This is a genomic window from Parageobacillus galactosidasius (assembly GCF_002217735.1).
GTDB lineage: Bacteria > Bacillota > Bacilli > Bacillales > Anoxybacillaceae > Parageobacillus_B > Parageobacillus_B toebii.
The window spans coordinates 1,957,746-2,015,416 of the sequence record NZ_NDYL01000002.1 but is presented as its reverse complement, the minus strand read 5'-3'; the positions used below and the strand labels follow the sequence as shown (position 1 = coordinate 2,015,416).

The window sequence follows — 57,671 nt, the reverse complement described above, 5'->3', positions numbered from 1 at the left end:
CCACGCATCATTGTTTTTTCCTCCTTAATATGGTTATTCCTTAATTTCAATTAATTCCTCACCAAACAGCCGCTTTGCTTCCGCGATTAGTGGATCTTCTCCCTGTTCTTGTTCGCGCTTCGCTCCTTTTTCGCGAATGAATTCTTCTCTTATTTTGCTCCATTCTTCTTCAGGAACTGCCACCATTTCAAAACGTTTTTTCGTTAGCTCAAATAAAATCGCCTCTAAATTATCTTTCACATAATTCGTATTGTCAGCGGCCATTTTACAATGGATTTCATATTTAAACTTCAACACAAAAGCGTTTGGGCTTGCAGCAACTGGCTCGCTTTCCTGCAATAAGGCTGCATGGGATACTTTATGTTGCTTCCTTAATGTATCCAGCATCTCAGCCCAATGGCTTTTGATAAGCGATAAATCTTGATGGGTCGCTTGCTTTAAGATTTCATAAATACGGCCAACCGGCGTTTTATATCCTCCTGTTTTTAGCGTCTTTGTTTGTTTTTTCGTTTGCGCAGGGGCGGTTGTTGCGACAGATGCATGATGTTCTTTTAAACGGCGCAGCTCCGCTTCCAAATATTCCAGCTTTTTTGCGAGCGATTGAATTTCTTCAGAGGACAGTGATGGATAGGAAGCTTGTTGATGGCAAAGCTTCACCAGCGCAACCTCTAAAAAAATGCGCGGATGATTCGTCCATTTCATTTCTTGCTGGCTTTTATTTAACACTTCAATCGTTTCGTAGATGTCAGATAACGGAACTGACTGAGCCAAATGTTGAAACGTATCGTCAACAACTGTGCCTTTTATCGCCCCTTCTACATGGGGAGCCGTTTTATAAAGCAAAAGATCCCGATAATATAAAATTAAATCTTCAATAAGGCGATTAGGATCTTTTCCTTGATCCATCATTTCCTCAAGCAGCTGCAATGATGTTGCCGTATCTTTCTCATATATAGCCCGAACAAGAGAAGCCAATGTCGCGGAAGATACGGATCCGGTCATGGCAAGGACATCTTCAAGCAGCAATTCTCCATCACTAAATGAAATAGCTTGATCAAGCAAACTTAACGCATCACGCATTCCGCCGTCGGCCGCGCGAGCAATCGCAAACAAAGCCTCATCTGAAGCTTTTATCCCTTGCTGTTCAATAACTTGCCGCAACCTTGCGACAATAGAATGCAATGGAATTCGTCGAAAATCAAAGCGCTGACAACGGGAAATAATCGTAAGCGGAATTTTATGAGGCTCTGTTGTTGCTAATATAAAAATAACATGCTTTGGAGGTTCCTCTAACGTCTTTAATAACGCATTAAAAGCGCCAATTGAAAGCATATGTACTTCATCGATAATATATACCTTATAGCGAACAGATGTCGGCGCAAATTTCACTTTATCACGAATATCCCGAATTTCATCCACCCGGTTGTTCGAAGCCGCATCAATTTCCAATACGTCTGGAATGGCGCCATTCGTAATCCCGATGCATGCAGGACATTCGTTGCATGGCTCCGCCGTCGGTGCATGCTCACAATTTACCGCTTTTGCTAAAATTTTCGCAGCGCTCGTTTTTCCTGTACCACGCGGACCAGAAAACAAATATGCATGAGATATTTTATTTTGAAGCAGGGCACTTTGCAATGTTTTCGTCACGTGTTCTTGACCGACAACATCTGCAAACCGCTGCGGCCGAAAAACACGATATAAAGCTTGGTATGTCACGAAATGGCCCCCCTCTTTTTCTCATCTTATTTATTATATAATGTCTTCGCCTTTTTTCAAAATAAGAAATAAAAAAACTCACTCGCAAGGAGTGAGTTCTATGTTCTCTTTATGTAGGCCGTGCACCTTCTGTCGATTAGCTGCCCCAAGCGTTGCTCAAGCAGTTAGCTCAGCCCAGGCACCCCCGCGGCACATGGGAGAATCCGCTTACTGCTGCTTCCTTCCGGACCTGACAGGGTTCACGGAATCCCATTGCGCGGGACCCAGACGTCAACACCACTTACTTGAGACAGACCTTACGGCAAACTAACCTCGAGAAGGGATTCAGCCTCGCTAGAGCGGATTGCGAGTACAGGGCACCGCTACCTCCCCGCTTAGCACGGCAATATAAGTATATCGGTTTTTGAAACAAAATGCAATGACTGACTTCGATCATTTAGCTGGAACTTTGCCCAATATTTTTCTTTTTTTCGCGGAGCTTTCGAAAAAAGCTGCTTAACATTTGCCCGCATTCTTCTCCTAATATCCCGCTTGTCACTTCCGCTTGATGATTAAATCTTCCTTCTTGCAACAAATTCATCAATGTTCCTGCGCAGCCTCCTTTTGGGTCACTTGCACCGAACACGACCCGCTTAATGCGGGCAAGTACAATGGCGCCAGCGCACATCGCGCAAGGTTCTAATGTGACATACAATGTCGCGTCTTCTAAGCGCCATGATCCTACTTCCTTACACGCTTTATCAATCGCTAAAATTTCGGCGTGGGCAATGGCACGCTGTTCCGTCTCCCGCAAATTATGAGCGCGAGCAATAATACAGCCATCTTGGACAATGATCGCACCAATTGGAACTTCTCCTATTTGCTCTGCTTTTTTCGCTTCTTCTATAGCTAAACGCATATAGTATTCATCGTTTACCATTGCTAAACTCCTCGTAAAAACGGTCATTTCTGCTCTTTTTTCATCATAAAATAAGAAGAACGAAGACGCAACTAGGGGGTATAATATGCAAATTCACGTTGTACAAAGCGGGCAAACGTTAAGCGGAATTGCTCAAGCGTATAATACGACTCCTGAAGAAATCATTCGGGCAAACGAACTTCCAAATCCAAACGATCTTGTTGTTGGTCAAGCACTTGTTATCCCCATTGTTGGCCGCTTTTATTGGGTTCAGCGCGGCGATAGTTTATGGTCCATCTCCCGGAAATTTTCCATTCCTGCGCAGCGTCTTGCGGAAATTAACCGCATTTCCTTAAATAGCCCGCTGCAAGTTGGACAACGTTTATACATTCCGCCAAAAGCAAAACGGAGAGCCGAGTTTAACGGATACATTGAGCCGCGAGGAACGACTGTCAGCCCAGCGCTGGAGGCAAGTGCTCGTCAAGCAGCCCCATATTTAACATACTTAGCTCCGTTTCAGTTCCAAATTCAGCGAAATGCAGCACTCAAAGAACCTCCATTGAATAATTTCCCATCTATCGCTCGCGCCAATCGCGTTACTTTAATCATGGTCGTTACCAATATCGAAAACGATCAATTTAGCGATGAACTAGGAGCGCTTATTTTAAACAACGAACAATTACAAAACCGTCTATTAGAAAACATTGTAACAACAGCAAAAAAATACGGATTTCGCGATATTCACTTTGATATGGAATATTTGCGTCCCGAAGACCGCGAAGCGTATAACGCGTTTTTGCGAAAAGCAAAACGGCGATTTGAACGTGAAGGGTGGCTTATGTCTACCGCGTTGGCGCCAAAAACAAGCGCGACACAAAAAGGCCGCTGGTATGAAGCGCATGATTACCGCGCCCACGGACAAATTGTTGATTTTGTCGTCATTATGACATATGAATGGGGATATAGCGGTGGACCGCCAATGGCGGTTTCTCCAATTGGCCCTGTTCGGCAGGTGATCGAATATGCCATTTCCGAAATGCCCGCTTCTAAAATTATGATGGGACAAAACTTATACGGATACGATTGGACGCTTCCATACGTACCGGGTGGACCATATGCACGGGCGATTAGTCCGCAACAAGCGATCCGTCTTGCTGCTCAATACAATGTCGCCATTGAATATGACACCAAAGCGCAAGCTCCTCATTTCCGCTATCGGGACGAAAACGGAAAAGAACACGAAGTTTGGTTTGAAGATGCCCGTTCGATTCAAGCAAAATTTGACTTAGTAAAAGAACTCGGCCTACGGGGAATCAGCTATTGGAAACTAGGATTAGATTTTCCGCAAAATTGGTTGCTGCTAACAGATAACTTTACTGTTGTAAAAAGGTAAATAATACTTTTTTCAATCGCACTTGGTTGTTTTTCCAAGTGCGATTTTATTTATCTATGTGTTAAAATAAATTTTATCTGTCTAAGGAGAAGGGGGAGCACAGATGGGAATGGTTCCATTTATCGCGATAGAAGGTCCGATTGGGGTTGGGAAAACTTCATTGGCAAAAGCGATTTCCGAACACTTCCGCTATCATTTAGTGAAAGAAATCGTCGATGAAAATCCATTTCTCGGGAAATTTTATGAAAATATCGAAGAATGGAGCTTCCAAACGGAAATGTTTTTCCTTTGCCATCGTTATAAGCAATTAGAAGAAATTGATCGTAACTTTCTTCAACAAAAAAAACCAGTTGTTGCCGATTACCATATTATGAAAAATGTAATTTTCGCCAAAAGAACGTTAAAAGAACATCATTATAAAAAATATATAAAAATTTATGATATTTTAACAGATGGTTTACCTCAACCTAATATGATCATTTACTTACATGCCAGCCTTGAAACGCTATTAACACGCATTCATCAACGCGGCCGCGACTTTGAGAAAAGAATGGATCCGGTCTACTTACAGCAGCTAGCCGCTGATTATGAAGAAGCGTTTGCTCTATTCGAACAAGCAAATCCACATATTCCAGTTCTTCGGTTCAACGGGGACTTGCTCGATTTCGTTCAACGGGAAGAAGATTTACATTACATATTCGAACGAGTAAAAACTGTCGTAAAAGGGGTTTCGCAACGATGAACTTACGTGAAAAATATCGTATTCCAGATAACGCGATCATTACGATTGCCGGAACAGTCGGTGTCGGTAAATCAACCATGACAAAAGCATTAGCCAAAGCGCTAAATTTTCGCACTTCATTTGAAAAAGTAGATACAAATCCATATTTAGACAAGTTTTATGATAATTTTGAACGTTGGAGTTTTCATTTACAAATTTATTTTCTTGCGGAGCGATTTAAAGAACAAAAGCGGATGTTTGAATATGGCGGCGGCTTTGTTCAAGATCGGTCTATTTACGAAGACGCGCATATTTTTGCAAAAATGCACTTTGAAAATGGAACAATGACGGCTGTGGATTACGAAACATATACAAGCTTATTTCAAGCGATGGTCATGACACCGTATTTCCCGCATCCTGATTTGCTTATTTATTTGGAAGGAAGTTTTGAGGAAGTGATGAAGCGCATTCGTGAGCGCGGGCGTCCAATGGAACAGAAAACACCTATATCATATTGGAAGGAAATGTATGAACGTTATGAGAAATGGATTAATGAATTTAACGCTTGCCCAGTTCTTCGCGTAAACATTAACGAATACGATATTGTCGAAGACGAGCAGTCCATCGAACCAATTATTAAAAAAGCTTCAACGATTATTCACGAGTATTATCGTATAAAAAAATAACCGCCACTATTAGGCGGTTATTTTTTGCTTTGGAAAAATAAAAATTCGTTACAAAATGTAACGAATCGTCTCGGATAACAATCTCCACTTATGCGCGTTGGTATTTTCAATTCCTTTATGGCGGAGGAGGAGGGATTCGAACCCCCGCGCGCCTTGCGGCGCCTCTCGGTTTTCAAGACCGACCCCTTCAGCCAGACTTGGGTACTCCTCCGTACTGACATCATTCAATATAACATCACTAAAGATAAAAGTCAACACCTTTTATGGCAGAGCGGGCGGGCAAATCCGCCCTGCTCTTATTTATCGAATAACTTCTAGATTTCCCATGTACGGACGCAGTACTTCTGGAATGACAACCGTTCCATCTTCCTGCTGATAGTTTTCTAAGATGGCGGCCACCGTGCGACCAATCGCCAACCCTGATCCATTGAGCGTATGCACATATTCCGGTTTCGCCTTTGGTTCGCGGCGGAAACGAATGTTAGCACGCCGTGCTTGGAATGCCTCAAAGTTGCTGCACGAAGAAATCTCACGATACGTTCCATAGCTTGGCAGCCATACTTCAATATCATATGTCTTCGCCGATGAGAACCCTAAATCACCGGTGCATAAACATACAACACGATAAGGAAGTCCAAGCAGCTGCAAAATTCTCTCTGCTTGATTTGTTAACTTTTCTAATTCGTCATATGAATCTTCCGGTTTCACAAATTTCACCAGCTCTACTTTATTAAATTGATGCTGGCGAATAAGCCCTCTTGTATCACGTCCAGCAGAACCAGCTTCGGCGCGAAAACATGCACTATAAGCAACATAGTAAATCGGCAAATCTTCCGCGGATAAAATTTCATCACGATGTAAATTTGTCACAGGCACCTCTGCTGTCGGAATTAAAAAGTAATCGTCTGTTTCGATACGGAATGCGTCTTCTTCAAATTTTGGCAATTGCCCTGTTCCCGTCATACTCGCCCGATTGACAAGGTACGGAGGCAATATCTCTTGATAGCCAAACTCCTCGATATGAACATCAAGCATAAAGTTAATTAACGCGCGCTCCAGGCGGGCGCCGAGTCCTTTATAAAAGACAAAGCGGCTTCCTGTTACTTTCGCGGCCCGTTCAAAATCAAGAATACCGAGCTGTTCGGCAATATCCCAGTGCGGTTTCGGTTCAAATGAAAACGAACGCGGTTCCCCCCATTTGCGGACTTCGACATTATCTTCTTCCGACTTTCCGACGGGCACCGATTCATGTGGGATATTTGGAATAGACAATAATAACGCATTTAGTTCCTCTTCCACTTGGCGGATTTCATCATCCATGGTTTTAATGCGATCCCCTACATCCCGCATCTCGGCAATGAGATGATCAGCATCTTTTTTCTCGCGTTTCAATACGGCGATTTGTTGGGATACTTCATTTCGTTTATTTTTTAGTTCTTCTGCTTTTGCGATTAATTCGCGGCGCTTTTTGTCTAGCTCTTCAAAGCGATCGATATTTGTTAAATCTTCGCCGCGCTTTAGAAGCTTTTCTTTTACTTCTTCAAAATGATTGCGCAAATATTTGACATCAAGCATCAACGATACCTCCTTTTTTATTATTATTATAAAATAAAAACTCCCGTCCCCAAAAAGGGACGAGAGTAATCCCGCGTTGCCACCCTAATTGAAGACGAGGCTGTCTTCCGCTTGAATCGATAACGGCGAAAAGCCGAAAATGCTTACTAGCTTGCGCGTTCGGCATTTTACTCCAGGATGGATTCACAAGTGTTTCCCATCGGTTTGCACCACCCACCGACTCTCTGAAGAGAAACGACCTTGCTACTAGTTCCTTTCATCGCTTTAGCGCTATGCGATTTTCATATGCCTGTTTGTACCAATAATGTACTATAAGTTTTTTTGAAACGCAACTCTTTTTATGCTTTCGCTTCTTTCACCATATTGAGAAAATATTGTGTCATACGATAGTCATCGGTCAATTCAGGATGGAACGAGCATCCTAGAAACTGCCCTTGTCTTGCCGCAACAATACGTCCTTCATATTTCGCCAAAACTTCGACGTCCTCTCCTACTTCCACAATATGTGGAGCGCGGATAAATACACCGATAAAATCATCGGCAACGCCAGCAATCGAAAGCTCGGCTTCAAAACTTTCACGTTGACGGCCAAAAGAATTGCGTTCCACCGTAATATCCATCAATCCTAGATGCGGCTCATCATAACCGACGATTCGTTTCGCTAACAAAATGAGGCCAGCGCACGTGCCGAACATCGGCTTTCCCGCTGCAGCAAACTGTTTTAACGGCTCGATAAATCCGTATTTATCCATCAAACGGCGCATCGTCGTACTTTCGCCGCCAGGAAGAATAAGGCCGTCAATTTCCTCTAATTGCTCTATTTTTTTTACGACCACTGCCTCGGCGCCGCACGCTTCAATGGAACGAACATGTTCTTGTACGGCACCTTGTAAGCCAAGCACTCCAATTTTCATCATAACGTCTACTCCTTTACTTACCAACCACGCTCTTGCATACGTTGTTCTGGCAATAATGATGCGACATCAATGCCGCGCATTGCGCTACCTAATCCTTTGGATAAATGGGCGATTAGCTCGTAATCTTCATAATGTGCCGTTGCTTCAACGATCGCCCGCGCATATTTTTCTGGATTTTCCGATTTAAAAATACCTGAACCGACAAATACCCCATCTGCACCTAAATGCATCATCAATGCCGCGTCAGCCGGGGTCGCGATACCGCCTGCGGCAAAGTTGACGACAGGGAGGCGGCCTAACCGCTTAATTTCGCGCAATACTTCAACCGGAGCACCTAAATTCTTCGCTTCTGTCACAAGCTCGTCTTCACTCATGCTGACGACTTTTCGTATTTGCGCATTTACTTTGCGCATATGACGCACTGCCTCGACAATGTTTCCTGTTCCTGGTTCTCCTTTTGTGCGAAGCATCGATGCCCCTTCAGCAATGCGGCGCGCCGCTTCTCCTAAGTCGCGACAACCGCAAACAAACGGAACGGTAAATTGTCTTTTATCAATATGGAATTCTTCATCAGCTGGTGTTAATACTTCACTCTCATCAATATAATCAACACCTAACGCCTCAAGGACGCGTGCTTCGACGTAATGACCGATACGCGCTTTGGCCATAACAGGAATCGATACGGCCTTCATCACTTCTTCAATGACCGTCGGATCTGCCATGCGCGCGACACCGCCAGCGGCACGAATATCAGCAGGGACGCGTTCCAATGCCATCACCGCTACTGCACCGGCTGCCTCTGCGATTTTCGCCTGTTCCGCATTCACCACGTCCATGATGACGCCGCCTTTTTGCATTTCCGCCATTCCCCGTTTTACACGATCTGTACCTGTAATTGCCACTTGTCATTCCTCCTTATTTCACTATGCCGTTATACTGTGATGGTTAACGCTAAATACCACAGTATTACAATAGATGATTACATTTTTTTATTTTACCTCAATTTTTTAAAAAATCACAATAGAAAAAAGCTCCCTAAAAAGGAAGGAGCTTTTAAAACCAGCCTTTGACCGTTTTTACTACGCTTGTCCATACATCGCCAAACAGCCCGCCAATTCCTCTCACTGCAAGCACAAACCAGTTTGCTTTTTCGACGCTTTTCTTTGTAACAATATTTACTTTTACATTATTTTTCATTTCTGGACTTAAAAAGCTATACTCCTCTGTGCCTTTGTATTGCAATGTCATATATCCGACTTTTTCACCTTTTTTTATAGGTGCGACTAATTCACCTTTGTCTGTTAATTTCTTTTGATCAAAAACATATACAGGACGATAGTTTTTTTCCTCTCCGTTTTTCACGACAAGAAAAAACGGCTTATCGGTTACGATGGCAACCGACTTTTCTTTTCCTTTCACTACCGGTAGCGTCGATTTTCCTTTTAGTTGATATCCTTTCGGGTATAGCTTTTTGATAGAGTAATTGCTAAATCCATAGTGAAGCAGTTTTTCCGTTTGTTCAAATCGAGCTTCGATGGTCGATTTTCCGTTGCTTTTCGCATTCATCACTACTGTAATGAAACGAACGCCATCTCGTTCCGCTGTTCCGGTAAAACAGTATCCAGCAAATTCGGTATAACCTGTTTTTAATCCGTCTACTCCTTCATATTCGCGAACGAGTCCAGGCAGCATCCAGTTCCAGTTATCCATCTTAATTTGATCATCGGTTCCTTCGCGAAATATTTTCCGAGGAGTACTTGCTGTTTCCAATACTTCTGGATATTCTTTCAACAAATGATACGCTAGTGTGGCGACGGAACGGGCAGACATCACATTCTCTTCTCTCTCGTTCGTTCCTTCCGGATGAAACCCTTTTAAATCTTCATTGCTTAATCCCGTGGAGTTGACAAATTTATATCCCTTAAGTCCTAATTGTTTCGCCTTTTCATTCATCATTTTGACAAAGTTTTGTTCCGAACCACCGACAATTTCGGCAATAGCTACCGTTGCAGCGTTGGCGGAATAAATCGCCATCGCTTCGTAAAGCTCACGAACAGTGTATTTTTCGTCTTTTCGTAAAGGAACGTTGGATAAAGAGCGATCTTGCGAAAGACGATAAACGTAGTCGCTTGGTGTATATTGCTGATCCCATTTTACCCGTTTTTCTTTAATTGCTTCTAACAGTAAGTACTCGGTCATCATTTTGGTCATACTAGCAATACCGAGAACTGTATCAATATTTTTTTGATACAAAATTCTCCCTGTATTTGCATCAACAAGTATCGCCGCATCTGCTTCGATATTTAGCGGATCGCTTGCTGCTTTTGCCACACGAAATGGCAACAGGCTCAAAAATAGAGAAATAATAAGTAAACTGATCAACATTTTATGTTTGATGTTTTTCACTGTCACACCCTCCTCACACAAACGTTATTGTAACACACTCCAGTGCAAAAAAATAGACGGAGAAGCTTTTCTCCGCCTAAGTTAGGTCAATAGACATATATTAAGAAAGAGAATAGTTTGGTGCTTCTTTCGTAATTTGCACATCATGCGGATGGCTTTCTCGCAATCCGGCACTCGTCATGCGAATAAATTGCGTCTTTTCTCGTAGTTCTTCTAAATTTCTTGTTCCGCAATACCCCATTCCTGCACGTAAACCGCCGACAAGCTGATAAATCGTGTCAGCTAAAGGTCCTTTGTAAGGAACGCGCCCTTCAATTCCTTCAGGAACAAACTTTTTATTATCCTCTTGAAAATAACGGTCTTTGCTTCCTTTTTCCATCGCAGCAACAGATCCCATTCCGCGATACACTTTAAATCTTCTTCCTTGATAAATTTCCGTTTCTCCAGGGCTTTCTGATACTCCGGCTAAAAGGCTGCCCAACATGACCGCGTGTGCCCCTGCTGCCAATGCTTTTACAATATCGCCGGAATATTTAATTCCGCCATCGGCGATGATCGGGACGCCATATTTACGGGCTTCTGTCGCACAGTCGTATATTGCCGTAATTTGCGGTACACCGACTCCCGCGACAACGCGCGTCGTACAGATCGACCCAGGGCCAATTCCGACTTTAATGATGTTCGCTCCTGCCTCGATCAAGTCGCGTGTCGCCTCCGCTGTCGCGACATTTCCAGCGATAATATTTAAGTCTGGATATTGTTCGCGAATTTTACGCACCGTTTCAAGGACGCCTTTGGAATGGCCATGCGCCGTGTCCACGACAATGACGTCAACATTTGCTTCTACCAGCTTTTTCACGCGAATCATCGTATCAGCTGTAACACCAACAGCTGCCCCTACAAGAAGCCGTCCTTTCGCGTCTTTTGCGGAATTTGGAAACTCGATTACTTTTTCAATATCTTTAATCGTAATAAGTCCTTTTAGTACTCCGTTTTCATCGACAAGCGGCAATTTTTCAACTTTGTACTTTTGTAAAATCTTTTCTGCTTCTTCTAGTGTCGTTCCGACCGGGGCTGTGATTAAATTTTCTTTTGTCATTACATCGGCGATTTTAATGGAATAGTCTTGGATGAAACGCAAATCACGATTTGTAATAATGCCAACGAGCTTTTGCTCTTCCTCATTATTGACAATCGGCACGCCAGAAATACGATATTTACTCATTAAATGTTCCGCATCGTATACTTGATGTTCAGGGGTTAAGAAAAATGGATCCGTAATAACTCCTCGCTCCGAACGTTTCACTTTGTCTACTTGCTCTGCTTGCTGCTCGATGGACATATTTTTATGGATAATCCCAAGCCCACCTTGTCTTGCCATGGCAATTGCCATTTCTGCTTCGGTTACCGTATCCATTCCTGCGCTAATAATCGGGATGTTCAACTGTAATGTTTCGCTTAACTTTGTAGTCACATCTACATCACGAGGCAATACATCTGATTTTGCAGGAATAAGGAGCACATCGTCAAACGTTAATCCTTCTTTAGCAAATTTCGATTCCCACATGTTTTCTCCCCCTTGTCCGGAAAATTATTATTAGTAGCTTATCAACTGGTTAAACTACTGTCAAGGAATAGAGAAAATGTTCAACTTTTCAGTTATTTTGTTAAAAAATTCATGGTAGGGGGATAGAAATGTTGGATGACAGAAACATTCCAAACAAATTTATCGTATTTCATTCGGCAGATATAGCTCAACAACTGCTTTATCAATGCTATGTAAAACAAGAAAGAGAAGATGCTATGCAAAAAAGCTACACGAACTGCTATCCATTTCTTTATTATTTAGAACACGGCCAAAACTTTTATTCAACCGCACGCCATGCGCCTTTATCGATTAAGCCTGTTCTTTTATTTTACGGAATGGTACAACTTTTAAAAGCTTGCCTGCTTACTGTCGATGCAGATTATCCTGAGTCTACTTCCGTTTTAGCACACGGAGTCTCAACAAGAAAAAGAAAAAAACAAGGATATGAATTTTTAGATGACGAAGTAAAGGTACAAAAAAACGGCTTGTTCACTCATTTTTCTGAAAAAATGTTTCATGTGAAACAAACAACAGGAGAAAAATTTCGAATGGTTACGTTACTGCAAAGAATATGCGAACTACATGAATCACTTTCCATATTTAACGATAAAAAAATATTGTCTATAGAAGTTATACATAACTCTTCTCTCAATTCCATTGCGATTCCGATAGAAATTTTAGATCATTATCATATGACGTTAAATCGCTTTATTCATTACATAGAGCATGAATGGCATTTTTTAAAAGCTACTTTTGTGAAAGAAGAAGATCGTTTTATTCACATCGGCATCGAATCGCCACTACAGCCAATTGGATGTGAACCATTTATGTTTCATTTGAATGGAACATACCGTATTCCAGTAAAGAGAGAAAAAATATTTATGCTTCCGGAAGTAATTGCCCATTATTTATTACTATATAACTTAAGTATGATTTCACGATATGAAACGGAATGGTGGAGTGAGTTATTACACTCTTATTCAAGTAACGCATATACATTGATTGTTCAATTTTTATCTTTGACTGCAGAAAAAGTACCGTTATTGCTTTATGAATATTTGATACAGCGGCTGTTTCCAGCATAATGAAAAAGCACCCTGCCTAGAATAAGGCAGGGTGCTCTATCAGTGAAATCTTGCCTAGCAACGACCTACTCTTGCAGGGGCGCTGGCCCCAACTACCATCGGCGCTGGAGAGCTTAACTTCCGTGTTCGGGATGGGAACGGGTGTTTCCTCTCCGCTATTGTCACTAGGCAATTATCCACCCTCTCAGGCCGGCTACGCATCGTCGCCTTGGTGAGCCGTTACCTCACCAACTAGCTAATGCGCCGCGGGCCCATCCGTAAGTGGTAGCAAAAGCCACCTTTCAACCAAAGACCATGCGGTCTTCGGTGTTATCCGGTATTAGCCCCGGTTTCCCGGAGTTATCCCGGTCTTACGGGCAGGTTACCCACGTGTTACTCACCCGTCCGCCGCTAACCGAACAGAAGCAAGCTTCCGTTCGGTCCGCTCGACTTGCATGTATTAGGCACGCCGCCAGCGTTCGTCCTGAGCCAGGATCAAACTCTCCAAAAAGAAAGTTGATTGGCTTATTAATTCGGCGCCGACACCGAAGGTGTCAAGTCGCCTTCGCTTTTCTTATTGTCCAGCTTCAGCGCCTAGCTCTCTCGTGCCAAATAACCTTCCCCCTCGAAGTGCAGGCACTTTAGCGGGTGAAGAACATTTGGCTTCGAGAGCTGATCGCGTCGCCTCCGCTTTTCTTATTGACGCTTGCGTTTTGTCTAGTTTTCAAGGAACTTCAAACTCTAAATGATGACAGCTATTAAATAATAACTAAAAGCAAAATAAAAGTCAACATGTTTTTTATAAACATTTATAAATTTATTTGTTTTTTCTTCAAGACAGGCTTTATTCTATCACTATTATTGCTGTTGTTCAAGAGTATTTTTCTAGAAAAAATTTTTTGCTCCATCATCGTTAATCAATAACTTCTTCAATATGAATATCTCGATGTTCACTTAGAGAAAGAAATTCGTCTTTATCTACGATTTTGACAATTGGTCTTGTTGGCGCTTCCCGCTGCATAAAAACGATTTCCGCCATTTCACCGTTCGATAATTTGACAACTGTTCCTATATGAAAATTTATCAAACTGTCTAGTAGTATTTGTATCGCTTCCATACTCAATTTACCAAAGTGCTCGACTTGAATTTTTTCAAGTGCTTTAAAAGGCGATTGTTTTCGTCGATAAAGACGTTCGGACGTCATCGCGTGATAAACGTCAGCTACGGCCACTATTTTACTATAAGGGTGAATTTGCCGATCACGAATTCCAAACGGATAGCCCGTTCCATCATTGCGTTCATGATGCTGCAATACAGTTAGCTTTACTCCTTCTTTTAATGACGTTATTTTTCGAACCATTCGATAGCCAAACACGGTATGTCGCTTTACTTCTTCATATTCGCTAGTAGTAAGCGCAGATTTCTTCGCTAAAATTCTCTGATCAACCTTCGCCATGCCACAGTCAGATAATATACCCGCCAGCACAATTTGATAACAGTCCCCTTTACTATAATCTAATTGTTTTGCTAAAAATCCAGATAATAAACCAACACTGACAGCGTGATGGTATAAATAGTCTTCTTTTGTGGCATAACGATATAGCGTTAATAGCTCTTTTCGATGATGTACAAATTTATCGAATAAAGGGATAATAATATCTCTTATTTCCCCTATATCGATAGGAGAGCCTGACTGCCAAGATTGAAATGCTTTTTTATATTTTTGAACCGCTTTCAGATAAAGTGATATCGGCTGCTCATTGCTAGTGTTATCGCCATCATGCTGTCCAAGCAATTCAGCTGGTCTAAATGGATCGCCATTTGCCAGAACTGGTTCGACGCACACTTCCTCAATCAAAAATTTTTCCAGTACATTTAATAACGCTGGCGTCAATACAGTATTTTTGGGCATAATTGTCTTTTTTGTTTTACCTAGTACATCTTCAGCAAGAATACATCCTTCTTGCAATTGATGAAGTTTCGCCCGGATCATTGTGCTACACTCCTACTTTCGTCCTTTATTCCATAATCTTATACTAACATTGATGGTACGATAGTTGTAGTGGTTTACATAAAAAATGGCTCAAAAGGTAACACCTTTCAAGCCATTACAGTAATTAATGATTCTCTTCTTCGTCCACTTCATTTTCTTTCTCTTCTTTTGGAACTTTCGCTACGGTAGCAACATATTCATGTTCATCATCGTCGGATAAGCGAATTAATTTTACGCCTTGTGTATTTCTTCCCATTCGTGAAATGTCACTGACCGCAATACGAATAAGAATGCCGCCTGCAGTAATGAGCATTAAGTCTTCTTCACCAGTCACCGTCTTCACCGCAACAACCGAACCATTTTTCTCCGTAATGTTGCACGTTTTGAGTCCTTTTCCGCCACGGCTTTGTATACGATACTCCGAAGCCGGGGTACGCTTGCCATAGCCGTTTTTCGTAACGACTAATACATCGCAATCATCTTCTAAAATTTCCATGCCAACAACTTCATCGCCATCTTCGAGGGTAATCGCTTTAACTCCTGTTGCGCTTCGTCCCATTGTTCGTACATCGGTCTCTGGAAAACGAATGAGCATTCCGTTTTTTGTCCCGACAATAATATGTTTCGAACCGTCGGTTAACTTAACGGAAATCAACTCATCTCCTTCACGCAAATGGATGGCGATTAGACCATTGTTACGAATATGGGCAAACGAAGATAATGGCGAGCGTTTGGCGATTCCTTGTTTTGTTGTAAAGAACAAATATAAATTATCATCAAATTCATTGTTAATAGGGATAATGGTGTTAATCCACTCGTCTTTATCGAGTTCTAAAAGATTAATGATTGGAATTCCTCTAGCGGTTCGACCAAATTCAGGAATTTCGTATCCCTTCGCTCGGTATACTTTCCCTTTATTTGTAAAAAATAAAACAGTGTCATGGGTCGATGTAATCAAAAGATGTTCCACAAAGTCATCTTCGCTCGTATGCATTCCTTGGACGCCTCGTCCGCCTCGTTTTTGGCTTTTATACGTTGAAACAGGAAGACGTTTAATATAGCCTTTATGCGTGAGCGTAATGACGATGTTTTCGCGCGGAATTAAATCTTCATCGTCAAATTCTTCGATTCCTCCAATGACGATTTCTGTTCTCCGCTCATCGTTAAACCGCTCTTTAATTTCCGTTAATTCATCGCGAATAATTTGTAAAACTTTCTCTTCATCGGCTAAAATTGCTTTTAATTCGGCAATTAAGCGAATAAGATCTTGATATTCTTGTTCGATTTTTTCTCTTTCCAATCCTGTCAATCGTTGCAGGCGCATGTCTAAAATCGCCTGTGCCTGTCTTTCGCTGAGCGAAAATTGCTGCATAAGTCCTTCTCTAGCGATTTCTGTCGTTTGCGAGCTGCGGATTAAGTTAATCACTTCATCGAGATGATCAAGAGCAATACGCAATCCTTCTAAAATATGGGCACGCGCCTCCGCTTTTTTCAATTCATATGCCGTGCGGCGGCGAATGACGGTTTTTTGATGATCTAAATAATGCTGCAAGCATTCTTTTAAGTTTAATACTTTCGGCTGGCCGTCAACAAGCGCGAGCATGTTAATACCAAAGCTCGTTTGCAGTGCCGTATGTTTGTATAAATTGTTTAATATTACTTTCGAGTTCGCGTCTCTTCGCACTTCGATGACAATTCGCATTCCGCTGCGGTCCGATTCATCGCGCAAATCAGTAATGCCGTCAATTTTCTTTTCACGGACAAGCTCGGCAATGCGTTCAATTAATTTTGCCTTGTTGACTTGATAAGGGAGCTCGCGGACAATGATCATTTCTTTCCCGTTTGATTGTTGTTCAATCTCGACTTTGGCGCGCAATGTAATCGAACCTCGGCCTGTTTCATACGCTTTGCGGATGCCGCTGCGTCCAATGATTTGCCCTGCTGTTGGAAAATCCGGTCCTGGAATATATTCCATTAAATCCGCTACAGTCATATCAGGATTTTTACTTAACGCCAAAATCGCGTCGACCACCTCGCCGAGCTGATGCGGCGGGATGTTCGTGGCCATCCCGACAGCGATCCCTGACGAACCGTTTACTAGTAAATTTGGGAAGCGCGACGGCAATACGACAGGCTCTTTTTCCGAACCATCATAGTTATCTTGATAATCAATTGTATCTTTGTTAATGTCACGCAGCATTTCCATCGCGATTTTGGACATGCGCGCTTCCGTATAACGCATCGCTGCAGCCGCGTCACCGTCAATGGAACCAAAGTTTCCATGACCATCTACAAGCACATAACGATAGTTAAAATCTTGTGCCATGCGAACCATCGTATCATACACCGCTGCGTCACCGTGAGGGTGATATTTACCGATGACTTCACCGACGATGCGGGCGGATTTTTTATAAGGCTTGTCCGCGGTCATTCCGAGTTCATGCATTGCATATAAAATACGGCGGTGCACCGGTTTTAACCCATCGCGTACATCAGGTAATGCGCGCGATACGATGACGCTCATCGCATAGTCGAGAAACGAAGAGCGCATCTCTTGGCTAATATTGACTTCGCGGATGCGCGGATTTTGATTTTCTGACATTCATAAAAACCTCCCTTATAAAAAATTTTCGGCGGGGAGGGTGATTGCTCAACACTCTCCGATTAAATGTCTAAGTTTTTCACATATCGCGCATTTTCTTCAATAAACTGCCTTCTCGGTTCTACTTTGTCTCCCATTAAAATCTCGAATGTTTCGTCTGCTTCAATCGCATCTTGCAAACTAACTTGAAGAAGCGTTCTTGTCTCTGGATTCATCGTTGTTTCCCATAATTGTTCCGGATTCATTTCTCCAAGACCTTTATAACGTTGAATCGTCGGTTTCGGATTTTCCGGCAATTCCGCAAGAATTTTTTCAAGCTGCCGATCATTATACGCGTATTTTACCTGCTTGCCTTGTTCAATCTTATAAAGCGGAGGCTGGGCGATGTATACATATCCCCGCTCGATAAATTCGCGCATATAACGATAAAAGAAAGTAAGCAATAATGTGCGGATATGTGCCCCATCGACATCAGCATCTGTCATAATAATGATTTTATGGTAACGCGCTTTCGTAATATCAAAATCTTCACCAATTCCCGTACCTAACGCAGTGATGATGGCGCGAACTTCATTGTTCGATAAAATTTTGTCAAGCCGCGCTTTTTCGACATTGATAATTTTCCCGCGCAACGGCAAAATCGCTTGAAAATGGCGGTCTCTCCCTTGCTTTGCCGAACCGCCGGCAGAGTCTCCTTCGACCACATACAATTCACTGATAGAAGGATCTTTCGAGGAGCAATCCGCTAGTTTTCCAGGCAAGTTAGAAATTTCAAGGGCGCTTTTTCGTCTTGTAAGCTCACGCGCTTTTTTCGCCGCTAACCGTGCCCGCGCCGCCATCATGCCTTTTTCCACAATTTTTCTTGCTATCGTTGGATTTTCTAATAAAAATGTTTCAAATTGTTCTGAGAAAATTGCATCGGTAACCGCCCGTGCATCGCTGTTTCCAAGTTTTGTTTTTGTTTGTCCTTCAAACTGCGGGGACGGATGTTTAATCGAAACGATCGCTGTCAATCCTTCGCGAACATCTTCTCCGGTTAAATTAGGGTCATTATCTTTCAAAATTTGATGTTTGCGTGCATAGTCGTTAATAATGCGCGTCAATGCTGTTTTAAAACCGGATTCGTGCGTTCCGCCTTCATGTGTGTGAATGTTGTTAACAAAAGAATAAATATTGCTACTATAACTATCGTTATATTGGAGAGCAATTTCCACATAAATACCATCGCGCTCACCAATGATATAAATCGGTTCCTCATGAAGCACTTCACGCGTCCGATTTAAATGTTTAACGTAAGATTTAATACCGCCTTCGTAATGATATTCGTTTTTCCGATTTTCTACTCGCTTATCTTCAAGCGTAATTTTAAGGCCTCGATTTAAGAAAGCTAGCTCGCGAAGACGGGTTGCCAACGTTTCATAATCAAATTCTGTCGTTTCCGTAAAAATTTCCGGATCAGGCTTAAAACGAACGGTGGTACCTGTCCGATCCGTTTCTCCAATCACTTCTAAATCCGTACAAGGTACGCCTCGTTGATATTTTTGATAATGAATTTTCCCGTCCCTGTGTACATATACTTCCAGTTCTTCGGATAGAGCGTTAACGACAGAAGCGCCGACGCCATGAAGTCCGCCCGACACTTTATAACCGCCGCCGCCAAACTTTCCTCCTGCATGAAGCACGGTCATAATGACTTCGACAGCAGGGCGCCCCATTTTCTCTTGAATATCAACAGGAATACCACGGCCGTTGTCCGTAATCGCAATGATATTATCTTTTTCGATCGTAACGTTAATTTCTGTACAGTAACCAGCTAAAGCTTCATCGATGCTATTATCTACAATCTCCCATACGAGATGGTGCAGTCCTTTTGGACCCGTGGAACCAATATACATCCCCGGCCGTTTACGGACTGCTTCCAGCCCTTCTAATACTTGAATTTGGCTCGCATCATACGTATGTTCGATTTTTTGTTCCATTGTCATGCGAATCACCTACGCTTTCTTTCCAAACGTTCAAAAGATTAATCACAAAGAGGGGCGGTAATGTGACCGGAATGGACTTTGTAAATTGCTGCTTCCTTGACGATGTCATGTTCGATTCCGTCAATGCTTGTTGTCGTCACAAACGTTTGCACTTTTTTCCGAATTGTATCAAGAAGGTGGGTTTGCCGAAAGTCATCGAGTTCAGATAGCACATCATCAAGTAAAAGAATGGGGTAATCGCCAATTTCGGAAAAAATCAATTCGATTTCTGCCAACTTGATGGATAACGCTGTTGTGCGCTGTTGCCCTTGAGAGCCAAATATTTGAACATCTTTTCCGTTCACGCTAAATGCAATATCATCACGATGCGGACCAGCAAGCGTCATTCCTCGCTGGATTTCTCTTTCTTTTATTGTAGCAAACTTTTCACTATATGCTTCTATTATTCTCGACAATTCTACCTTTTCTGATACATCAACAGAAGGTCGATATTGAATTTGTAATGTTTCTAATCCGCGGCTAATTTCGCGATGAATTGGCGCCGCCCATTTTTGCAGCAAAAGCAAAAATTCATACCGCTTTAGCGTGATTTTAGCCGCCAGCGGAATGAGCTGTTCTGTTAAGATATCTAGTACTGTTTCATCTTGCTGCTCGCGCGTTTGCAACATTTTTAAATAATGGTTTCGCTGCTGCAAAAGCTTTTGGTATTGGCTCAAATCGTGTATATAAACAGGGGATACTTGCCCAATTTCCATATCGACAAAACGCCGTCTCACTTGCGGGCTTCCTTTTACTAAATTTAAATCTTCCGGGGCAAACATCACGATATTCAAATGACCAACATATTGACTTAATCGCTGCTGTTCAATATGGTTGCATTTCGCTTTTTTTCCTTTTTTTGAAATAATAAGTTCAAGCGATAGCGCCCCATTTTTTTTCATTGCCTTTCCTTCTATTTTAGCATAGTCTTCGTCCCAGCGAATGAGATCTTTGTCGTTTGTTGTCCTGTGCGACTTCGCCATCGCCAATACATAGATGGCCTCCATCATGTTTGTTTTCCCTTGAGCATTCTCCCCTAAAATAATATTTACGTTATTGGCAAACTCTATCGTTTCACTCTCATAATTACGATAATTTTTTAGCGATAAATGTGTTAAAAACAACGGCCCTTCACCTACTCTGCCCTTGTTACAATAAACGTTCCAAGTCCTTCGACTTCGACTATATCCCCATTTTTTAATTTCCGTCCACGCCGATTTTCTCTTTCTCCGTTGACAAGCACCTCATTGGTTTGCAGAAACCATTTCACAGCACCGCCTGTCCCAACGGCTTGAATGAGTTTTAGCAATTGACCAAGCGTAATCGTTTCTGTCGTAATCGTTACTCTTTTTTCCATTCATCATCGCTCGCTTTCTAAAAACTGCCCATCTCTTTATTTTAACGAAAAAATAAAATATTAGCAAAGAAAGCTGCTAGAACTTAGCAGCTTTCATAAACGTTAATACGTTCTTACTGGTAAAATAAGCTGAAGCATAGAGTCGCTATGGAGAGGACGAAGTAAAAATGGACGCATTGCACCAGTAAAGCTAATTTGAATGTCGGTGCCATCAAGCGCTTTTAGTGCATCCATCATATATTTTGCGCTAAAGGAAATCTTTAATTCCTCTCCTTCGATCGATTCACTTTGAATTTCTTCCGTTACTTTTCCGATTTCCGGAGAAATAGAAGAAATTTCAATAATGCCGTCATTTAGCGTTGTCAGTTTCACAACATTGTTTCTTCCTTCTCTTGCTAATAAAGATGCGCGGTCAATGGCTTGTAAAAACTCTTTTGCGTTAACGATAATATCGGTTTTGCTATCTGTTGGAATAAGCCGGGTAGTTTCTGGATAATTTCCATCAAGCAATCGAGAGAAAAACAATAAATGTTTTGTTTTAAATAAAATTTGATTCGCCGTGATGACAATATCAACCGGGTCGTTGCTATCATCTAAGATTTTGCTCAATTCATTTAAACTTTTTCCCGGAATGACAACGTTATACGATTGCTGGTTTTCCGTTTCTATTTTTGCTTTTCGTAATGCAAGACGATGGCTGTCTGTTGCAGTACAGATTAATTCCCCATTTTCGATTCTCCAGTTTACACCTGTCAAGATCGGTCTTGTCTCTGAAGTAGAAACAGCAAATACTGTTTGACGAATGATTGTTTTTAACAAGTCAGTAGGAATTTTAAAAACATTTTCTTCCTCAATTTGCGGAAGTCTTGGATACTCTTCCGCGTCAAGCCCGTTTAAACTGAACTCCGCTTTTCCGGAACGGATCACCGTTAAAAAATTAGGCTGTACTTCAATTTCAATGGTATTTTCCGGTAGTTTTTTTACGATTTCTGAAAAAAAGCGAGCTTGCAGCACAATACTTCCGGTTTCTACTACTTCGACAAGCACTTTGTCTTCTTCTTCTGTAGGAATAAAAGATTCAATCGAAATGTCGGAATCGCTTCCTGTTAGTGTTACTCCTTGTGAAGTTGCCGCAATTTTAATTCCAGTCAAAATCGGAATCGTCGTACGGGGGGACACAGCTTTCATAACATCTTGAACACTTTGAACTAGCGCTTCTCGATCAATTTTGATTTTCATCACGTAAGGCCTCCTACAATGATTAGGGAAATAAATTATTTTTTTATAATAAAAATAAAGAATAAAATCGTAATACTAGTAATAATGCTTGTTGAAATGTGGATAAGTAAAAAAAGTAAAGGAAACACAGTCTGTCCACATGTGGATAGACTGTGTGTAACCATTCACTAGTTATTCACAATTGCTTTAGTTTCTCTTCAATCTCTTTTATATGTTTTTGTAATTGAGCATCTGTTTGGAGAAGCTTAGAAATTTTTTCATGGGCATGAATGACCGTCGTATGGTCACGGCCTCCAAATTCATCTCCAATTTTCGGCAATGAACAATCGGTAAGTTCTCGCGAAAGGTACATAGCGATTTGGCGCGGAAAAGCGACAGATTTCGTTCTTTTCTTAGCTTTAAAATCTTCTAGTTTAATATTGAAATGCTGGCCGACAACGCGCTGAATATCTTGAATGGTAATGACTTTTGGTTTTGTACTCGGAATAATATCCTTTAACGCCTCTGCCGCTAAATCAGCAGTAATTTCTTTATTGATCAGCGATGAGTAAGCTACAACGCGTATGAGGGCTCCTTCCAGCTCACGAATGTTAGAGTCAATTTGATTAGCGATATACAGCATCACTTCATTCGGAATATCAAATCCTTCCGCTTTTGCTTTCTTTCTGAGGATAGCGATCCTCGTTTCTAAGTCAGGAGGAGTGATATCCGTAATAAGCCCCCATTCAAACCGTGAGCGAAGGCGGTCTTCCAATGTCGGAATCTCTTTTGGCGGCCGATCGCTGGAGATAACGATTTGTTTACTTTCTTCATGCAATGTATTAAACGTATGGAAAAATTCCTCTTGAGTTTGTTCTTTTCCCGCTAAAAACTGAATATCATCAATTAATAGGACATCAACGTTCCGATATTTGTTGCGAAAATCATCGGGGCGATTGTCACGAATCGCGTTGATAAATTCATTTGTAAATTTTTCTGATGATAAATACACTACTTTCGCGGACGGATTATGTTCAATGACGTAATGGCCGATCGCGTGCATTAAATGCGTTTTGCCTAAGCCAACCCCGCCGTAAATAAATAGCGGATTATATGCTTTCGCCGGCGCTTCTGCCACCGCTAAAGAAGCTGCATGGGCAAAACGATTGCCGGAACCGATGACAAACGTGTCGAACGTATATTTTGGATTCAGCATGCTTTGCGGAAAATCCGTTGATTCCTCGTATGACTTTCGATGCTTTTTCGAAGATCGCTGAAATTCAAAATCATCTTCGGATTGATTAGGAGGAGTAATGAACTTGATCAACAGTTCTTCTCCAGTGATGTCGTAAATGGTTTCAGCAATCAAGCGAGAGTAGCGGGAATCAAGCCAGTCTCTTGCAAATTCGTTTGGGGCTATGATGACAAGCGTGTCACCTCGTAAAGAGTGGGCTTTTGTTGATTTTAACCAAGTTTCAAAGCTTGGCTTGCTAATTTTCTTTTCGATTTCCCCGAGCACACGATTCCATAAATCATGGATGTTTTCCACCCGTTGCCCCCTCCTTTGAATCGTTTAAAAAAAGAATCTGTGGAAATAACATAATAATAAGGAAAAAAGATGGTATTTCGACAAAATCCACTACATGTGGATAACTTTATAAACAAGTTGTGAGAAAACATATCCACAACATATCCACAAAATGTGGATAAATTTTTTTATTCACACAATTATCCATAATGAAAACACAATAATAATAGCAAATAAACTAGCATGTTGCAATGGATTTTTAAAATTATCCACAAAAGAAAGACGTTGTGAAAAAATAATTATCCACATAGGTGAAAGATGTGAAAAAATTGTCGATAAATTATGTGGATATGTAAAATGGTGTCTAAAAAATTATCCACAACCCCGTGAACGAGGGAAAAATCCTGGAGCGGTTGACATTTTGCTAGATTGTTCAATATAATTAGAAAGACTGCCCGTAACAGTTATTCCTCAGGGAGGTGTCATAGATGAAACGGACATACCAACCAAATAAACGGAAGCGCAGCAAAGTTCATGGGTTCCGTGCGCGCATGAGTACGAGAAATGGCAGAAAAGTGCTTGCGCGTCGTCGTCGTAAAGGAAGAAAAGTATTATCCGCATAGGCCACTGAAACTTCAGTGGTCTTTTTTCTCAAGAGGATAGTGATTATAGAGATTGAAAAAGATGGAGTGTTTCCGCACGATGAAGAAAAAGTATCGCATAAAGAAAAACAAAGAATTTCAAGAAGTGTTCCAGCGCGGTACATCGATGGCGAATCGACAGTTTGTTATTTATATGCTTGACCGTCCTGAACAACCGTATTTCCGGATCGGTTTATCAGTGAGTAAAAAGCTTGGGAAGGCGGTTGTAAGAAATCGAATTAAACGTTACATTCGACAAGTTTTTTTGGAGATGAAAGACGATATTATGCCTCAAAAAGATTATGTGATTATTGCTAGGCTCCCAGTTGCAGAAATGACATATTTTGAGGTGAAGAAAAGCTTGCTGCATGTATTGCGCAAGGCGGGCGCGCTGAAAAGAGATATAAAATAAGGCATCTATTTTACTCCCGATGCTACGGTTTCTCGCTGAAAAAAGAGCGCCCATTTTGTTTGAAATGATGCTAAAATACATATTTAGGGTAATGTGAATTTGTCGGTTAGGAGGAAAAAGATGGTGAAGAGGCGAATTTGGTTAACGGTTGGGTTAATGGCATTGCTTGCACTCATATCGGGCTGTACGCAAATTAACGAACCAATTACGCCGGAGAGCAAAGGTTTTTGGAATGAGTATATCGTTTACCCGCTCTCTTGGCTAATTAAATATGTCGCTAATGCTTTAGGCGGAAACTTTGGATTGTCGATCGTTATTGTAACCATCTTCATTCGTTTGCTTATTTTACCGTTAATGATCCAGCAAACAAAAAATGCGAAAGCGATGCAAGCGCTGCAACCGGAAATACAAAAGCTTCGGGAAAAATATAGCTCTAAGGATATGCAAACACAACAAAAGCTCCAGCAAGAAATGATGTTGTTGTTTCAAAAACACGGTGTAAACCCGATGGCAGGTTGTTTCCCAATTCTTATTCAAATGCCGATTTTAATTGGATTTTATCATGCCATTATGCGTACGAGAGAAATTGCGGAACATAACTTTTTATGGTTTGATCTCGGCGAAAAAGACCCATATTTTATTTTACCGATTGTCGCAGGGATTACGACATTTATCCAACAAAAAATAATGATGGCTGGCGCTGGACAACAAAATCCGCAAATGGCGATGATGCTTTGGATGATGCCGATTATGATCGTGATTTTCGCGATTAATTTCCCAGCTGCTTTATCGCTTTATTGGGTAGTCGGGAATATTTTCTCTATTGTGCAAACGTATTTCATTAAAGGGCCGAATGTGGACTCTGCTCATTCAGGAGGAAAGAAAAAGTGAAAGAAGTAACCGCGACCGCCGCGACCGTAGATGAAGCTGTGCAGTTAGCGCTGCAACAGCTCGGTGTTTCGAGGGATCGTGCAGAAATTACGGTGTTGGATAAAGGAAGAAAAGGGCTGTTTGGGATTTTTGGAAGCAGACCTGCAGTGGTAAAAGCAAAACTTATGATAGATCCAGTAGAAGAAGCAGAGTTATTTTTAAAAAATGTTGTAAAACAGATGGGAGTAACAGCAGCAAAAATAGAGAAGCAACAAGATGGCAAGCGGATAACATTCATGATCACAGGAGAACAAGTAGGTTTATTGATCGGAAAACATGGACAAACATTAAATTCATTGCAATTATTGACTCAGCTTGTCGCAAACCGCTATGCAAAAGAATATGTTTCCATTATCGTCGATGCGGAAAATTATCGGGAACGAAGAGAAAAAACGCTGATTCAGCTGGCGCAGAAGTTAGCGGAAAAAGCGATAAAAACTGGAAAAGAAGTAAAGTTGGAGCCGCTTCCAGCGCATGAACGAAAAATTATTCATAATGCGTTAGCAAACTATAAAAAAGTAACTACTTATTCGGTTGGAGAAGAACCACATCGTTATGTTGTAGTATCTCCAATCATGTAAATCCACATTGATGAAAAGGGGCTATCTCTGAAACAAGCGAGGCAGCCTCTTTTTCTTCTTTTTTTGTTTACATTTTTTAGGTTTAAGGATGAGCACTTCATGTTGTTATTCACATGTGGATAAGTTAAAATTGAAATGATTAACGAAAAAATTGTGGATAGATCGTTATTGACAACGGTAGTTGTCTAACATATAGATAGATTGGCTTTTTGTCAGCAAAAAGAGGTGAGGAATTGATGGAATTTGATACGATTGCTGCGATCTCCACGCCGATGGGAGAAGGAGCAATCGCGATTGTCAGACTGAGCGGCGACGAAGCGATTGCGATCGCTGACCGCATTTTTCAAAGTCCAAGCGGAAAGCGTCTTAAAGACGTTCCGTCACATACGATTCATTACGGTCATATTGTGGATCCAAAAAGCGGCCAGACGGTCGAAGAGGTAATGGTATCGGTGATGCGAGCGCCAAAGACGTTTACAAGGGAAGATGTTGTTGAAATTAATTGCCACGGTGGTTTAGTATCGGTTAATCGTGTGCTGCAGCTCGTATTAACTAATGGGGCGCGGCTTGCTGAACCGGGAGAATTTACAAAACGCGCATTTTTAAACGGACGGATTGACTTATCTCAAGCGGAAGCGGTCATTGATTTGATTCGGGCGAAAACGGACCGAGCGATGAACGTGGCGCTGCAGCAAATGGAAGGACGCTTATCGAAATTAATTCGTGAACTGCGGCAGACGATTTTAGAAACACTTGCCCATGTGGAAGTGAATATTGATTATCCAGAATATGATGATGTGGAAGAGATGACGCCGCATCTGTTAATGGAGAAGGCGCAATACGTGCGGGAGCAAATTGAAAAATTGCTGCAAACCGCGCAACAAGGCAAAATTCTGCGCGAAGGCTTGGCAACGGTCATTATAGGAAGGCCGAATGTCGGGAAATCATCGTTATTAAATGCGCTTGTGCACGAAAATAAGGCGATTGTAACGGATATTCCTGGAACGACGCGCGACGTGATCGAAGAGTACGTGAATGTCCGCGGCGTCCCACTTCGGTTAATCGATACGGCGGGAATTCGCGAAACGGAGGATGTCGTCGAGCGAATTGGTGTAGAACGTTCGCGACAAATGTTGAAGGAAGCTGATTTAATTTTGCTTGTGCTAAATTATCATGAGCCGTTGACGGAAGAAGATGAAAAGCTTTTTGAAATGGTAAAAGGGATGGATTTCATCGTTATCGTAAATAAAACAGATTTACCAAAAAATATCGATATGGATCGGGTCAAACAATTAGCGGACGGCCGCCCGATTATTACGACATCTCTATTGCAAGAAAAAGGGATTGAAGATTTGGAAACGGCCATTTCTGAAATGTTTTTCAGCGGCTCTGTCGAAGCAGGTGATCTTACGTATGTTTCGAATTCGCGTCATATCGCCTTGCTTCATCAAGCCAAAAAGGCGATAGAGGATGCGATTTCTGGAATTGAATCGGGAATGCCGGTCGATCTTGTACAAATCGATTTAACAAAAGCATGGGAGCTTCTTGGAGAAATTATTGGGGATACGGTGCACGAAAGCTTAATTGATCAACTGTTTTCACAATTTTGTTTAGGAAAATAACGAAGGAGGTACGTAAGCTGTATGGATTATCATGGAGGTTCATATGACGTCATTGTCGTTGGCGCCGGCCATGCTGGATGCGAAGCGGCGTTAGCGGCAGCGCGCATTGGTGCGAAAACGTTAGTGATTACATTAAACCTTGATATGATCGCATTTATGCCATGCAATCCATCGATCGGCGGTCCAGCAAAAGGAATTGTTGTTCGTGAAATTGATGCGTTAGGCGGGGAAATGGCAAAAAATATTGATAAAACGTACATCCAAATGCGGATGCTCAACACTGGAAAAGGTCCAGCGGTGCGGGCATTGCGGGCGCAAGCAGACAAAGTGTTATATCAACGCGAAATGAAAAAAACGCTTGAAAATCAAGAAAATCTTACATTATTGCAAGGAAAAGTGGAACGTTTGATCGTGGAAGACGGCGTGTGCAAAGGGGTTGTTACCCAGACGGGAGCACATTATTATGCAAAAACGGTTGTTATTACGACAGGGACATTTTTGCGCGGAGAAATTATTATTGGAGACATTAAGTATTCCAGCGGACCGAACAATCAACAGCCATCGATTAAGTTGTCCGAGCATTTAGAAGAGCTTGGTTTTGAGCTTGTCCGCTTTAAAACAGGAACACCGCCGCGCGTCAACAGCCGCACGATTGATTATAGCAAAACGGAAATTCAGCCAGGTGACGATGTTCCGCGGGCATTTTCGTATGAAACGACGGAATATATTACCGACCAATTGCCATGCTGGCTTACGTATACAACGCCAGAGACACATCGGATTATCGACGAAAACTTACATTTATCGCCAATGTATTCCGGAATGATCAAAGGAACGGGTCCGCGTTATTGCCCATCGATTGAAGATAAAATCGTGCGTTTCCATGATAAACCGCGCCACCAAATCTTTTTAGAACCAGAAGGACGCGAAACGGAAGAAGTATATGTGCAAGGATTGTCGACAAGCTTGCCGGAGCATATTCAACGGCAGCTGCTTACGACGATTCCTGGTCTTGAAAAGGCGCAATTAATGCGGGCGGGCTATGCGATTGAATATGACGCAATCGTTCCAACTCAATTGTGGCCAACGTTGGAAACAAAACTAGTGAAAAACTTGTATACAGCTGGACAAATTAACGGAACGTCCGGATATGAGGAAGCGGCGGGACAAGGAATTATCGCTGGCATTAACGCAGCGCATCGGGCGTTTGGAAAAGAAGAAATTATTTTAAGTCGTTCGGATGCTTATATTGGCGTGTTGATTGACGATCTTGTCACAAAGGGAACGAATGAACCATATCGATTGTTGACATCCCGTGCGGAATATCGCTTGCTTCTTCGCCATGACAATGCTGATTTGCGTCTGACCGAACTTGGGTATAAAATCGGCCTTATTTCTGAGGAACGTTATCAAAAATTTTTGGCGAAAAAAGAAGCGATCGAAAGAGAGAAAAAACGGCTAAAGTCCTATATCATCAAACCAACTAAAGAAGTACAAGATGTGATTCGCCAAGCAGGAGGAAGCGAGCTAAAAGACGGCATTCGCGCCGCGGACTTGTTGCGTCGTCCGGAAATGACATATGAACATATTAAACAGCTTGCTCCGGCGGAAGAAGAAATTTCACCGGAAGTGGCGGAACAAGTAGAAATTCAAATTAAATACGAAGGATATATTCAAAAATCGTTGCAACAAGTCGAACGACTCAAAAAAATGGAGAATAAAAAGATTCCAGAAGATATCGATTATGATGCCATTCACGGCTTAGCAACAGAAGCGCGGCAAAAACTAAAACAAGTCCGACCATTGTCGATTGCACAAGCTTCGCGCATCTCAGGGGTAAATCCTGCCGATATTTCGATATTATTAGTGTATTTAGAACAAGGAAGAATCGCACGAGTGTCGAATGAATAAAAATTAGGGAAAGGATTGGAGTATGGATACAGCACAGTTTCATACCATGCTTGAGGAGAAAGGGATTTCTCTCTCTTCTCAAGCATTGGCACAATTTGAGCGGTATTATGAGTTGTTAATGGAATGGAATGAAAAGATGAATTTAACTGCCATCACGGACAAGCCCAGCGTGTATTTAAAACATTTTTTTGATTCTCTTTCTCCGGCTTTTTACTATGATTTTTCCCAATCATTATCCATTTGCGATGTAGGCGCAGGTGCAGGATTTCCAAGTGTTCCGTTAAAAATTTGTTTTCCGCATCTGAAATTGTCGATTGTCGATTCATTGCAAAAGCGCATCGCCTTTCTCGAGCATTTAGCAGCCGAGTTAGGATTAACCGATGTCGCCTTTTATCACGATCGGGCCGAAACGTTTGGAAGAAAAAAAGAATTCCGCGAATCATTTGATATTGTCACTGCAAGGGCAGTGGCGCGAATGTCCGTATTAAGCGAGTTGTGTCTTCCGCTTGTCAAAGTGAATGGCACCTTTATCGCCATGAAAGCCGCCTCGGCACAGGAAGAATTGGAACAAGGGAAAAAAGCGATTGATGTGCTTGGCGGGGAAATTTCCGCGATCGAGCGGTTTATGCTGCCGATAGAACAAAGTGAACGAACGATTATTTTTATTCAAAAAGTGAGAAATACGCCAAACAAATATCCTCGCAAACCGGGAATGCCAAATAAGCAACCAATTCAATGAATTTTTTACAATCTAGGGGAGAGTTTTTAAAGGTGGTGTAAGGGGAATGAAGCATCCTTTCTCTCGCTTCTTTAGCTTTGGAGAAAAGGAACAGGAAGAGACGATGGAAAAACAAGAAAAAGAAGAAGTAAGAAAAATTCCGGTTTCTAAAATTGTTCCAAACCGCTTTCAGCCACGGACGATTTTTGACGAAGAAAAAATTGAAGAACTTGCATTAACGATCCATACGCATGGCATTATCCAGCCGATTGTTGTCCGCGAGTGCGAGGATGGAAAGTTTGAAATTATTGCGGGAGAACGAAGATGGCGCGCCGTTCAAAAGCTCGGTTGGTCGGAAATTCCAGCGATTATTAAAAATCTAAATGACAAAGAAACCGCTTCAGTAGCGTTAATTGAGAATTTGCAGCGTGAAGAGTTGACGCCGATTGAGGAAGCGATGGCGTATGCGAAGCTATTAGAGCTACATAATTTGACACAAGAGGCGTTAGCGCAACGGCTTGGAAAAGGACAATCGACGATCGCAAATAAACTGCGTCTGCTGAAGCTGCCGCAAGAAGTGCAGGAAGCTTTGTTGCATCGAACCATTACGGAACGTCATGCACGCGCATTAATCGTCTTAAAAGATAAAGAAAAGCAATTAAAATTGTTGCAAGAAATCATTGATAAGCAATTAAACGTGAAACAAACGGAAGATCGTGTATTGAAAATGCTAGAAGCGGCGAATCCGAAACCGAAACCAAAACGAAAAGCATTTAGTAAAGATATGCGCATCGCCGTCAACACCATCCGGCAGTCGCTCACCATGGTGGCAAACAGCGGCGTTGCTGTTGATTCAGAAGAAGAAGAATTTGAAGACTATTATCAAATTACGATTCGCATTCCGAAAAAGTAATGAACCGAAGAATGTTTTGCCTCATCAAGTTATCTTTGATGGGGTTTTTTTCTTTCTATAAATAGAAAACAAGTCCATTTTATTTGTTTCATGTTAAAATAAACAATATGAGTAAGAATTAGAGGTAGGTGGCATCGTGGGCAAAGTAATTGCAATCGCAAATCAAAAAGGCGGAGTCGGAAAGACGACGACAGCGGTTAATTTAGCAGCTTGTTTAGCGCATATTGGAAAAAAAGTATTACTTGTGGATATTGACCCGCAAGGAAATGCGACGAGCGGAATCGGAATTGAAAAAGGAGACGTCGATGAGTGTATTTATAACGTTATTATTGGGGATTTAAAAGCGAAAGATGTGATAAGACCAACCAATATTGAAAACTTACATATTATCCCGGCAACCATTCAATTAGCAGGGGCGGAAATTGAGCTCGTATCGGTTATTTCGCGTGAAATTCGTTTAAAAAATGCGCTCGATCCGTTGCGGGAAGCATATGACTTTATTATTATCGACTGCCCTCCTTCATTGGGATTATTAACGCTAAACGCGTTAACGGCAGCCAATTCCGTTCTTATTCCTGTTCAATGTGAATATTATGCGCTTGAAGGACTTAGTCAGCTTTTAAATACGATTCGGCTTGTACAAAAACATTTAAATCATGATTTACGGCTTGAAGGCGTTTTGTTAACGATGCTGGATGCCCGTACGAATTTAGGTATTCAAGTTATTCAAGAAGTAAAAAAATATTTCCGCGAAAAAGTATATAACACGATCATCCCGCGAAACGTCCGGTTAAGTGAAGCGCCGAGCCATGGAAAACCAATTATTTTGTACGATGTCAAATCACGGGGCGCGGAAGTATATTTAGAATTGGCGAAGGAGGTGTTAGAGCGTGGCTAAAGGTCTTGGCAAAGGAATTGATGCGTTGTTTTCCAATTTGACGTTAAAGGAAGAAGAAACAATAAAAGAAGTGGATATCCGCGAACTTCACCCAAACCCTTATCAGCCGAGGAAAGTGTTTCATCAGGAAGCGATTGAAGAATTAAAGCAGTCGATTTTGCAGCACGGGATTTTGCAGCCATTGATCGTGCGGAAAAGTATAAAAGGGTTTGAAATTGTCGTTGGGGAACGGCGTTATCGCGCCGCAAAAGAAGCGAATTTAAAAACCGTTCCGGTTGTCGTGCGTGAATTGACAGATGAGCAAATGATGGAACTGGCTCTGTTGGAAAATTTGCAGCGTGAAGATTTAAATCCGATTGAAGAGGCAATGGCTTATAAAATGTTAATGGAAAAGCTGCAGCTTACACAAGAAGAGATTGCCAGCCGCGTAGGAAAAAGCCGCCCTCATATCGCCAATCATCTTCGTTTATTGTCGTTGCCAAAGGACGTACAAAAGATGCTTGTAGATGGAACGCTTTCGATGGGGCATGGCCGTGCGCTGTTAGGGCTGAAGCACAAAAATAAGATGAAATTCGTTGTTGACCGTATTATTCGCGAGCAGTTAAACGTCCGCCAACTAGAAAAGCTCATTCAAGAAATGAATAAAAATGTTTCACGTGAAACACCAAAGCGAAAACCGGTGGAAAAAAGCGTTTTTCTGAAGGAAAGTGAATCTTTATTAAGAGAAAAATTTGGAACGAATGTAACGATTAAACAAACTCGAAAAAAAGGAAAAATTGAGATTGAATTTTTCTCTTCTGAAGATTTAGAAAGAATACTAGAATTGTTAGATGTGCGATTGGATGAATAAGTAGGCCATCATCTTTGGTGGTTTATTTTTTTATGGTAATGAACAGGAGGAAACGCATCGTGGTACTATTAGGGACGATTGTAAATGGAATTTGTATTGTGGTCGGGTCATTACTAGGGAAATTATTCCAACATATCCCGGAACGATTAAAAGCAACGGTGATGGGAGGAATCGGGCTTGCCGTAGCGTTGCTAGGAATTCAAATGGGGATGAAAAGCGAACAATTTCTCATTGTCATTTTTAGTCTTGTTTTTGGCGGAGTGTTAGGAGAAATATGGGATTGGGACCAAAAACTAAATCAGCTCGGTGAATGGGTCGAGAAAAAAGTAGGAGGGGACCAAGAAGGAAATATCGCAAAAGGATTTGTCAGCGCCACATTATTATTTGTCATTGGAGCAATGGCGATTGTTGGCGCGCTTGATAGTGGATTGCGCGGCGACCATCGCGTCTTGTATACAAAATCGATTTTAGATGGCTTCACGAGTATTATTTTAACAACAACACTCGGTATTGGCGTTATTTTTTCGGCGATTCCTGTCATGATGTATGAAGGAGGAATCGCGCTGCTTGCGACGCAAATTGAGCGATGGGTGCCAAAAGAAATTGTCGATTCGTTCATTACTGAATCGACGGCAACAGGAGGAATTTTAATTATGGCGATTGGTTTAAATATGCTTGGTATTACGAACATACGTGTAGCGAATTTGCTGCCTAGCATTATAGTAACTGCTTTCGCGGTTTCCGTTCTTCATTTTTTTTAAAAACAAAGAACCCCCTTCTTGTTCATCGCAACAAAGAAGGGATTTTTTATGATTAGAATGGCTGTTGGGAGTCTTTGACGATGGTTGTATTCGTCCAAAATTCCTTTCGGCTTAATTTTCGATCCGCCTCATAAATGCCGTTGGCGATCGTTTTTGCCATGTTCATCACAAGATGAAGACGAGTATTTTGCAAAACGAAAAATTCCATAAATCCGCTAACGTTCACTACTCCGGTAATATGAAGATCACCGACAGGTGGAAGCTGTTTATTCACCCCGGCGCCTGGCCGTACCGGCCCTTTTGCGATCGTAATGGCGCCAACGCTTTTGAGCCGTCCTAAGCAAGCGTCAATTGCAATCATGAATACGTCGTCATGAATTGAACGAATCGCGGTGATTTTTTCTTCTAGGTTTACGGCATGGATCGGCTCTTCCAATGTCCCATATACATGGAAGTGAGAAAGGTGCTTTTCTTTTAGCATCGTACCAACAAGCGGCCCGAGCGAATCGCCGGTAGAGCGATCCGTACCGATACAAACAATAGCGGCAGGCTGCGATAAAGGGGAAGGAAGCAGTGAAATAAGCCGCAGCGCTATTAATGTAGAAGCTCCTTGTTCATCATGAAAAATACGCTCTCTATCATCTTTGGATGAGAAAAAAATAGATGGTATACTCATCATACCCACTCCTAATTGTCATCAAAGTATTAACAGTATACGGAAAAAACGAAAATTATATACATTATGTTTATTGCTACAAATTGATTTGTAATCTTGTTAAAATAGTTGATGCAAAGCGTAAAATGATGCAGAGGTGTGAACAACATTGGATACAGTGAAAAAGATTTTAGACCCTTTATTTGGATTTGCCGCAAATGAAGATTTTTGGGTGAAATTAGGGGCAGGAACGCTCAAAATCATTATTATTTTAGTATTATGCATGATTGTGACGAAGGTTTTAAAAGTTGCGATCCATAATATTTTTAAAATGCGGCAAAAAGCTCCAATCCGCATTTCGGAGCGGCGGGAAGCAACGTTGTTGCGGCTTCTTGATAATGTGATTACGTACGTACTATATTTTATTGCGCTGATTATGATTTTAGATACGTTTGGCGTGGAAGTAAAAGCAATTTTGGCAGGTGCTGGTATTGTTGGACTTGCTGTCGGTTTTGGCGCGCAAAGCTTAGTGAAAGATGTCATTACCGGATTTTTTATTATTTTTGAGGATCAGTTTGCGGTTGGGGATTATGTACGAATAGGTAATTTTGAAGGATATGTTGAGGCAATTGGCCTAAGGGTAACCAAAATTAGAAGTTGGACAGGGGAAGTTCATATTCTGCCAAATGGAAGTATTGCGCAAGTGACGAATTATTCTTTGAATAATAGCATTGCGGTAGTGGATGTCAACATCGCTTATGAAGAGGACATTGAAAAGGTAGAGGAAGCGATTCTCGAACTTCTGCCGCAATTGCCGGCAAAATATGAAGATATGGTTGCCCCGCCTGAGTTGTTAGGCGTTCAAAATTTAACGAATTCTGAAGTGGTCATGCGTATTACTTGTGAAACGAAACCAATGCGCCACGTTTCCGTAGCAAGAGCGATTCGCAAAGAAGTAAAAATGCATTTAGATGAAAAAGGAATTAAAATCCCATATCCACGCCTTGTTCTTCATGATCGCAATGAACAAGAAAAACAATCTGCTCAGCAAGCAAAGGGAAACGCCTAAGCAAAAGACGGGGGTGAGCCAATGGAAAATAAAGAGTTTGGATTATACGATATCGTGGAAATGAAAAAGCCGCATCCGTGCGGAACAAACCGCTGGAAAGTGATTCGTTTAGGCGCCGATATTCGCATCAAATGCGAAGGTTGCGCCCATAGCGTGCTGCTTCCGCGAAAAGAATTTGTACGAAAGATGAAAAAAGTGTTAGTCAAGCATGAGGAGTAACGACCTCATGCTCTTTCTATAACGAAAAGGAGAGGAGAGTTATGGAAGAGATACGCGTCACATCGTGCCCGTTAAATTGTTAGGATGTGTGCGGATTAAAAGTAATGATTCAAAACGGAAAAGCAACAAAAGTAGACGGAGATGAAACACATCCGACATGTATATATCGGTCAAACCGGGGATGGACGCGTTTTTGGCGATGGGAATTATAAAAGAAATGCTGCGCTTAGGTTTGGAAGACCGCGCGTTTATTGAACAGCATACCGCTGGGTTTGCCGATGTCGAGGCGGTACTGGAAAGTATAACGATGGAAAAAATTGAGCGTCTCACGGAAGTAGACCGCAACGTGATGACGCAATTAGCTGTTATTTACGGAGAGCGTCCAACTGCGACATATTTAGGGCTTGGCATGCAGCGATATGCCAATGGCGGCAATACGATTCGCTGGATTGACGCGCTTGTAGCGATAAGCGGCAATGTTGGCATTCCGGGGGGCGGGGCGAACTTCGGCAATCTACAAGTCGGACAATGTTTTGATATTGCCGCGCTTGCGCTTCCAGAGCGTATCGTTTATTAACCATTCATCCGCTTCGCTCCAACCATTCGCAACATTACCATCTTGTTGAATCCATTCAATCGATCAAAATTGAAGTATCAAAAGATGTGGCCAAGGAGAGAGGATTGGCGGAAGGAGATAAAGCAAGAGTGTTTAACGACCGAGGCGAATTAATTGGAACGGTAAAAATTCTTGCGAGATCAATATCGATGAGGGGCAATGGGTGAAGTTTGGCGGTGCTGTCAATGTATTAACATCGGACCGCGAATCTGATAACGGATGCGGAAGCACATTATACGACTGCTTAGTGAATATTGAAAAACTAAAGAAATGACTAGCTTACGAATGCGCTTGTCATTTTCTTTTGGACTCACTATAATGAGGAAAGATGTGAACGGAAAAGAGGAGTGGAAAAATTATGGGATTAACAGCAGGAATCGTCGGTTTGCCGAACGTCGGAAAGTCGACGCTATTTAATGCGATTACAAAAGCGGGAGCAGAATCTGCTAATTATCCTTTCTGTACAATTGAACCAAACGTTGGTATTGTTGAAGTGCCGGATGAGCGGTTGAAAGTGTTGACGGAAATGTTCAAACCGCAACGTACGGTACCGACTGTGTTTGAATTTACCGATATTGCCGGAATTGTCAAAGGGGCAAGTAAAGGAGAGGGGCTTGGGAATAAATTTTTATCGCACATTCGCCAAGTCGACGCCATTTGTCAAGTCGTTCGTTGTTTTACGGATGAAAATATCACCCATGTAGCGGGAAGAGTCGATCCGCTTGCGGATATTGAAACGATTAATTTAGAGCTAATTTTCGCCGACTTAGAAACGGTCGATAAACGCATAGACCGCGTCGGCAAAATAGCGAAACAAAAAGATAAAGACGCCGTTTTTGAATATGATATTCTGGTGCGCCTGAAAGAAACGTTCGAAGCAGGAAAACCAGCGCGTACGCTTTCATTTACAGAGGAAGAAATGAAAGTAGTCAAGCAGCTTCACCTATTAACGATCAAACCGATGTTATATGTTGCTAATGTCGGTGAAGAGGATGTCGCTAATCCAGATGCCAACCCGTTCGTCAAACAAGTTTGCGAATTTGCGAAAAGCGACAATGCTGAAGTGATCGTTGTTTGCGCGAAAATTGAAGAAGAAATCGCTCAATTGGATGATGAGGAAAAAGAGTTGTTTTTACAAGAACTTGGCATTCAACAATCGGGTCTAGATCAATTAATTCGTGCATCATATAACTTGCTTGGATTGGCAACGTTCTTCACTGCAGGGGAACAAGAAGTGCGCGCATGGACGTTCCGCCGAGGGATGAAAGCGCCAGAGTGCGCGGGAATTATTCACTCCGATTTTGAACGGGGATTTATTCGTGCGGAAACGGTTTCTTACGAGGATTTAATCGCAGCTGGGTCGATGGCGGCAGCACGCGAGGCAGGAAAAATCCGGTTGGAAGGAAAAGATTATGAAGTACAAGATGGCGATATTATTTATTTCCGCTTCAATGTTTAATATTGCTTATCGTTTTCTAGCATGATATAATCAAAAAATGTGAGTAATCTTTTACTCCTTGCCCTTATCAAAAGGGCCGTTTAGACCAAAAGGAGGTGACTAGCGTGAGAAAGTACGAAATCATGTACATTATCCGCCCAAATTTAGACGATGAAGCGAGACAAGCAGTAGTGGATCGTTTCAATAATATTTTAAAAGAAAATGGTGCGGAAATTACAAATGTGACGGATTGGGGCAAACGCCGCTTAGCATATGAAATTAAAAAATACCGTGACGGTCATTACATGATTTTGAATGTCGTCTCTGAGCCAAAAGCGGTGCAAGAGTTTGACCGTTTAGCAAGAATCAGCGACGATATTATCCGTCATATTGTCGTAAAAGAAGAAAAATAATTTTTTTTAAACATTAAGAGGTGGTTCTGATGATTAATCGCGTAATTCTTGTAGGAAGGTTAACGAGAGATCCGGAATTACGCTATACTCCAAGTGGGGTGGCTGTTGCCACGTTTACGCTTGCTGTCAATCGTCCGTTTACAAACCAGCAAGGTGAACGTGAAGCGGATTTTATTAACTGCGTTGTTTGGCGTCGTCAAGCCGAAAATGTCGCGAATTTCTTAAAAAAGGGAAGTTTAGCCGGAGTAGACGGTCGTTTACAAACCCGCAGCTATGAAGGTCAAGATGGAAGACGTGTATATGTGACGGAAGTGGTTGCTGATAGCGTCCAATTTCTTGAGCCGAAAAGTAGCGCAGAACAGCGTGGAGTGGCAGCAGGCGGCTACTATGGGGAGCCATTCCCATTTGGACCAGATCAGAACCATCGCAATCCAAACGAAAAAGATTTTAGTCGCATAGATGAAGATCCTTTTGCAAACGATGGTCAAACGATCGATATTTCGGATGATGACCTACCGTTTTAATCAAAAAGCAAAAGGCGCCTTGATCGGATAAAGATAAAGGAGAAAGGAGGATATATGATGGCAGGACGTAAAGGCGGACGCGCAAAACGCCGGAAAGTATGCTATTTCACAGCGAACGGAATTACACATATCGACTATAAAGATGTAGACTTGTTAAAGAAATTCATTTCGGAGCGCGGCAAAATTTTACCTCGCCGTGTTACTGGCACAAGCGCGAAATATCAACGTAAATTGACGGTTGCTATTAAACGCGCTCGTCAAATGGCATTATTGCCATACGTAGCAGACGAATAAAATACGAAAGCAGTAAGGGGGAAATCCTTACTGCTTTTTCTATTTATTTCTCCGTCATTGTGATACGATGGACGTAAGGAGGGAGAATGGAAAATTGCGAAAAACGCACATCATTACGGAGGCGGCGATTCAGCTTGCTCTGTTTGCCGTTTTATTTTTAGTTTCCCTATATGTACCGCTGTTAGGGATGATTGCTATATTATTTTTATCGCTGCCGTTTATGATTTTTACGATGAGGCACAGTTATGCATATGCACTTCTTTTGCTTGTGGCTTCGCTTATTATTTCTACGCTGATTGGTTCGCTTCTTTCCTTGCCGGTTGCATTGATGTTTGGAACAGCAGGGATTGCGATTGGGGGAATGCTTGCCAAAAATAAAAGCCGTTATATGATTTTACTGACGAGCGCGCTTATATTTCTTATGAACATAGTCATCGATTATGTCATCTCCGTAAAATTTTTGCAGATGGATATCATTCAGGAAACGCTCTCAGCATTTCGCCAATCATTTGAGACCGCGATGCAAATTATGAAAGGAATGGGGCAAACGCCGACAAAACAATTACAGGAACAATTTGAACAAGGATTGGAACTTATAAAATACGTAACCCCGACGTTGTTTGTCATCGCTGCTTTCTTGCTTGCCTACGCAACAATGGCCGTCTCTATCCCAATTTTAAAACGATTAAAGCTGCCAGTCGGCACGTGGCCTCCGTTTCGTGATTTTACATTACCAAAAAGCTTATTATGGTGCTATTTGCTCGTGCTTGTTATTTCATTCATTCCGTTAGAAAAAGGAACATTTGCCTATCTTGCCGTTTTAAACGTATATTATTTATTACAGCTGCTTTTTATTGTTCAAGGGTTTTCTTTCTTGTATTATGCTGCCAATAAAAAGAATGTACCGAAAGGAATCGTGATCGGTGGAACGATCCTATGCTTATTCCTGCCTTTTTTACTTTATCTTATCGCGATATTAGGTATAATTGATTTAGGATTTGATTTGCGAAAACGCATATGATAATTGAATAAGGCAGATTATTTTTCTATGTAGGAGCTGACTTTTGAATGTCTCATTTTTATGAAAGGAAAGCGTATCGCTATCCCTTATACGCTTTTATTGCATTATCGGTTGTTTTTGCAGCGTTTTTGTTTTATTTTCAATGGATATTAGGGATAGTTAGCTTTTTGCTCCTTGGTTTTGTACTTTATTACGTGATCCATTCACAACGGTCATTATATGCAGAGCTTGAGCAATATATTTCCAACTTGTCGTATCGAATTAAAAAAGTTGGCGAAGAAGCATTAATGGAAATGCCCATTGGAATCATGTTGATTAATGATGACTATGAGGTAGAATGGGCGAATCAATTTTTAGCTTCTTGCTTTAAAGAGCAGACGTTAATAGGCCGTTCGTTATATGATCTTTCTGATCCATTAGTCGCTTTATTGAAGCAGGAGCAAATAAATGAAGAAATCATTAACATTCATGGAAGGCAATTTAAAGTCATTATAAGACGCGAGGAAAGGCTTCTTTACTTTTTCGATGTGACGGAGCAGGTAGAATTACAAAAACAATATGAGGCAGAACGATTAGTATTGGCCATTATTTTCCTTGATAATTATGATGAAATTACACAAGGAATGGATGACCAGGCGAAAAGCCAGATGAATAGCCATGTGACGTCCATTTTGAACAAATGGGCGAATGATTATGGGCTATTTTTAAAACGGACGTCGTCCGAGCGGTTTATCGCTGTCTTGAATGAGCATATTCTCAAGCAATTGGAAAAAAGCAAGTTTTCCATTTTAGACGAAGTCCGTGAACAGACGATGAAATATAATGTCCAGTTAACGTTAAGTATTGGGATTGGCACTGGTGTATCATCGCTTCCGGAATTGGGATTGTTGGCACAATCCGGTTTAGATTTAGCGCTAGGCCGCGGCGGCGACCAGGTTGCCATTAAACAAGGCAACGGGAAAGTGAAGTTTTATGGTGGAAAGACCAATCCAATGGAGAAACGTACAAGGGTTCGTGCCCGTGTCATTTCTCATGCGCTTAGGGAATTGATTACAGAAAGCGACAAAGTGCTGATTATGGGGCATAAATACCCAGATATGGACGCACTTGGAGCTGCTATCGGAATTTTAAAGTTAGTACAATCCAATCAAAAAGAGGGATTTATCGTCATTGATACGGCACGAACGAATTCTGGGGCACAACGTTTAATTGAGGAATTGAAAAAGCATTCGGAGCTATGGTCAAGATTTATTAAGCCAGAACAAGGGCTTGAGTTGGTTACAGAGGATACGTTGGTTATTGTTGTTGATACGCACCGCCCTTCATTAGTCGTAGAAGAAAGATTATTATACCGTACAGATCATATTGTTGTTATTGACCATCATCGTCGCGGTGAAGAATTTATTAATGATCCGATTCTTGTTTATATGGAACCATATGCGTCTTCCACTTCTGAACTGGTGACTGAACTGTTAGAATACCAGCCAAAACGGATGAAGCTGTCGATGCTGGAGGCGACGGCGCTTCTTGCAGGAATTGTGGTTGATACGAAAAGTTTTACGCTTCGCACAGGTTCACGGACGTTTGATGCTGCTTCTTATTTACGTGCTCAAGGCGCTGACACTGTTTTAGTGCAAAAATTGCTAAAAGAAAGTATCACAAATTATGTAAAGCGGGCAAAAATTATTGAAAATGCGTCTATCGATTCGAGAGGAATCGCCATTGCAAAAGGGGATCCAACAGAAACATATGATCAAGTGTTAATTGCCCAAGCGGCTGATACGCTATTAACATTAAGCGGAGTCGTTGCTTCGTTTGTTATCTCAAAGCGAACGGACCAAACGATTGGCATTAGTGCTCGCTCCTTAGGAGATATCAATGTTCAAATCATTATGGAAAGCTTAGGAGGAGGCGGCCATTTAACCAATGCTGCTACACAGCTTTCCGATATAACGATAGAAGAAGCAGAACAGCGCCTGCGAGCAGCAATTGATGATTATCTAGAAGGAGGTAAGGAATCATGAAAGTCATCTTTCTTAAAGATGTAAAAGGAAAAGGAAAAAAAGGGGAAATTAAAAACGTCGCTGACGGATACGCAAACAATTTCCTTTTTAAACAAGGGCTTGCCATTGAAGCAACACCAGCAAACATAAAAGCGCTAGAGGCGCAAAAACGAAAAGAACAACGGCAAGCGGAAGAGGAGCTTGCAAAAGCAAAACAATTAAAAGAAAAGCTAGAACAAATAACGGTGGAATTGTCCGCGAAAGCTGGGGAAGGCGGTCGTTTATTCGGATCGATTACAAGCAAACAAATTGCTGAAGCTCTTCAATCCCAGCACCAAATTAAAATTGATAAGCGTAAAATCGAACTGGACGATGCCATTCGTTCATTAGGATATACGAATGTACCTGTAAAACTTCATCCGGAAGTCACAGCAACATTAAAAGTACATGTGACCGAACAAAAGTAAATTCGTTTCCCCATCAATATCGGTAACATGAGAATAAAATGTGATTTTATGAGGATGTTTTCCTCATATAATCACATTTTTCTTATGGCAGGAAAAACGGGGGAAAAAGGTGGTGAAATCACATGAACGATCTATTTTCAGAACGAATTCCTCCGCAAAGCATCGAGGCGGAACAGGCTGTGTTAGGTGCTATATTTCTTGATCCTTCCGCCTTAACATTAGCTTCGGAAATTTTAATTCCGGAAGATTTTTATCGTGCTTCCCATCAAAAAATTTTCCATGCGATGCTTCGCGTTGCGGATAAAGGAGAGCCTGTCGATTTAGTCACAGTGACGGCGGAGCTTGCCGATACGCAGCAATTGGAAGAAGTCGGCGGAGTGTCATATTTAAGCGAACTGGCCGATGCTGTACCAACGGCGGCAAACGTTGAATATTACGCGCGCATCGTGGAAGAAAAATCGGTGTTGCGCCGCTTGATTCGCACCGCCACGTCGATTGCGCAAGACGGTTACACAAGAGAAGATGAAGTAGATGTTTTGCTTGACGAAGCAGAACAGAAAATCATGGAGATTTCACAGCGCAAACATTCAGGCGCATTTAAAAATATTAAAGATGTCCTTGTGCAGACGTACGATAATATTGAAATGCTCCATAATCGAAAAGGCGAGGTGACGGGAATCCCGACTGGATTTACCGAGCTTGACCGCATGACATCGGGATTTCAGCGCAGCGATTTTATTATTGTTGCGGCCCGTCCTTCTGTAGGGAAAACGGCATTTGCTTTAAATATTGCGCAAAACGTAGCGACAAAGACGAATGAAAACGTCGCGATTTTTAGTTTGGAAATGAGCGCCCAGCAACTAGTGATGCGGATGTTGTGCGCGGAAGGAAATATCAACGCGCAAAATTTACGGACAGGGAGGTTAACGCCGGAAGACTGGGGCAAGCTAACGATGGCGATGGGAAGCTTGTCGAACGCCGGCATTTATATCGATGATACGCCTAGCGTCCGTGTTAGCGATATTCGCGCCAAATGCCGCCGCTTAAAGCAAGAAAGCGGTCTTGGCATGGTTGTCATCGACTACTTGCAGCTCATTCAAGGAAGTGGCAGAAATAGAGAAAACCGCCAACAAGAAGTTTCGGAAATCTCCCGTTCTTTAAAAGCGTTGGCTCGTGAATTAGAAGTGCCGGTGATCGCTTTATCCCAGCTTTCTCGAAGCGTCGAGCAGCGCCAAGATAAGCGGCCGATGATGTCCGATATCCGTGAATCCGGAAGCATCGAGCAAGATGCGGATATTGTCGCCTTTTTATACCGCGACGATTATTACAATAAAGATTCGGAGAATAAAAATATTATTGAGATCATTATTGCCAAACAGCGGAACGGCCCAGTCGGGACCGTACAGCTTGCATTTATTAAAGAATACAACAAGTTCGTTAATTTGGAACGCCGTTTTGATGATGCGCAAATTCCGCCAGGAGCATAATGAAGAACAGGTGCCGCTTTTTTTAGAGGCACCTTATATTTTTTCATTTTCACGAGAAGCCTCCCGATGCAGGCTCGAGTAGAAGGAGATCACCTTTCTTCTACGCGGAAGCTTTTTCGATGGAGGTAGTAAGAAACTCCCACCTCTTTATGGAATGAAGGTAGGAGAGGTTCATACACGAATAATAAATGATTAATATATATAAATGTTCGTGTTTTATTGACTTTCCCTTGAAAAACTGCTACACTTACAATGTTTATATCGAGTTAAAGGTGGAGGTGCTCGCCATGTCGTCAGTCGTCGTTGTCGGGACGCAATGGGGCGATGAAGGAAAAGGGAAAATTACTGACTTTTTATCAGAAAATGCGGAAGTCATTGCAAGATACCAAGGCGGAAACAATGCTGGGCATACGATTGTCTTTAATGGAGAGAAGTATAAATTGCATTTAATTCCGTCCGGAATTTTTTATAAAGATAAAATTTGTGTCATCGGAAATGGAATGGTAGTTGACCCGAAAGCATTAGTGGCGGAGTTGAAATATTTGCACGATCGCGGCATTTCAACTGATAATTTACGCATTAGCAATCGTGCGCATGTTATTTTGCCATACCATTTAAAACTGGATGAACTCGAAGAAGAGCGGAAAGGCGCAAACAAAATCGGCACGACAAAAAAAGGGATCGGACCTGCGTATATGGATAAGGCGGCGCGCGTCGGCATCCGCATTGTCGATTTGTTAGATCGCGAAGTATTTGAAGAAAAATTGGCTCGTAATTTGCAAGAGAAAAATGTCCTTTTTGAAAAAGTATACGGCGTCGAAGGATTTAAGCTAGAAGATATTTTAGATGAATATTACGAATATGGACAACAAATTGCCAAATATGTTTGCGATACGTCTGTAGTGTTAAATAACGCGCTTGATGAAGGGCGCCGTGTTCTCTTTGAAGGCGCACAAGGCGTCATGCTTGATATTGATCAAGGAACCTATCCATTTGTTACTTCCTCAAATCCAGTCGCCGGTGGCGTGACGATCGGTGCTGGGGTCGGACCAACGAAAATTAAACATGTCGTCGGGGTTGCAAAAGCGTATACGACTCGTGTTGGCGACGGTCCATTCCCGACAGAATTACATGATGAAATTGGCGACCGCATCCGCGAAGTCGGCCGTGAATATGGAACAACGACAGGCCGTCCACGCCGTGTCGGTTGGTTTGATAGCGTTGTTGTTCGCCATGCTCGTCGGGTTAGCGGTATTACAGATTTATCGTTAAACTCGATTGACGTTCTTACTGGTATTGAAACGTTAAAAATATGTGTTGCTTATCGCTATAAAGGAAAAGTGATCGAAGAATTTCCGGCAAGCTTAAAAGTGCTAGCGGAATGTGAGCCAATTTATGAGGAACTTCCAGGATGGTCAGAAGATATTACTGGTGTAAAAAGTCTGGACGAACTGCCAGTCAACGCCCGCCATTATGTAGAACGCATTTCTCAATTAACAGGCATTCCGTTATCGATTTTCTCTGTCGGTCCAGATCGTTCGCAAACAAATGTTGTTCGCAGCGTATATGCGTGAAATATTTATAATATGTATAATAAAAGCGTAGATGCAGCAATGTATCTATGCTTTTCTTTTTGTTTCTTCTTTAAATGGCAAATGGTTATGAGTGATTTCATTTTGATAACATGATAAATTAATAATGGTAAATCTATTTCTGATTCCATCGTAAAAGGAAGGATGTGAAGAGAATGATGGAAAAACGAATTCTCGTTGTTGATGATGAGAAGCCGATTGCGGATATTTTGCAATTTAATTTGCAAAAAGAAGGATATGAGGTAATTTGTGCTTACGATGGAGAAGAAGCGTTGCAAAAAGTCGAGGAAATAATGCCGGATCTTATTTTGCTTGATATTATGCTTCCACAAAAAGACGGTATGGAAGTTTGTCGGGAAGTACGGAAAAAATACGATATGCCAATTATTATGTTAACTGCAAAAGATTCAGAGATTGATAAAGTACTTGGTTTAGAATTAGGGGCGGATGACTATGTAACAAAGCCGTTCAGTACGAGAGAGCTGTTAGCGCGGGTAAGAGCGAATTTACGCCGTCATACACAAATTGTTGCACAGGAAGAAACGAACGATACGAATGAAATTATTATCGGTTCTCTCGTCATTCGTCCTGATGCATACATCGTTTCGAAACGAGGAGAAACGATTGAATTAACGCATCGCGAGTTTGAATTGCTGCATTATTTGGCAAAACATATTGGACAAGTCATGACAAGGGAGCATCTGTTGCAAACCGTATGGGGATACGATTATTACGGTGATGTTCGTACTGTTGATGTCACGGTGCGCCGTCTCCGCGAAAAAATTGAAGATAATCCATCACACCCTTCATGGATTGTCACACGACGGGGAGTCGGATATTATTTGCGCAACCCAGAACAGGAGTAACGAAAACAAATGAAAAAAGTAGGCCCATTTCGTTCGATTCATTTCAAGTTTGCCGTTATATACGTTTTGCTTATTCTCATAGCGATGCAAATTATCGGTGTTTATTTTGTTAGAAAGCTAGAAACGGAGTTAGTGCAAAGTTTTAAAAATTCCCTGAATGAACGGGTGACGCTATTAGCGTATAATGTGGAACAAGCGATGAATAAAGAAAGGGATTCGAAAAGTCCGATGTTAGAAGAAGATATCCGCTCCCTTCTCAATGATTTTGTTTCCGATGACATTTCTGAAGTCCGTGTCATCGATCATAAAGGCAAAGTGTTAGCTACATCGAATCCATATATGCAAAATATCGTTGGAAAGCGGACAACGGAAATTTATGTGAAGCGATCGCTTGTGACTGGGGAAATCGTCGATCAAATGTTCATAGATCAGAAAGGACACCGTATGTATATTTCTTCTACTCCAATTAAATCGAGTGGAGAAATAAAGGGAGTTATTTACATCATTGCTTCGATGGAGAACGTATTCTCGCAAATGAAACAAATTAATACAATTTTAGCAACAGGAACCGGAATAGCTCTCTTTATTACTGCGGTACTCGGGGTTCTTTTGTCACGCACGATTACTCGTCCGATTTCAGATATGCGAAAACAAGCGTTAGCGATGACAAAGGGAGATTTCTCCCGCAAAGTAAAAATTTACGGTTATGATGAAATCGGACAATTAGCAATGACGTTTAATAATTTAACGAAAAAGCTGCAAGAAGCACAAGCGACAACAGAAGGGGAACGGCGCAAGCTTGAATCCGTATTAACACATATGACAGATGGAGTGATTGCCACAGACCGCCGCGGCAGAATTATACTCATTAATGATGCCGCCTTAAACATTTTGAATGTTTCACGTGAAACAGTACTGTCGAGTTCCATTATCGATGTACTTGGAATTGGTGACCAATATACGTTTGAAACACTGTTGGAGGAGCGGGATTCGCTCATTTTAGATTTTAGTACGGATGAAGAGCTATATATTTTGCGTGCATCGCTTTCTGTGATTCAAAAAGAATCAGGACTTATTAACGGATTAATTGTCGTATTGCATGATATTACGGAACAAGAAAAAATTGACCGCGAACGTAGAGAATTTGTTGCCAATGTTTCACATGAGCTTCGCACTCCGTTAACGACGATGAAAAGTTATTTGGAAGCATTAGCGGAAGGAGCTTGGCAAGATAAAGCAATCGCTCCTCGGTTTATCGAAGTAGTGCAAACAGAAACAGAACGAATGATTCGCTTAGTCAATGACTTATTACAGCTTTCTAAACTGGACAGTAAAGATTATAAGCTAAATAAATCATGGGTAAATTTTTCGGAGTACTTTCATAAAGTGATTGACCGTTTTGAATTGACAAAAAGCGAAAACATTACGTTTGTGCGAAAAATCCCAAAAGAAGCGATTTTTATTGAAATCGATAAAGATAAAATTACGCAAGTATTAGATAATATTATTTCCAACGCCATCAAATATTCTCCACAAGGCGGAAAAATTACGTTTCGCGTTAGAGAGCTTGCCGATGAAATTATTGTGAGTGTCAGCGATGAAGGAGTCGGTATTCCTAAGGCGGATCTCGCGAAAGTGTTCGAACGGTTTTATCGTGTCGATAAGGCAAGATCACGCAAACTCGGCGGTACAGGGTTAGGATTAGCAATTGCGAAAGAAGTGGTGATCGCTCATGGAGGAACCATTTGGGCGGAAAGTAAGGAGCATAAAGGAACAACGATTTTCTTTACTTTACCGTTGGAAAGAGATCAAAAGGATGACTGGGACGATGTATGAAGCAGCAAAAACAGTCGTGTTGACGTTTTTAGTATTAGTGAGTATTGTGCTGACGTTTGTATTATGGACATACCACCCAAAATACGATGTTTTGCAAAATGATGAGTACGTTCAGAACGTTTCCGTCAGCAACACCCAAGTAGATCCAGCGATGATTGTTCAACCTTCACAGCTGTTGTTTCATAAAAATAATGCTCATTATGGAATTGTACAAGAAGAAGAAGCAAATCAGATTTTAAAAGAAATCAAAAAATGGTCCATTGATGATTTTGAAAACATTTCCGATACGATTCCAAAAGGAAAATTTTTATCGTTTTTACACGAAAAAGAGAGACTAGAACTCGTTTATCCCGATAGCATCCCTATTGATGTTTATCGTTCCATTTTTCAAATTGAAGACAAAGGAATAAAACATATTAGTTTTGACCGTATAATCATTCCATTAGCGAACAAGGACGAGCTTTCTATTTATTTTATTTCTACGGAAAAACGCAGGGTATATAAAGCAATTGCAACGGACGTATCACTTTCTGAAATTAACAAACTAGCAATGGAATTAGATGAATACCCTCGTTATTTTCCTTATGTAATTAATGAAACAAAGCAAATTTTTTTGCCTGAAAAAGAGGTCACAATGAATCGTCTTCAATATTATACGGACGAGCTTGACTCTGATAAATTTAAAGAGGCGCTGTTTAGCGATCCTAGTTTTGTGAAAAAAGATTTAATTACATTTGGCGAGGAATATACCGATGGATCGCGATTAATGGATGTTGATTTTTTACAGCGAATGTTGTTATATGTAAACCCAGCAGCGCGGACATTGAACGGTAGCGAGAATCAAAAAAGCGATCATTTAATTCAAAAGAGCATTGACTTTGTCAATGAGCATGGCGGCTGGACCGATATGTATCGCTTTGCTAGATGGAATGAGGACGAACGGACCGTCGTATTTCGCCTAATAGTCAACAACCACCCTGTATTTAACGAATATGGCATGTCTGAAATAGTACAAATATGGGGAAGCAGCGATCTTGTAAAATATCAGCGTCCTCTATTTCGTTTAGAAGTTCCCGACCGTGTGAATGTGCCAAGGACGTTATTATCCGGTCATGAAGTGATTAAAAAAATAGAAATGATGGAGGGATTTAAAAAAGAATTAGTAAAAGATATTGTGGTAGGATATGAGCTGATAAAAGATCCGGAACGAGAAAAAGTGATTATTTTAGAACCATCATGGTTTTGTTTATACGGTCAGACGTGGAAGAAGATACCTTTAGATGACCAAGAAAAAGAACAAGACAGCAAAAAGAGAGGAGGGAACGTAAGTGGATTGGAGTAAAACAAAAACGATTTTTATTATTACGTTCCTCATCCTCGATTGTTTTTTAGGATATCAATTTATGGAAAAGCGAAATAGCAGCCAATTAGATGTCATTTTGGAAGCAACGATTGAAGAACAATTGGAGGCAAACGGCATCACTTATGTAGAGCTTCCAAAAGAAATAACGAAAGCCACTTATGTCAGCGGGAAAAGTAAAAAGTTTACTGATGAAGAAATAAAAAAATTGCCTGGCCAAAAGGTGACGGTAAACGATGGAACCGCTTTGAAAGGGACATTTATTCATCCGATATCGTTAAATTTCAAAGATCCATATCGATTGAAAGAATTTTTACAGCGGCATATTATCAATGGAAAAAAGTATACGTTTTGGACATTTGACGAAAAGTCAAATACCGTCGTTTGCTACCAAACGTATGATGGAAAAATAATTTACAATAATGAAAGCAGTAAACTATTGATACATTTAAATGAAAAAAGCGAAGCGGTATCGTATGAACAAACGATGTTAGATGATTTACAAAAATATGAGAGAAAACAAGATATCGTCCCAGCTATTAAGGCAATTGAAACGTTATACAAAAAAGGGTATTTACAACCCAGGGACCGCGTCACATCGGTTGAACTAGGATATTACGGCCTGGTTCAGTTTACCACTTCTCAAGTATTAACGCCGACGTGGCATATCGTCATTAATGGAAAAGAAGACTATTTTATTAATGCATTCGAAGGACAAATCATTAATGATGAAGGAAAAATTTTGGAGTGAGAAAAATGGCGATGCAGTTTAGCGTTTTAGCAAGCGGCAGTACAGGAAATGCATTTTATATAGAAACAGGACAACAGAGGCTGCTTGTCGATGCGGGATTAAGCGGAAAGCAATTAGAACAATTATTCGAGCAAATTGATCGCGATTTGCGTGACTTAACGGCGATTTTAGTGACACATGAGCATAGCGATCATATTAAAGGATTAGGCGTCATTGCCCGAAAGTATAAACTGCCTATTTATGCGAATGAAAAAACATGGAAGGCAATGGAAGGGTTAATTGGCGATATTCCCACCGAGCAAAAGTTTATTTTTCCATTAGGCAAAGTGCGTTCTTTTGGCGATCTTGATGTAGAGTCGTTCGGCGTATCACACGATGCGGCAGAGCCGATGTTTTACGTATTTTATCATGAAGGAAAAAAACTTGCGTTAATTACGGATACAGGCTATGTTAGCGATCGGATGAAAGGGACGATCAAAAATGCCGATGTATTTATTTTTGAAAGCAATCATGATGTGGAAATGCTGCGAATGGGAAAGTATCCGTGGAACGTCAAGCGCCGCATTTTAAGCGATGTTGGTCATGTTTCTAATGAAGAGGCGGGGCTAGCGTTAGCCGATGTGATCGGAGACCGCACAAAACGAATTTATTTAGCGCATCTAAGTCAGGATAATAATATAAAGGAATTGGCTCGGATGACGGTGGCGCAAACGTTGGCAAACAGAGGATTGGCAATCGGAGATCAGTTTGATTTATATGATACTGACCCGAAAATAGCAACGAAACTTGTGTATGTATAATCGCCATTTCGTCAAAAATAGGTAAATATGTTTGTCATGAGTGTTGGTTCATCAGCACGTCTATGTGTTGATAAATGGATTTTCTATTCTTTAAAAGAGTATAATGGGAATAGATATGCTTTCTTTTTGAACAACGATCGTTGCTGAAAGGGTTGATGCGCATGGGATATTACGATGATCACTACGAATACCAGCAAAAACAAAAGGGAAACCGTGGCCGCTGGTTTTTTTCCGCGTTAGTTGGCGCTGTTTTAGGAGGGTTATTAGTAGTAATTTCTGTCCCAGCTCTTTCAAAATGGAATGTGCTTCCTTATCAAGTTACACCGAGAGAGAGTGAACAGGTACAAAATGAAGAAACAGCAAAAGAACCTGCTATACGGCAACAAGTTTCTGTCGATGTGTCAAGCCAAGTAACAAAAGCGATTGATAAAGTATCCGATGCGGTTGTTGGCATTGTAAACATTCAAGAAGCGAACTTTTGGTCGCAGGGTGGAGAAGCGGGAACTGGTTCAGGCGTCATCTATAAAAAAGAAAATGGGAAAGCATTTATTGTGACGAACCATCATGTTGTCGAAAACGCCAGTGAATTAGAAGTAAGCTTAAAAGATGGAACAAGAGTGCCAGCGAAGCTGTTGGGAAGCGATGTGTTAATGGACTTAGCAGTATTGGAAATTGATGCGAAGCATGTCAAAAAAGTAGCTGAGTTTGGCAATTCAGATACAGTCAAACCGGGAGAACCAGTCATTGCGATCGGCAATCCGCTTGGGTTGCAATTCGCTGGCTCTGTTACGCAAGGAATTATATCAGGAACGAATCGAACCGTAGAAGTTGACTTAGACCAAGATGGTACTCCGGATTGGAATGCAGAAGTATTGCAAACGGATGCTGCCATTAACCCGGGCAATAGCGGTGGCGCCCTTGTCAATATTCAAGGGCAAGTTATTGGCATTAACTCCATGAAAATTGCCCAAGAAGCAGTGGAGGGAATTGGATTTGCCATCCCAAGCAATACAGCGATTCCGGTAATTTCAGATTTAGAAAAATACGGACAAGTACGCCGCCCATATATGGGGGTAGAACTTCGCTCCTTAAGCGATATTTCTTCTTATCATTTGCAAGCAACCTTGCACTTGCCAAAAGATGTAACAGAAGGTGTGGCTGTCATTCAAGTAGTGCCAATGTCTCCAGCAGCGCAAGCGGGATTAAAGCAATTTGATGTGATCGTAGCATTAGATGATCACAAAATTCGTGATGTGTTAGATTTAAGAAAATATTTGTACACAAAAAAATCGATTGGCGATACAATGAAAGTAACATTTTATCGAGACGGCAAAAAACATACAGTGACGATAAAATTAGAGAAAGAATCGTTTTAACCATAAATAAAAAAACAAGGAGCGCTATATTCGCTCCTTATTCTTTTTCCACATGTGGATAAAAGGAGATGAGAACATGTTTTTCTGCTGTGAAGAACATATCGATATAGCCATCGACATGTATGTGGATAAAATGGAACAAGCGCCGAATATTTCGTTTATTTCTGTGGATAAGTCAGAGAAATCATGCGATTTTTGTACGAATAAAGCCGCATATATAGTGGGGAACTAATGTTTTTTACACAATATGTGGATATATACTGTGTATATGTGGATAAATGTTGTGGATATTTTGTTTGTAAAGTGGGGATGAGTTGTGCATATTCACATTATTTCTGTTGGTAAGTTAAAAGAAAAATATTTGATGCAAGGGATTGACGAATATAAAAAACGATTATCCAGTTATGCGAAAGTTGATATCATTGAAGTTCCTGATGAAAAAGCGCCAGAACATTTAAGTGAACAAGAAATGGAGCAAATTAAACAGCGGGAAGGGGAACGCATTTTAGCGAAAATTCCCAATGACGCGTATGTGATTGCCTTAGCGATCGAAGGAAAGATGAAATCGTCCGAGCAATTTGCCGCCAGCCTAGACAAACTTGCCACTTACGGAAAAAGCAAAATCGCCTTTATCATCGGCGGTTCGCTCGGCTTAAGCAAACAAGTGATGCAGCGCGCCGATGAAGCGTTATCGTTTTCCAAAATGACGTTCCCGCACCAGCTGATGCGTCTCATTCTCCTTGAACAAATTTACCGGGCGTTTCGGATTAACCGGGGGGAGCCGTATCATAAATAAATTTATGAAAGGAAGGCGCCTTACGTCTTTATACTGTCAATAAAGATAGAAGCCGTGATCAAAAAAGTCACGGCTTTAAGTTTACCCTTAATATGCTCCTACTTCTTTGTTATCCATTTTCGTGTAGAACATTAATGGGAAGACAATGATCTTGACCTACTATGTAGACGAAAAAGGGCAATCATTATTTTTCCATTGATACAGCACCGCCTGTTTGAAAGAAATACAAACCGAAGGAAGAAGTATATCATAAGCAATTTAAAATAATCTTATTTGATAGATAATTTAGCAGGTAAAAAGACTTAGTGATTTTGTCATTGCTTTATATTATTATTTATTGAATAACTGATAAGTGGAAGAGTAAATTAATTTTATGATATGCAATGTAATTAATATTGTGTAGTTTAATATTAGGTCATAGAACTACATAATAATTTATTGACAGGACAAGCTAAAAAGTGTTAGCATGAGTTTTAAATAACCAATAATGAATGATGGATATGTAATTGTCTGATTTGATATCCACGTATATGGTTATGAAATATAATACCCTTCATTGATTTTAAGCATTGAATCGATGCGATGACCCGAAAGGTGAGATTACGAGCGGTTGCTTGTCAATCGAAGGTGGATTTGAAAGGAGCTATTCAATGAAAGAGTTTCATACGTTCGGTTGGTATGCCGCCAGGATTTCTCCACATTTACCGAAAAAGGCGTTTCAACCTGTTCCGTCCCGCCTATTTGGAGGTTTCGCTTATTTGTCGTTAACCATCGGCTGCATCCTCGCTGTTTCTCTCTTGCATCTTCATCCGGTATGGAATCTCCTCCTAGCTGTTGTGTTAGGTTTCAGCTTTGCGGCATTGGGGTTTTTAGGACATGAAATTTTGCACGGCACGGTCGTACGAAAGCCGTGGCTGCGTGATATTCTTGGCGCAATCGCATTTTGGCCGCTATGCACAGGTCCGAAGCTGTGGCGAAAATGGCACAATGTGACTCATCATGTACACACACAAGATGAAGAAATGGATCCGGATGCATGGCCTAGTTTAGAAAGGTTAGCCAAAAGCCGTCTATTGCGCTGGGTATACAAAATTCCGTTTCCAATTCGTGCGTTTTTCGCTTTTAGTTCATTGTCTGTTATGTTTACGCTTCATTCCATCAAGATGTTAATCTATTTCTTCAAAGATTTTCAGCTGAAAAATCGCAGTGTGGTGCTGCTTCAGTTTTTCCTGCCATGGTCCACATGGATTGGGCTGTTGTTTTTCATTGGATTTGAGCGTTGGTTTTTTGCCTTTTTGCTGCCTTTGCTGATTGCTAATTTTATTGTAATGAGCTATATCTCTACGAACCATCATTTAAATCCGTTGGTGCCGGTGAATGATCCGCTGGCAAACAGCCTTACCGTAACGGTGCCAAAGTGGATAGATGTGCTTCACTTTAACTTCTCGTATCATACCGAACATCATCTGTTTCCAGCGATGAGCTCGAAATATTACCCATTAGTGAAGGAGCACATTAAACGAATGTGGCCGGATCGGTATCACGAATTGCCAATGGGAAAAGCGTTAGCCGCGCTTTGGAAAACACCGAGAGTATATTATCAGCAAAACGAGCTGATCGAGCCGCGGCAAGGACATGTTTACGGTTCGTTAGGCAACGGGTTGGATCCTGAAAATATTACTTATCGAAACATGGAGGCAATGCCGTTTTCCAGCTTGGAAGAGAAACCGATAATCATAAAAAAAGCAGTGGGAAAAGAGAATAAGTAACAAAAAGGATTCTTCATCATGAGAGTGATGAAGAATCCTTTTTACTTGATGTTGTCTTGTTCATGACGCCTGTCATCCATCGTTTCGTTTGAACCATATTTGACACTCCTTTTTCTTATTTTTACAATCATTATGATAAAAAAGAAAATTGAAGCGATTATTGTGAAAATGTTGAAGAAGGAAGGAGATGTGTTGTATCCATTTACAAAGGGGTTATCGTTAATCGGATGATGAAGATTTTAGGGAGAAATATAGATGTGATGGAATGAGAAGGTATCATTATTGGTTTTGGAGATAAAGAGAAAATTGGTCATGTTCATGAGGGCGTTGTTTGTATGAAAGGGGAATCTGTTATGGATATTCAAGTAAGCGCCGCAGGAGCCATCGTAGCACTGGTTGTTGCCATTGTGTTGATTTTACGGAAAGTTTCCCCCGCCTACGGGATGATTGCTGGTGCTTTTGTCGGCGGAATCATTGGCGGGGGAAACGTGACAGATACGGTCACGGTGATGATGGATGGAGCAAAAGAAATGATTCCTGCGGTATTGCGCATTTTGGCGGCAGGAGTGTTAGCCGGGGTTTTAATGGAATCGGGGGCAGCGGCAGCGATCGCTGAAACGATCGTTCGAAAGCTTGGGGAAACGCGGGCTTTGCTTGCGCTTTCAGTGGCGACAGCGCTGCTGACTGCGATCGGCGTGTTTGTGGATGTCGCAGTCATTACCGTTGCGCCGATTGCGTTAGCGATCGCAAGCCGCGCCAACTTATCAAAAACGGCGATTTTGCTGGCGATGATTGGCGGCGGGAAGGCGGGGAACATTATGTCACCGAACCCGAACGCCATCGCTGCTGCGGATGCATTCCATATTCCGCTGACATCATTAATGGCAGCTGGAGCCGTTCCAGCAATATTCGGGCTCGCTGTTACGTATATCATCGCCAGAAAACTTGCGCAAAAAGGAACGCTTATTTATGATGTGCAGGAAAGAAAAAGCAGCGGACAAACTCCTTCGTTCTTTGCGGCTATTATTGCTCCGATTGTCGCGATAGTATTGCTTGCATTGCGGCCGTTGTTTGATATTGCGATTGACCCAATGATCGCCCTTCCGGTTGGCGGTATCGTTGGTGCGTTGGCGATGAAAAAAGGGAAGAAGTTGAATGATTATGCCATATCCGGGTTATCCAAAATGTCTGACGTTGCCATCATGTTAGTCGGAACAGGGACATTAGCGGGCATTGTTGCCAATTCCTCGCTAAAAGATGTTATCATTAACGGTTTGGATCATTTCGGGTTACCAGCATACGTGCTAGCGCCGATTTCCGGGATTTTGATGTCTGGGGCGACTGCTTCCACAACGGCGGGAACAGCTGTTGCCAGCAGTGTATTTGGTGAAACGATGATGAGTCTAGGTATTTCCGCATTAGCCGGGGCAGCGATGGTTCATGCCGGGGCGACCGTATTGGATCATTTGCCGCACGGAAGCTTCTTTCACGCGACAGCGGGCAGCGTCCATATGGAGGTCAAAGAACGGCTGAAACTAATTCCGTATGAGTCACTCATCGGCTTGACACTGGCTGTCGTATCGATGCTGATTTTCGGAGTCTTCCAATGATTTTCATAATCACAATGAGGAGGAAAGAGGATGAAAGTGATTATTGCGCCAGATTCGTTTAAAGAAAGCTTATCCGCGCTTGAGGTGGCGAACGCGATTGAAAAAGGGTTCCGCGATATATTTCCTGAAGCGGAATACGTGAAAATTCCGATGGCAGACGGCGGAGAAGGGACGGTTCAATCATTGGTCGATGCGACAGGCGGGCGAATTGTGAAAACGGAAGTGACAGGACCGCTTGGGGATCGTGTCCAAGCCTTTTTTGGCATGCTTGGGGATGGAAAAACAGCAGTCATTGAAATGGCGGCCGCCTCTGGATTGCACCTTGTTCCGAGTGAAAAGAGAAATCCGCTTGTGACGACAACGAGAGGGACAGGGGAATTGATTCTCGCTGCGCTAGACGAAGGAGCCGAGCATATTATTATCGGCATCGGTGGAAGCGCGACAAACGATGGCGGGGCTGGCATGATTCAGGTGCTTGGCGGGCGTCTTTTAGACCGGCATGGAAAGGAAATCGGACCTGGGGGCGGGAGCTTATCCGAGCTTGCCGACATTGATTTGTCAGGACTCGATCAACGGTTAAAACATGTAAAAATTGAAGTTGCGTGCGATGTTGACAATCCATTGACAGGTCCAAAAGGCGCCTCGGCGATTTTCGGTCCACAAAAAGGAGCGACGCCCGAAATGGTCGCGACACTGGATAACAATTTAAAGCACTATGCGGATGTCATTGAACGAGTGTTAGGAAAGCAAGTAAAAGATATTCCTGGTGCCGGGGCGGCCGGA

53 protein-coding genes, 1 tRNA gene, 1 other RNA gene, 1 pseudogene and 2 other annotated features (2 of these 58 cut by a window edge) are annotated in these 57,671 nt (G+C 41.7%); of the genes and pseudogenes, 38 read left to right on the top strand and 18 right to left on the bottom strand.

Features of this window, described 5'->3' with window-relative positions; all coding sequences use genetic code 11:
• The 4 genes from B9L23_RS19725 to tadA all read right to left on the bottom strand — a co-directional run.
• A protein-coding gene (locus B9L23_RS19725; protein WP_003247376.1) for a YbaB/EbfC family nucleoid-associated protein crosses the window boundary here: on the bottom strand, positions 1 to 8 show its 5' end (the start). 316 nt of this gene lie to the left of the window's left edge; 8 of the gene's 324 nt are visible here — the first part of the coding sequence; it begins with the start codon at positions 6 to 8; the stop codon falls past the left edge of the window.
• Positions 9 to 33: 25 nt separating this feature from the next.
• A complete protein-coding gene (gene dnaX, locus B9L23_RS19720) occupies positions 34 to 1,719 on the bottom strand; it encodes a DNA polymerase III subunit gamma/tau (protein WP_089098295.1) in 1,686 nt (561 codons plus the stop codon).
• A gap of 118 nt (positions 1,720 to 1,837) precedes the next feature.
• Positions 1,838 to 2,102: signal recognition particle sRNA large type (gene ffs, locus B9L23_RS19715), an RNA gene on the bottom strand.
• A 53-nt stretch (positions 2,103 to 2,155) separates the two neighbouring features.
• Complete coding sequence (tadA, locus tag B9L23_RS19710; protein ID WP_211278825.1) at positions 2,156 to 2,638, bottom strand: tRNA adenosine(34) deaminase TadA; 483 nt, start codon at positions 2,636 to 2,638, stop codon at positions 2,156 to 2,158.
• A gap of 85 nt (positions 2,639 to 2,723) precedes the next feature.
• Between tadA and B9L23_RS19705 the strand changes: the two genes are divergently transcribed.
• The 3 genes from B9L23_RS19705 to B9L23_RS19695 all read left to right on the top strand — a co-directional run bounded on the left by B9L23_RS19705 (position 2,724) and on the right by B9L23_RS19695 (position 5,417).
• A complete protein-coding gene (locus tag B9L23_RS19705) occupies positions 2,724 to 4,010 on the top strand; it encodes a glycoside hydrolase family 18 protein (RefSeq protein ID WP_089098293.1) in 1,287 nt (428 codons plus the stop codon).
• Positions 4,011 to 4,113: 103 nt separating this feature from the next.
• Entirely contained in the window at positions 4,114 to 4,752 is a 639-nt protein-coding gene (locus tag B9L23_RS19700) for a deoxynucleoside kinase (protein ID WP_081189750.1), read from the top strand.
• Positions 4,749 to 5,417: a deoxynucleoside kinase gene (locus B9L23_RS19695; protein ID WP_012748794.1), complete on the top strand. Its 669-nt coding sequence runs from the start codon at positions 4,749 to 4,751 to the stop codon at positions 5,415 to 5,417. Before B9L23_RS19700 ends, B9L23_RS19695 begins: the two co-directional genes overlap by 4 nt.
• 118 nt (positions 5,418 to 5,535) lie before the next feature.
• On the opposite strand, the gene B9L23_RS19690 is transcribed toward B9L23_RS19695, so the two are convergent.
• From B9L23_RS19690 to guaB, 6 genes are all read right to left on the bottom strand, one after another.
• Positions 5,536 to 5,628 (bottom strand) — tRNA-Ser (locus B9L23_RS19690).
• Positions 5,629 to 5,717: 89 nt separating this feature from the next.
• Positions 5,718 to 6,992 carry a serine--tRNA ligase gene (serS, locus tag B9L23_RS19685; RefSeq protein WP_012748793.1) on the bottom strand — a complete coding sequence of 425 codons (1,275 nt, stop codon included), beginning with the start codon at positions 6,990 to 6,992 and terminating at the stop codon, positions 5,718 to 5,720.
• 52 nt (positions 6,993 to 7,044) lie between these two features.
• Positions 7,045 to 7,261 (bottom strand) — a binding site (T-box leader).
• A gap of 69 nt (positions 7,262 to 7,330) precedes the next feature.
• Positions 7,331 to 7,909: a pyridoxal 5'-phosphate synthase glutaminase subunit PdxT gene (pdxT, locus tag B9L23_RS19680; protein WP_012748791.1), complete on the bottom strand. Its 579-nt coding sequence runs from the start codon at positions 7,907 to 7,909 to the stop codon at positions 7,331 to 7,333.
• A gap of 17 nt (positions 7,910 to 7,926) precedes the next feature.
• Complete coding sequence (gene pdxS, locus B9L23_RS19675; RefSeq protein ID WP_062756475.1) at positions 7,927 to 8,811, bottom strand: pyridoxal 5'-phosphate synthase lyase subunit PdxS; 885 nt, start codon at positions 8,809 to 8,811, stop codon at positions 7,927 to 7,929.
• Positions 8,812 to 8,962: 151 nt separating this feature from the next.
• Positions 8,963 to 10,294: a serine hydrolase gene (locus B9L23_RS19670; protein WP_049757029.1), complete on the bottom strand. Its 1,332-nt coding sequence runs from the start codon at positions 10,292 to 10,294 to the stop codon at positions 8,963 to 8,965.
• Positions 10,295 to 10,415: 121 nt separating this feature from the next.
• Complete coding sequence (gene guaB / locus B9L23_RS19665) at positions 10,416 to 11,882, bottom strand: IMP dehydrogenase (RefSeq protein ID WP_012748788.1); 1,467 nt, start codon at positions 11,880 to 11,882, stop codon at positions 10,416 to 10,418.
• Positions 11,883 to 12,010: 128 nt separating this feature from the next.
• Between guaB and B9L23_RS19660 the strand changes: the two genes are divergently transcribed.
• Entirely contained in the window at positions 12,011 to 12,988 is a 978-nt protein-coding gene (locus B9L23_RS19660) for a YaaC family protein (protein WP_089098292.1), read from the top strand.
• Between the two features lie 52 nt (positions 12,989 to 13,040).
• Positions 13,041 to 13,439: a sequence feature (most likely nonfunctional fraction of RNA operon), on the bottom strand.
• A gap of 441 nt (positions 13,440 to 13,880) precedes the next feature.
• On the opposite strand, the gene B9L23_RS19650 is transcribed toward B9L23_RS19660, so the two are convergent.
• The 7 genes from B9L23_RS19650 to dnaA form a co-directional block, all read right to left on the bottom strand.
• A complete protein-coding gene (locus tag B9L23_RS19650) occupies positions 13,881 to 14,960 on the bottom strand; it encodes an HD-GYP domain-containing protein (RefSeq protein WP_089098291.1) in 1,080 nt (359 codons plus the stop codon).
• A gap of 124 nt (positions 14,961 to 15,084) precedes the next feature.
• The gene (gene gyrA / locus B9L23_RS19645) at positions 15,085 to 17,562 is read right to left on the bottom strand and encodes a DNA gyrase subunit A (RefSeq protein WP_089098290.1); all 2,478 of its coding nucleotides are present in this window, start codon (positions 17,560 to 17,562) and stop codon (positions 15,085 to 15,087) included.
• A 62-nt stretch (positions 17,563 to 17,624) separates the two neighbouring features.
• Positions 17,625 to 19,547 (bottom strand): DNA topoisomerase (ATP-hydrolyzing) subunit B, encoded by a 1,923-nt coding sequence (gyrB, locus tag B9L23_RS19640; RefSeq protein WP_012748784.1) that lies wholly within the window; start codon positions 19,545 to 19,547, stop codon positions 17,625 to 17,627.
• Positions 19,548 to 19,585: 38 nt separating this feature from the next.
• Positions 19,586 to 20,710, bottom strand: coding sequence for a DNA replication/repair protein RecF (gene recF, locus B9L23_RS19635; protein ID WP_062754549.1), 1,125 nt, complete (start codon positions 20,708 to 20,710; stop codon positions 19,586 to 19,588).
• An 11-nt stretch (positions 20,711 to 20,721) separates the two neighbouring features.
• On the bottom strand, positions 20,722 to 20,943 hold the full coding sequence (gene yaaA, locus B9L23_RS19630) for a S4 domain-containing protein YaaA (protein WP_012748782.1): 222 nt from the start codon (positions 20,941 to 20,943) through the stop codon (positions 20,722 to 20,724).
• A gap of 102 nt (positions 20,944 to 21,045) precedes the next feature.
• Positions 21,046 to 22,182, bottom strand: a complete 1,137-nt coding sequence (dnaN, locus tag B9L23_RS19625) for a DNA polymerase III subunit beta (protein ID WP_062754547.1) — start codon at positions 22,180 to 22,182, stop codon at positions 21,046 to 21,048.
• Between the two features lie 175 nt (positions 22,183 to 22,357).
• Entirely contained in the window at positions 22,358 to 23,710 is a 1,353-nt protein-coding gene (gene dnaA / locus B9L23_RS19620) for a chromosomal replication initiator protein DnaA (protein WP_062679405.1), read from the bottom strand.
• A gap of 467 nt (positions 23,711 to 24,177) precedes the next feature.
• Here dnaA and rpmH point away from each other — a divergent pair, with 467 nt between their 5' ends.
• From rpmH to B9L23_RS19565, 11 genes are all read left to right on the top strand, one after another.
• Complete coding sequence (gene rpmH / locus B9L23_RS19615) at positions 24,178 to 24,312, top strand: 50S ribosomal protein L34 (RefSeq protein WP_015865427.1); 135 nt, start codon at positions 24,178 to 24,180, stop codon at positions 24,310 to 24,312.
• A gap of 79 nt (positions 24,313 to 24,391) precedes the next feature.
• Positions 24,392 to 24,742, top strand: coding sequence for a ribonuclease P protein component (rnpA, locus tag B9L23_RS19610; RefSeq protein ID WP_015865426.1), 351 nt, complete (start codon positions 24,392 to 24,394; stop codon positions 24,740 to 24,742).
• A gap of 120 nt (positions 24,743 to 24,862) precedes the next feature.
• Complete coding sequence (gene spoIIIJ, locus B9L23_RS19605; RefSeq protein WP_062679404.1) at positions 24,863 to 25,633, top strand: YidC family membrane integrase SpoIIIJ; 771 nt, start codon at positions 24,863 to 24,865, stop codon at positions 25,631 to 25,633.
• Positions 25,630 to 26,253, top strand: coding sequence for an RNA-binding cell elongation regulator Jag/EloR (jag, locus tag B9L23_RS19600; RefSeq protein ID WP_015865424.1), 624 nt, complete (start codon positions 25,630 to 25,632; stop codon positions 26,251 to 26,253). The genes spoIIIJ and jag overlap by 4 nt, the downstream gene beginning before the upstream one ends.
• A gap of 236 nt (positions 26,254 to 26,489) precedes the next feature.
• A complete protein-coding gene (mnmE, locus tag B9L23_RS19595; protein WP_015865423.1) occupies positions 26,490 to 27,875 on the top strand; it encodes a tRNA uridine-5-carboxymethylaminomethyl(34) synthesis GTPase MnmE in 1,386 nt (461 codons plus the stop codon).
• A gap of 21 nt (positions 27,876 to 27,896) precedes the next feature.
• Positions 27,897 to 29,786, top strand: coding sequence for a tRNA uridine-5-carboxymethylaminomethyl(34) synthesis enzyme MnmG (gene mnmG / locus B9L23_RS19590; RefSeq protein ID WP_015865422.1), 1,890 nt, complete (start codon positions 27,897 to 27,899; stop codon positions 29,784 to 29,786).
• A gap of 22 nt (positions 29,787 to 29,808) precedes the next feature.
• The gene (gene rsmG / locus B9L23_RS19585; protein WP_062679401.1) at positions 29,809 to 30,525 is read left to right on the top strand and encodes a 16S rRNA (guanine(527)-N(7))-methyltransferase RsmG; all 717 of its coding nucleotides are present in this window, start codon (positions 29,809 to 29,811) and stop codon (positions 30,523 to 30,525) included.
• 46 nt (positions 30,526 to 30,571) lie between these two features.
• The gene (gene noc / locus B9L23_RS19580; RefSeq protein ID WP_015865420.1) at positions 30,572 to 31,417 is read left to right on the top strand and encodes a nucleoid occlusion protein; all 846 of its coding nucleotides are present in this window, start codon (positions 30,572 to 30,574) and stop codon (positions 31,415 to 31,417) included.
• A 136-nt stretch (positions 31,418 to 31,553) separates the two neighbouring features.
• Complete coding sequence (locus tag B9L23_RS19575) at positions 31,554 to 32,315, top strand: ParA family protein (RefSeq protein ID WP_015865419.1); 762 nt, start codon at positions 31,554 to 31,556, stop codon at positions 32,313 to 32,315.
• The gene (locus tag B9L23_RS19570; protein ID WP_015865418.1) at positions 32,308 to 33,165 is read left to right on the top strand and encodes a ParB/RepB/Spo0J family partition protein; all 858 of its coding nucleotides are present in this window, start codon (positions 32,308 to 32,310) and stop codon (positions 33,163 to 33,165) included. The genes B9L23_RS19575 and B9L23_RS19570 overlap by 8 nt, the downstream gene beginning before the upstream one ends.
• A 59-nt stretch (positions 33,166 to 33,224) precedes the next feature.
• Entirely contained in the window at positions 33,225 to 33,926 is a 702-nt protein-coding gene (locus B9L23_RS19565) for a DUF554 domain-containing protein (protein WP_015865417.1), read from the top strand.
• Between the two features lie 52 nt (positions 33,927 to 33,978).
• On the opposite strand, the gene yyaC is transcribed toward B9L23_RS19565, so the two are convergent.
• Positions 33,979 to 34,602 carry a spore protease YyaC gene (gene yyaC, locus B9L23_RS19560; RefSeq protein ID WP_041269771.1) on the bottom strand — a complete coding sequence of 208 codons (624 nt, stop codon included), beginning with the start codon at positions 34,600 to 34,602 and terminating at the stop codon, positions 33,979 to 33,981.
• Positions 34,603 to 34,750: 148 nt separating this feature from the next.
• Between yyaC and B9L23_RS19555 the strand changes: the two genes are divergently transcribed.
• From B9L23_RS19555 to B9L23_RS19445, 23 genes and pseudogenes are all read left to right on the top strand, one after another.
• Positions 34,751 to 35,650, top strand: coding sequence for a mechanosensitive ion channel family protein (locus B9L23_RS19555; protein WP_062754539.1), 900 nt, complete (start codon positions 34,751 to 34,753; stop codon positions 35,648 to 35,650).
• A 21-nt stretch (positions 35,651 to 35,671) separates the two neighbouring features.
• Positions 35,672 to 35,869, top strand: a complete 198-nt coding sequence (locus B9L23_RS19550; RefSeq protein ID WP_015865414.1) for a DUF951 domain-containing protein — start codon at positions 35,672 to 35,674, stop codon at positions 35,867 to 35,869.
• Positions 35,870 to 36,020: 151 nt separating this feature from the next.
• Positions 36,021 to 36,759, top strand: a pseudogene (locus B9L23_RS19545) (molybdopterin dinucleotide binding domain-containing protein); the annotation flags it as partial.
• 84 nt (positions 36,760 to 36,843) lie between these two features.
• A complete protein-coding gene (gene ychF, locus B9L23_RS19540; protein ID WP_089098289.1) occupies positions 36,844 to 37,944 on the top strand; it encodes a redox-regulated ATPase YchF in 1,101 nt (366 codons plus the stop codon).
• A gap of 104 nt (positions 37,945 to 38,048) precedes the next feature.
• Positions 38,049 to 38,336 (top strand): 30S ribosomal protein S6, encoded by a 288-nt coding sequence (gene rpsF, locus B9L23_RS19535; RefSeq protein WP_015865412.1) that lies wholly within the window; start codon positions 38,049 to 38,051, stop codon positions 38,334 to 38,336.
• Positions 38,337 to 38,365: 29 nt separating this feature from the next.
• Entirely contained in the window at positions 38,366 to 38,860 is a 495-nt protein-coding gene (gene ssb, locus B9L23_RS19530) for a single-stranded DNA-binding protein (RefSeq protein WP_062754533.1), read from the top strand.
• Positions 38,861 to 38,914: 54 nt separating this feature from the next.
• Positions 38,915 to 39,154, top strand: coding sequence for a 30S ribosomal protein S18 (gene rpsR / locus B9L23_RS19525; protein ID WP_003253854.1), 240 nt, complete (start codon positions 38,915 to 38,917; stop codon positions 39,152 to 39,154).
• A 94-nt stretch (positions 39,155 to 39,248) separates the two neighbouring features.
• Complete coding sequence (locus tag B9L23_RS19520; protein ID WP_141103882.1) at positions 39,249 to 40,175, top strand: YybS family protein; 927 nt, start codon at positions 39,249 to 39,251, stop codon at positions 40,173 to 40,175.
• Positions 40,176 to 40,222: 47 nt separating this feature from the next.
• Complete coding sequence (locus B9L23_RS19515; RefSeq protein ID WP_081189414.1) at positions 40,223 to 42,199, top strand: DHH family phosphoesterase; 1,977 nt, start codon at positions 40,223 to 40,225, stop codon at positions 42,197 to 42,199.
• The gene (gene rplI, locus B9L23_RS19510; RefSeq protein WP_062679393.1) at positions 42,196 to 42,645 is read left to right on the top strand and encodes a 50S ribosomal protein L9; all 450 of its coding nucleotides are present in this window, start codon (positions 42,196 to 42,198) and stop codon (positions 42,643 to 42,645) included. Before B9L23_RS19515 ends, rplI begins: the two co-directional genes overlap by 4 nt.
• 122 nt (positions 42,646 to 42,767) lie before the next feature.
• Positions 42,768 to 44,132, top strand: a complete 1,365-nt coding sequence (gene dnaB, locus B9L23_RS19505; protein WP_062679392.1) for a replicative DNA helicase — start codon at positions 42,768 to 42,770, stop codon at positions 44,130 to 44,132.
• 287 nt (positions 44,133 to 44,419) lie between these two features.
• Positions 44,420 to 45,706: an adenylosuccinate synthase gene (locus tag B9L23_RS19500; RefSeq protein ID WP_015865406.1), complete on the top strand. Its 1,287-nt coding sequence runs from the start codon at positions 44,420 to 44,422 to the stop codon at positions 45,704 to 45,706.
• A 176-nt stretch (positions 45,707 to 45,882) separates the two neighbouring features.
• Entirely contained in the window at positions 45,883 to 46,590 is a 708-nt protein-coding gene (yycF, locus tag B9L23_RS19495) for a response regulator YycF (RefSeq protein ID WP_062754555.1), read from the top strand.
• 9 nt (positions 46,591 to 46,599) lie between these two features.
• Positions 46,600 to 48,426: a cell wall metabolism sensor histidine kinase WalK gene (walK, locus tag B9L23_RS19490; protein ID WP_062754528.1), complete on the top strand. Its 1,827-nt coding sequence runs from the start codon at positions 46,600 to 46,602 to the stop codon at positions 48,424 to 48,426.
• Entirely contained in the window at positions 48,419 to 49,768 is a 1,350-nt protein-coding gene (locus tag B9L23_RS19485; protein ID WP_089098288.1) for a YycH family regulatory protein, read from the top strand. The genes walK and B9L23_RS19485 overlap by 8 nt, the downstream gene beginning before the upstream one ends.
• Positions 49,755 to 50,537 carry a two-component system regulatory protein YycI gene (locus B9L23_RS19480; RefSeq protein WP_089098287.1) on the top strand — a complete coding sequence of 261 codons (783 nt, stop codon included), beginning with the start codon at positions 49,755 to 49,757 and terminating at the stop codon, positions 50,535 to 50,537. The genes B9L23_RS19485 and B9L23_RS19480 overlap by 14 nt, the downstream gene beginning before the upstream one ends.
• Before the next feature lie 5 nt (positions 50,538 to 50,542).
• A complete protein-coding gene (locus B9L23_RS19475) occupies positions 50,543 to 51,337 on the top strand; it encodes an MBL fold metallo-hydrolase (RefSeq protein ID WP_015865401.1) in 795 nt (264 codons plus the stop codon).
• Positions 51,338 to 51,498: 161 nt separating this feature from the next.
• A complete protein-coding gene (locus B9L23_RS19470; protein ID WP_089098286.1) occupies positions 51,499 to 52,713 on the top strand; it encodes a S1C family serine protease in 1,215 nt (404 codons plus the stop codon).
• 76 nt (positions 52,714 to 52,789) lie between these two features.
• Positions 52,790 to 52,945 (top strand): CxxH/CxxC protein, encoded by a 156-nt coding sequence (locus B9L23_RS19465; RefSeq protein ID WP_073967963.1) that lies wholly within the window; start codon positions 52,790 to 52,792, stop codon positions 52,943 to 52,945.
• A gap of 84 nt (positions 52,946 to 53,029) precedes the next feature.
• Positions 53,030 to 53,509, top strand: coding sequence for a 23S rRNA (pseudouridine(1915)-N(3))-methyltransferase RlmH (rlmH, locus tag B9L23_RS19460; protein ID WP_015865398.1), 480 nt, complete (start codon positions 53,030 to 53,032; stop codon positions 53,507 to 53,509).
• A gap of 650 nt (positions 53,510 to 54,159) precedes the next feature.
• Positions 54,160 to 55,278: a Delta(10) desaturase DesB gene (gene desB / locus B9L23_RS19455; protein ID WP_089098285.1), complete on the top strand. Its 1,119-nt coding sequence runs from the start codon at positions 54,160 to 54,162 to the stop codon at positions 55,276 to 55,278.
• Between the two features lie 353 nt (positions 55,279 to 55,631).
• Positions 55,632 to 56,888: a GntP family permease gene (locus B9L23_RS19450; RefSeq protein ID WP_089098284.1), complete on the top strand. Its 1,257-nt coding sequence runs from the start codon at positions 55,632 to 55,634 to the stop codon at positions 56,886 to 56,888.
• Positions 56,889 to 56,918: 30 nt separating this feature from the next.
• Positions 56,919 to 57,671, top strand: the 5' portion of a protein-coding gene (locus B9L23_RS19445; protein WP_089098283.1) for a glycerate kinase. Its footprint extends 390 nt past the window's final position; the window shows 753 of its 1,143 coding nt (coding positions 1-753); its start codon is at positions 56,919 to 56,921; its stop codon lies off the right edge, out of view.

Coding starts and splice junctions, on each gene's coding strand:
- tadA (WP_211278825.1), bottom strand. CDS start 2,638: ATGGTAAACGATGAATACTATATGCGTTTAGCTATAGAAGAAGCGAAA.
- B9L23_RS19705 (WP_089098293.1), top strand. CDS start 2,724: ATGCAAATTCACGTTGTACAAAGCGGGCAAACGTTAAGCGGAATTGCT.
- B9L23_RS19700 (WP_081189750.1), top strand. CDS start 4,114: ATGGGAATGGTTCCATTTATCGCGATAGAAGGTCCGATTGGGGTTGGG.
- B9L23_RS19695 (WP_012748794.1), top strand. CDS start 4,749: ATGAACTTACGTGAAAAATATCGTATTCCAGATAACGCGATCATTACG.
- serS (WP_012748793.1), bottom strand. CDS start 6,992: ATGCTTGATGTCAAATATTTGCGCAATCATTTTGAAGAAGTAAAAGAA.
- pdxT (WP_012748791.1), bottom strand. CDS start 7,909: ATGATGAAAATTGGAGTGCTTGGCTTACAAGGTGCCGTACAAGAACAT.
- B9L23_RS19670 (WP_049757029.1), bottom strand. CDS start 10,294: ATGTTGATCAGTTTACTTATTATTTCTCTATTTTTGAGCCTGTTGCCA.
- guaB (WP_012748788.1), bottom strand. CDS start 11,882: ATGTGGGAATCGAAATTTGCTAAAGAAGGATTAACGTTTGACGATGTG.
- B9L23_RS19660 (WP_089098292.1), top strand. CDS start 12,011: ATGTTGGATGACAGAAACATTCCAAACAAATTTATCGTATTTCATTCG.
- B9L23_RS19650 (WP_089098291.1), bottom strand. CDS start 14,960: ATGATCCGGGCGAAACTTCATCAATTGCAAGAAGGATGTATTCTTGCT.
- gyrA (WP_089098290.1), bottom strand. CDS start 17,562: ATGTCAGAAAATCAAAATCCGCGCATCCGCGAAGTCAATATTAGCCAA.
- gyrB (WP_012748784.1), bottom strand. CDS start 19,547: ATGACAATGGAACAAAAAATCGAACATACGTATGATGCGAGCCAAATT.
- yaaA (WP_012748782.1), bottom strand. CDS start 20,943: ATGGAAAAAAGAGTAACGATTACGACAGAAACGATTACGCTTGGTCAA.
- dnaN (WP_062754547.1), bottom strand. CDS start 22,182: ATGAAAATCAAAATTGATCGAGAAGCGCTAGTTCAAAGTGTTCAAGAT.
- rpmH (WP_015865427.1), top strand. CDS start 24,178: ATGAAACGGACATACCAACCAAATAAACGGAAGCGCAGCAAAGTTCAT.
- rnpA (WP_015865426.1), top strand. CDS start 24,392: ATGAAGAAAAAGTATCGCATAAAGAAAAACAAAGAATTTCAAGAAGTG.
- spoIIIJ (WP_062679404.1), top strand. CDS start 24,863: ATGGTGAAGAGGCGAATTTGGTTAACGGTTGGGTTAATGGCATTGCTT.
- mnmE (WP_015865423.1), top strand. CDS start 26,490: ATGGAATTTGATACGATTGCTGCGATCTCCACGCCGATGGGAGAAGGA.
- mnmG (WP_015865422.1), top strand. CDS start 27,897: ATGGATTATCATGGAGGTTCATATGACGTCATTGTCGTTGGCGCCGGC.
- rsmG (WP_062679401.1), top strand. CDS start 29,809: ATGGATACAGCACAGTTTCATACCATGCTTGAGGAGAAAGGGATTTCT.
- noc (WP_015865420.1), top strand. CDS start 30,572: ATGAAGCATCCTTTCTCTCGCTTCTTTAGCTTTGGAGAAAAGGAACAG.
- yyaC (WP_041269771.1), bottom strand. CDS start 34,602: ATGAGTATACCATCTATTTTTTTCTCATCCAAAGATGATAGAGAGCGT.
- B9L23_RS19550 (WP_015865414.1), top strand. CDS start 35,672: ATGGAAAATAAAGAGTTTGGATTATACGATATCGTGGAAATGAAAAAG.
- ychF (WP_089098289.1), top strand. CDS start 36,844: ATGGGATTAACAGCAGGAATCGTCGGTTTGCCGAACGTCGGAAAGTCG.
- ssb (WP_062754533.1), top strand. CDS start 38,366: ATGATTAATCGCGTAATTCTTGTAGGAAGGTTAACGAGAGATCCGGAA.
- rpsR (WP_003253854.1), top strand. CDS start 38,915: ATGATGGCAGGACGTAAAGGCGGACGCGCAAAACGCCGGAAAGTATGC.
- B9L23_RS19515 (WP_081189414.1), top strand. CDS start 40,223: ATGTCTCATTTTTATGAAAGGAAAGCGTATCGCTATCCCTTATACGCT.
- rplI (WP_062679393.1), top strand. CDS start 42,196: ATGAAAGTCATCTTTCTTAAAGATGTAAAAGGAAAAGGAAAAAAAGGG.
- dnaB (WP_062679392.1), top strand. CDS start 42,768: ATGAACGATCTATTTTCAGAACGAATTCCTCCGCAAAGCATCGAGGCG.
- B9L23_RS19500 (WP_015865406.1), top strand. CDS start 44,420: ATGTCGTCAGTCGTCGTTGTCGGGACGCAATGGGGCGATGAAGGAAAA.
- yycF (WP_062754555.1), top strand. CDS start 45,883: ATGGAAAAACGAATTCTCGTTGTTGATGATGAGAAGCCGATTGCGGAT.
- walK (WP_062754528.1), top strand. CDS start 46,600: ATGAAAAAAGTAGGCCCATTTCGTTCGATTCATTTCAAGTTTGCCGTT.
- B9L23_RS19485 (WP_089098288.1), top strand. CDS start 48,419: ATGTATGAAGCAGCAAAAACAGTCGTGTTGACGTTTTTAGTATTAGTG.
- B9L23_RS19475 (WP_015865401.1), top strand. CDS start 50,543: ATGGCGATGCAGTTTAGCGTTTTAGCAAGCGGCAGTACAGGAAATGCA.
- B9L23_RS19470 (WP_089098286.1), top strand. CDS start 51,499: ATGGGATATTACGATGATCACTACGAATACCAGCAAAAACAAAAGGGA.
- B9L23_RS19465 (WP_073967963.1), top strand. CDS start 52,790: ATGTTTTTCTGCTGTGAAGAACATATCGATATAGCCATCGACATGTAT.
- desB (WP_089098285.1), top strand. CDS start 54,160: ATGAAAGAGTTTCATACGTTCGGTTGGTATGCCGCCAGGATTTCTCCA.
- B9L23_RS19450 (WP_089098284.1), top strand. CDS start 55,632: ATGGATATTCAAGTAAGCGCCGCAGGAGCCATCGTAGCACTGGTTGTT.